This is a genomic window from Paraburkholderia sp. RAU2J, from assembly GCF_003634845.1.
GTDB lineage: Bacteria > Pseudomonadota > Gammaproteobacteria > Burkholderiales > Burkholderiaceae > Paraburkholderia > Paraburkholderia fynbosensis.
Genome location: NZ_RBXG01000004.1, coordinates 55831 through 112559, shown reverse-complemented (window position 1 = coordinate 112559; position 56729 = coordinate 55831). Strand labels below are relative to the sequence as shown.

Genomic DNA, 56729 nt, shown 5'->3' with positions numbered 1-56729 from the left:
GAATGTGAGCGGCTCGCGCTGGTGCGCCAGCAGATCCGCCTGCTCGAAGTGCAGCAGGACCGGCAGGTGCGTAGCGGCGCACATCCCGCCATGGGGCTGCTCGCACAGCTTGCTGGCATCGGTTCAGGCAGCGCGTGGACCCTGGTCAGGGAACTGTTCGGCTGGCGGCAGTTTCGCAACCGTCGCGAACTGGCCGGCTGTCTGGGCCTGACGCCCACGCCGTACGCCAGCGGCACCAGCGAGGTTGAACTCGGTATCAGCAAGGCGGGCAACCGGCGATGTCGCTGGCTGATGGTCGAGCTCGCCTGGAGCTGGCTGCGCCTGCAGCCCGGCAGCCAGCTCAGCCACTGGTTCAACGAGCGCTTTGCCGGTACCGGCAAGCGGATGCGGCGCATCGGTATCGTCGCGCTCGCACGCCGTCTGGCGATCGCCCTGTGGCGTTATCTCGAGTACGGCGAGATCCCCGTCGGCGCGACACTCAAGCCGCGCGACGTCAACACCGTGAGGGCATGAATGATTGAATGACATCGGATGCAGCAACAGGATGTAAAGGTCAACGCGCCCGAAACACGCTCGGGCTACCCACTGCGGGTGGCCGTTTCCCTAGATGGGGTGCGTCGGTAACAGGGTAGCTCCAGCGCTCCGCGCATGCGGCATAAGGTGACCGGCCTGTCAGGTCGGCACGGATAGAAGGTCGACCCGGCACTGACCGGTCAACAGATACCCTGACCTGAATGACATTGACATGCCAGGCTGCAACAAGGTTTACGTGATGAGCGTCGGTACTGTCCTTTACGCAGCGGTCTCTACTGCCAGCTTGCGTCTGGTCATGGTAAGTGACCGCGCAGGCTGGCGGTAGAGACCGGACAAGGAGAAGGATTACTTCGCACAACAGAATGTTTATCGTGAACCGGGCTTGACTTTCAGCTCCCCATAGAAGAGCGTGTTAGGAACTTTGAGCGCGACCTGGTATTCTGGAGGTATGAAAAAGGCAGACCGCAAAGGGTATCCGACTGATGTGTCGGACGAAGAATGGAATTTCGCGGCACCGTATCTGACGTTGATGGACGTCGAGGCGCCCCAGCGGAAATACGAGCTGCGCGACATGTTTGACCCGTTGCGCTGGATGGCTCGTGCCGGCGCGCCGTGGAGGATGCTGCCCAATGATTTTCCACCGTGGGAACTGCCGGCCAGGATACACGGGTAAAGAGCCAGCGCAGGCAGCACTGGACGAAGACATTGAACTGCAGGTGATCAAACTCGAGGAGACGAAAAAGGTCTTTGTACTGTTGCCCCGGCGATGGGTGGTCGGGTGCAGCTTTGGCTGGCTCAACCGCTTCCGCCGTCTCGCACGTGACTATGAGCGGCTACCCGAAACTCTCGCCGGGCTTCATTTCGTCGTCTTCGCAATGCTCATGCTCGTCCACGCCGTGCCAGTACTTCAAAGTTCCGAAGACGCTCCAACGTGAAACAACCCGCGAAGTGTGATTGCGACAGGATGGACTTGAGTCAACTCGCGGACATCAGATATGAAGTCGCCCCTTGCAGAACTATTGATCGCTCTGTCAATTGCCATTCACATCATATAAGGCCATGCCGAATTGATGGTGCAACTCCACACGATGGTGCAACTCCACACGTGTCGCTGAAGTCAATAGCGCGCCGAACCTGAGGGCAGCTGTCTCTCTAATGGTCGACCTGACGAAGCTGCGCATGCGTGGAGTGGGAGCACACCGGACGCATGATGCGATTTGCTCCAGCGTATCAACCAGCTCTTTCTACTTTACTCGCCGTACACCATTTCCGACTTTAGCTGTGCGCCAGCGGTGTTGATCAAACGGAAAGATGAAGTAGTCGCGCATGGTGAGCGGTTCGGGCTGGTCGCGGAGGCCAACTTCCGGCACTCATCCTTTTTTTGGCCAGTAACTCGTGCGAAAAATAGTGTCCCAGATGGTCGTAAAGAACCCATAGTTTCGGTGCCGGTGATGCAGTTCCAATCGCCTTCGTCGTTGGCAACGTTACGTTCTCGCCGCCGCAACCCGTCTGCGCCTGCGGCATCGCCATCACTCGCGGGCCGCACCGTCGCCACCTGCGGGTGGTATGCGAGCGTCATGATCGTATAGAGCAGCGAGCCGCCGAAAGTCGGCCGCGTGGCCGACAGTGCGCGCGAGGCCGGGTCAATGGTCAACTCAGTGCAGTCGGCGGGGAGGCCGCTCAAGAGCGTCGTTGCGACAGATCCGGCGAGATCCTGGCCGATTGAGGTTGCACCGAGCAGCAGAATCTCGGGGCGGTAATTGTTGACCAGGTCGGTCAGCCCTTTCGTGAACGGTTCGTTGCGATAGCCGAGCGACACAGGGTCGTGAATCACCTACGCTTTGTCCGCGCCGAAACTGAACGCCTCACTGGCAAACTGCTCAAGCGGCTCGTCGGTACCGCCGAGCACGGCCACAGCGACACGACTGCCGAGTTTGTCGGCGGGCTTGCGCGCCTCAGCGAGCAGCTCCCACGACACGCTATGCACGTGGCCGCGGTCGTGCTCGAGAAAGACCCAGACACCCTGGTAGGCTTTCAGATGTTCGGGCAGATCGAGGTTGCGGCCGGCGGCCCGTTTGACCGGCGCGGCCGGCTTCTTTTCCGAGGCAGCGGGCGAGTTCATGAGGCCCTCTTCATCAACAGGTCCGCCTCCAATGTCGGATGGCGAGCGAGTATCTTGTGCACGAGTTTCAGCGACACGTCGCGCAGGCTGGACGCGTCCAATTCGAGCATCTCGGCCTTTTCGTCGCGCGGCGTCGGCGCGAACACTTTGCTGACCACGGTAGGTGAACCTTTCAGCCCGATCTTGCTCACGTCCTCAATGCCGTCCTGCTCGCGATTCCATTTGCGCACCGGGAAACCTGCCGCGTGGATCATCGCGGGCAGTGTCGCGAAGCGCAGCTCGTTCTTATTCTCGAGCATCGTCACGAGGCAGGGCAGTGCGGTTTTCAATACTTGCACACCGCCTTCGGCGCGGCGCTCGACTACGATCGTGCGCGCGTCGAGGTCAGTCTCGACGATCCGGGATACATACGTGAGCAACTGGACGCCCAATCGCCTCACGATGCCGGGGCCGACCTGGGCAGTGTCGCCATCGATGGTCTGCTTGCCGGCGAAGATGATGTCCACTGCCCGTGCATTTGCAATCCCCCATGCCTGAATCGGCGTACCGGCCACCGAGAAATGCTCTCTCGACAGGAGACCCCGTTTGTCGGCCAGGCCCATGACTTCAGTAAGAGCGCTTCCACGACTTCATGCTCCAGCAACCGGTCGCGTTTCTTCGAGAACACCGAGTGGTCCCACGCGTCGTCCTCGATCGCCAGTCCGACGAACCAGCGGAACAGCAGGTGTAGCGCATCTGTTCCATCAGCATGCGTTCGCTACGCACCGAGTAGAACACCTGCAGCAGCAACGGCCGCAGCAGCTTTTCGGGTGCAATCGAAGCCCGGTCGGTGTCGGCATAGATGACGTTAAACAGCCCGTTGAGCCGTTTCGACGCGTCATTCACCAGCAGCCGGACCGGTCGCAGCGGGTGATCCGCCAGGTCGAAATCCTCCAGCTTGACCGTCGTAAACAGGGGTTCCTGCATCTCATCCGTTCCGCGCATTGCATCCACTGCCAAAGTTAATGAACGCGATATCCATAACGGCTGTCCCTCAAACCCCGCTTACACGGGACGTTGTGCCAAGCGAGCATCTACAGTCGGAGCACAATTTGCGGGATGTTGACCGGCACAATGTCGGGTTATGGCGGTGCATCGTCCGATTGTTCGTGTCGCGAATGTCCCGTTCCGGACAATGCGGCCGCGCTGAAGGTGGCTCGATCGGTTCCATCCGCTAGTGGACAGAATGTCGCAAATGTTCGCCTGATGAACACTCGCGATAATTAGTTAAACAAAGGAATTTGGACATGAAACGTGGAACGCGTGACCTTTGTTGTAACAGCGACGCATAGGGCGTGCTTGTCGGGTTCGGGGGCCGACGCACGACAACAGAACTTATCGGATATCGCGGGACTCCGCATTAGCGGAGCTCGAGTGAGTGGCATGGATCTCGCTATTGCGTATTGCGCCGCCACTGTTGGTTGCGGGGAGATATCATGCAAGACTGCGCGAACGCCAGCACGCCGCCCTCGACTGCCTATATCGGCGTCCGGCAGACACTGCCCTTGGTGTCGACCGTAGACGCACCTGTCCGGGGCGGCGGCTGTGATTCATACGGCGGCACAGGCAAATCGAGCTGCGGCTCGTCCGACGCGCCCGAGAGCATGTCGGCAGAAGTATGGGAAAAGATCAGTAATCACCCATGTTATTGGGAAGAAGCGCATCGCCATTATGCGCGCATGCACGTAGCGGTGGCACCCGCCTGCAACATCCAATGCAACTACTGCAGCCGCAAGTATGACTGTTCGAACGAGTCGCAGCCAGGCGTCGTGTCGGAGAAGCGGGCGCGGGAGCAGCCGTGAAAAAGGTGACGACCGTCGCGGCCCGGATTCCGCAGTTGACCGTGCTCGGCATTGCCGGTCCCGGGGACTCGCTTGCCAATCCGAAGAAAACGTTCGACACGTTCAAAAACAGCATTGTTTGCGTGACAATCACCATCAACATGGTCGATCCCGTCGTCGGCGAAAAGATCTATCCGTGGATTTTCTGGGACCACCGACGAATCACGGGCAAGGAGGCCGCGTGCTTCCTTCACGCGCGGCAAATGGAGGGGCTGGAGATGCTGACTACGCATGGTGTACTGACGAAGATCAACTCGGTGTTGATCCCGGGCATCAACGACGAACTCCTGATCGAGGTAAATCGCGAGGTAAAGAGGCGAGGCGCGTTCCTGCACAACATCATGCCGATGATCTCAGACCCAGAGCATGGCACGTATTTCGGCCTGCACGGCCAGCGCGGCCCCACTGCGCGCGAGCTGAAGGCCGTGCATGACGCCTGCAAGGGCGGCGCGAACTTGATGCGCCATTGCCGGCAGTGCCGTGCGGATGGTCGCCCGCTCCCGATCAGCAACGACGGTACATACACCGGTAAGGCGATGGGTGAGCTGCTCTTGAGCAAAGGCGACGTGGGCTACGTCACCGGAATCGACACGTTCCTGCAGTGGTTCTACATCTATGCGGTTCACTTTGTCGAACGCGATCATCGCGTCGGCATGCGCGCGAAGGAACTATGTACGCTCGACCACCGTCCGCAAGACGTGCCCGCGCGGTTGGGTGAGCGCGCGCCATGGAGAATGCGCGTGGTGGCACTGCACGACGTTTGCAACGACGGCGGCTATCCCAGACGGGGCGAATGCGAGCGTCTTGTGAGGGCCGGCGCGCTCGGCGGGATCGCCAATGTGGGGCGCGTGATCGAGACCGGCGAACCGGTGTACCTCGTCGAGTTTGATGGGCAGGCGTCGGCTGCACTGAGGACGAAATTGATCCTGCCACGCTGCGACCATTGATCGAGAAAGACGAGTTCGGCCTATGAAAGTTCATGTGTTCGTCGCTGGACGTTCGTCGCCCGGCGGGCCGGCGCCTTTTGCTCGCGCCGCTAGTTCGAAGCGATGCACGTACCTGCGGCGCAAATTTTTGCGACCAACCCAGGAGGTCTCAACGTGAAACTCATGATTCGAAAGGACAGAAAAGGCATTCTCAGCGCCTACGTGACGAAGAAGAATCTGGATGAGCCGATCGTCTGCATCGCTCAGGCGCAGATGTGGAGCGGGCTCATTACGCTCGCAATCGGCTGGCGGTTCCAGTTGCCAGAGATGGCTGCCGACACTACGCTTCCGGTCACTGTAGAAGCGTGGCGCGTGGCGGGCGGGCACGACTGACATGGCGCTCACAGCAAATCAGATTAGTGTGATAGCCGAGTTGATTCGCAACGAACCGACGCTGCTGGAAGCTGCGGCAAGTTGGCGAAAGCGCTATCCCGACGTGCGTGTCATGCGGATCGGCGCGGTCGAACTGCGCAATGAAAAGCCGGTTCTCGAGTTTCGTGGCCGCCGCGTCTATCTCGCGACGTCGACAGGGTTTTGCGTGTCTGTGACGGCACAGGCAAGTGAGGCCGATATGCTCATCCTAGCCGAGGAGTGAGCCTGCGATGGCGACTGACCAAATCACACTTAGCGAGCCAGCCTGCGGGGCGCGAGAGAGCGAACTCGTCCATGCAGTACTGCAGTGTTCGCCTTGGAGCGATGGACCAATGCTCGATTCGTTTGAGGCTGCCTTTGCCGGCTGGAGCGACCGCGCCCACGCGGTGGCCGTGGCGAGCGGCACGCTCGGCACCTGGATTGTGCTGCGTGCGCTCGGCATCGGCCCGGGCGATGAAGTTATCTGCGCGTCGCACACGTGGCATCAGGTCGCGCACGCGATCACCCTGGCAGACGCGGCACCGGTGTTTGCCGATATTGATTACTGGAGCGGCTGCCTCGACGTGGCCAAGGTACAGCGGAAGATCGGTAAGCGCACGCGCGCAATTCTCGCTGGCAATACCAACGGGCATCCGGCGGCCTGGGGACCGTTGCGCGAGCTTGCCGATGCGAATAATCTCACTCTGATCGAGGACAGCACTGAGGCGCTCGGCTCACGCTATGGGGGGCGCGGTGTGGGATCGTTCGGCAAAGCCACGGTGTTCGACTTTTCGGCGCCCTCGGCCCTGTGCGCAGGAGAAGGCGGGATGATCGTCACCGATGACGAAAGCCTGGCGTACGAATTGCGTTGCCTGCGCCGGCGTTTGACCGCGGACCGCAAGTCGGTCTCGCTCGGTGCTCGTGTGCCGTTGCAGACCGGCATGAGCGAGCTGACCGCCGCGCTCGGCCTGGCACAGCTGGCGGGGCTCGACGAACGACTCACCCAACGCAAGCGTGTGGAAGCCTGGTATCACGAAGCGATGGAAACCCTCGAGGGTATCAAGCCGCCGTATCAAGCGGAGGACGCGGAGGAAGTGCACTGGATGCTTTTCGTCGTGCACCTGGGCAAGCGGTTTACTCATAGAGCGCGCGCCCAGATGATCGACGACATGCAGGCTTGCGGCATAGAAACGGCGGCGTACAGTCATCCGTTGCACGAGCAGTTCCACTACATGAAGGCCGCCGACGTTCTCGGTGGCCGGCGCGGCTCCTTGCCTGAAACGGAGCGGATTGGCGACCGGGCACTTGCGTTGCCGCTGCACACGCAGCTTAGCGCACGCGACGTGAGATACATCGTCAAGACATTGAAGGACACCGCGACCAACGTCGGCGCAGGGGCCGCTATCTATCGCTAGGTCATCGATTCGCGCTTCTTTTTGGCTCGATACGATGAAGATGGCGGGGCCGCCGTGCTGGTGCTGCGCCTTTTCCGCTCTGGCCTCTGGCGCAGGAGTTCGCTGCGCTCCGCAGCCGAGTAGTGGCTGAAATCTCCTTCCCGCGCCGCCTGGCGGCGTGCCGCAGTGATGATCGCCTTGCTACGCGCAGGGCCCGACGGCGCACTGAGCTGTTTATCCAGTTCGGTACTGCGGCAGTGCGGACAGACGGGCGTCGTGCCAGCGCGCACCAGTGTTTCGAACCGCAACTTGCAGTTGCGGCATACATAATCGTGGAGCGGCATAAAGCAGAGATTTTTTCGGCTGGCGATCGCGGCTACTGATGCGTGAACAGGCCGGTCGGGGCAGTCCGCGATCGGTAATCAAAAAAATGTTTGTGCTAAACCTGCTCCGCAGGCGTTTGCTTCTATGGACATTGAATGATCGTCGCGGTGATTTGCGATACCCGGCGGGCTGACGGAGCCGGTTGCGAGAAGACAGCGGGAATGCGGACGTCAATGGGTAAGAAATATGAAGTTTCGCAGCATTGTGATGGTGCGATGACGCCAAGGTACGAGTGGGTTCGGGTTGGCCGCGTGGGCGAAGACGTCTACGCTCAGGTCAAAATGATCTACGAGGCATGCGGCTCCATGCGCGTCATTGATCTGCCGCCGTACCCGGCCGGCCACAACATGGGCACGAACCGGATGAGCGAAAAATCCCGTGACGGCGTCGTCAACAGTTGGGGGCAGGCGCACGAGGCGACGAATCTTTTCGTCTCAGACGGCAGTCAATTCACCACGAGCAGCGCAGAGAACCCGACGCTCACGATCGTCGCTCTCGCCATCCGCCAAGCCGAGTACATCGCGGATGCGATGCGGAGACGGGATATCTGACAAAGCGGAGCCTCTCGACGAATTGCTGTTTGCTGGAGCGCTTGCTTCGTGAGATACAGTTGAGCGATCTTATTAAAAGAAACGGTCGCGTCTAGACGTTAGTTTGGTAGCAATCTCGTCTATGAGATTTTGATCAATTTCTCGTCGTCTCTTTCGCGACGCTACGAGGCACGCCTGAGAGCGAAGGACAAGCCCGTCTTCAAGCACTTTCAGATGATTGGCCCGCAAGGTCGTCCCCGTCGTTGTGACATCTATAATGGCATCAGCCGAACCAGTTGCGGGAGTTCCTTCGGTAGCACCGAGGCTCTCAACGATGCGGTAAGCACGCATGCCATGTACACCGGACAAGAATCGCTGGGTCAGCCGTCGGTATTTCGTTGCGATCCTGAGCCGCCGACCGTAACGTTCGTGGAAGTCTGCCGCGACATCGTCAAGGTCCGCTATCGTCTCGACGTCCACCCAGGCCTGTGGGACGGCAAGGACAATGTCAGCTCTCCCGAAGCCCAGCCGTGCGATGATTTCCATCCTTTCCTGCCAGTCGTCTCTACTTTCCACTAACAGGTCTTCACCGGTGATTCCTATCTCGACGACGCCTTGCGCCAGTTTGGCCGGAATCTCAGAAGCCGTGAAGCAAACTACCTCAACTTCGTTCCTACCAACAAAGCCTGCCGTGTATTTTCGTTCGTTGGGTTGCTCAACCGGCAACCCGGCCACAGCTAAGGCATCAAAGGTCTGCTCCTTCATCCGTCCTTTTGAAGGAATCGCGAGTGAAATTGTCACGTCAATGCTCCCTGCAGAAGTTGCACTTGGTCAACAAATGCGGATAGGCCAATCGCCGGAATCGGGCGATCTGCTCCGAGCAGCTTGGGCAATCGATCATACCGTCCACCGCTAGCAAGTGGCCTGTCAATTCCCGGGGCGCGGATATCAAACAGAAGCCCAGTATAGTGGTCAAGGTGCCGACTGAAGGATGCATCGTAGGTTAATTGATCTGGAGAGCCGCTCTCTCTGGCGAGCACCTCCGCTCGTCGGACAAAGTTGTCGAACGCTATGCCAAGTGTCAATCCTGCAGATTTCGCGAGCCCAGCTATTTCGTCAACGGCTTGATGAAGAGGAGCGCGGATGGCTAGGAAACTGTTCACTACATCGAAGGCGCTCTGTGGCACTTGGGCATTGGCAAGTTCCGTCGTCTCGATGAGCCGTGCAGCAATCTCCTGAGGTGTGCGTCCCGCAGCGGGAGAAAGCCCGCCTTGCCTCATCACATTCGCAACATAGGCGGTTATGGCTGTCCAGTCGGCTCTCGCGAGGAAATCTCGGACCACAAAATCAAGGTGGCTGCTACGCAAAGGGTGCTCGACGGTAGTGCAATTTGCACCCCAGCGCAGACGTAAGCCGGACGCCCGAATGAGGCGCTTCTGCCAGCGACGAGGGAGTTCGAGGGCAGCGAGCACGGCTTCGAATAGTCCCTGGTCGCCAATCACCGTGACTAGTTCGCGCCCCGACAGCAAAAGTTGGACGAGGGCGTACGCATCGGAGATCGACCGGGCGTCGGCAGTCGGAACATCCGAATCACCAAGATCAACGAGACCTGCCTGCAGGAGGCCATTTCGACTTGGAGGTTCCTTGCAGAAACTCTTATCGAAATACACATAACGCCGAGGGTTCGGAGCTCCGGATCTAATGTACTCTAGGCACACCGGTATCGTGAACTCTGGTCTGAGACACAGCATCTCTTGATCCTCGCTTTCTGTCAGGAAGAGAGCGCTGCGCTGTTGTTCGCCCATAACATCTAAGAATGGATCAGCGGGCTGAACGGTTGCCACTTCTATAAGATTGGCACCGCGGCTCGCGAAGGCCTGGGCGATAGTTTGCGCGATGGAGGAATATTGAAGATGCATAGTGGATGAAGTCTGCATTTCTGAATTGTCCGCAACACAAGCTTCCGGCGGCCGATGGAGAAGGAGCTATCTCTTGGATCTGCCGTCGGCGCTTATAGTCCCGATGACCCGCGCCGACTCGTCGGTCGCCAGCGCGTCTTCACGGAAACGCCTCTAGTGGATAAGTCGCGGTTCAACCTGTCGGTGGACTCTACCACCGGCGTCACCAAGTAAGCACGGATTGCGCCAACCAAGAAAGGCTTTTAACCGTCTTTTTGCGGTAGGGACCGTGTCGCATGTACGACATTGTCGGACAACAACAGCGTCAAATGCGTCGTTGAAACTGAGCGGTTTCAAGAGTGAAGCGCAACAGGGGCCTACTGAATGGAGGCTGAGGTCATCGAAGCGGTTGCGAGCATGCGTTCGAAGACCTCGAATGGTGAATGATACGTATGGGTGGCGCGAGGTCGGCTGTTGAGGCTGTCAGCGATGGCATTGAGTTCGTCCTGACTGTGGATGGAGAGGTCAGTGCCTTTGGGCAGATACTGCCGCAGCAGCCCGTTGGTGTTCTCGCAGGTACCGCGTTGCCATGGGCTGTGCGGATCGCAGAAGTACACGCGCACGCCGGTGGCGGCGCTGAGTTCCTGATGCCGGGTCATTTCCTTACCCTAGTCGTAGGTAAAGCTCTGGCGCAGTGGTGCGGCGATGGAATTCAGTTTGGCAGTAAAGCCCGCCAGTGTCGAGGCGGCGGTGGCGTCTTCCATCTTCGCCAGCAGCACCAGACTGGTACGCTCAACCAGCACACCGACGGAAGGCTGGTTGCCAGCGCCCTTGATGAAGTCGCCCTGCCAGTGACCTGGCATCACCCGGTCGTCGACCTCAGGCGGGCGTACATGGATGCTCACCATGTCGGGGATCTGGCCGCGCCGGGCAGTGGCCCGCTCGTGTGACATACGCGCGCTGTGGCCGTGGCGCAGACAGGCGATCAGTTGGCGTCGCAGCTCACCGCGTGGCTGCGGATAGATGGCGGTGTAGATGGTCTCGTGCGAGACGTGCTGGGTCGGATCGCTGGGCCACATTCGCTTGAGGGTACCTGAGATCCGCTGGGGCGAGCACTTCCATTCCTGCAGGGTGAGTACGACGCGCCACGACACGCTTTGAGGGTGCAGCTTGGGACATGGGCGCGCAGCCTCGTCGGCTCGTGCCGAGCGACTGCGCCGGCGCAAACGCATAGCCCACGGCAGAGCACTTGTTTCTGCTCAGCTCGCGGCTCACGGTGGATGCCGGGCGCCCGAGTGTTCGGGCCATGGCACGAACACTCGAACCCTGCTGCTTCATGCTACGCATAGTGGCCCTTGTACTGTTCGAATATCGCCGATACGGTCCTTCAAGCACGCATATTTAGCGAGATGTCCATGTGCACCGTGACGTCGCGTGTACTGCATGGCTATGGATTTAGTTGACTGCTTGTAGTTGACGCCGCGCTGTTTAGCATTCTATCGCCGCTTGCGGACTTTTCGTCGAAATGGACCGCCTGGGTGTCTGCGCTGCTCAGTGGCTTCATTCCCGTGCTGCGATTCACGAGTCACGAGACTCAATTCCTCGGCCTGTGCGTAGATCACGCCGGGAGGCGTTCGACCTCCGACAAGCCTCGACGGCGTCGTGCAGCGAATGTCGCTCGGGTTAGACGCGGCGATTGGCGGCTTGGCGGTGGAGCGTTCCCGAGGAGCAAATCGACACCAGTCAATCATTGGTCAGGACCTCACACCCTCGTTTCTGATGGCGAACTTGTGCGGCATCTCCTCGATCCCGGCCGCGCGGCGCCTGCCGCCTTGGGCCCGGGACGAGATCGAATACGGTGGCCGCAGTTGATGCCTTTGAGAAGAATGCTTGGTTGGCGCGGTCCGTGCTTGATTGCCTTCGAGCGTGACACTGACGGGCGCGTTGTATCTACCACTCCATGCCGGCTTCCGGAATCTGGCAGCGTCTAGGTTGGGCTCCGATTTCTGTGACTGATTCATCTTGTAGTAGGGCTGGCTTACCCATGCATTAATGAGACCATTCAAAAATGCAAACTAAATTGATCTTGCCTCGCCGATACTCCGCTATCGCTCGAACCAATGTGCGGACTTTCACGAGCCACAGTGCCGGTCATGAAGAACCGTCGCCGCTGCAGTCTTTCAGCGTTTTGCACGACCACTGCTGCAGCGTCACCTCTGGTTGGGGGAGCCGTCGCGGGGCAGACAAGAGCCGGTTTGCTCTAGGGCGCGCCTTACGGCCAGCCACGCGAGAACTCCTAGCTACGCGCGCCCGGCGAGCGCGACGAAGCACGGACGAAATGACGCTCGACGCCTTGGTCCCCGGGGGACGTGGTCCCGAATCGCCATATACTCAACTTCCTGTTATGGCTGATGCGGTCAGCACTGACTCTTTGCTGTCAGGGGCTAGGCGGTGAGTCGTTACTGGAGCGACCTCGTTCAGCGTCTCATGCCATATGTGCCCGGCGAGCAGCCGGCGAGTGCGTATCCGATCAAGTTGAACACAAATGAAAACCCGTACCCGCCGTCGCCGCTGGTACAAGCGGCCATTGCCCGCGAGCTAGGTAGCGCGGGTGAGACCCTGCGCCGCTATCCCGATCCGCTCGCGCGACGCCTTCGCGCAACCGTCGCTGCCTATCACGGCCTGAAGCCGGAGCAGGTGTTTGTCGGTAACGGCTCGGACGAAGTGCTTGCCCACACTTTTGCGTCACTGCTGAAGCATGAGCGGCCGCTGCGTTTTCCCGACATCACATATAGCTTCTATCGCAGCTACGCACGGCTTTACAACGTGCGCTATCGGGCCATTCCGCTCGCCGGCGACTTGTCGATCCGAATGGACGACTACCTTGGCGACGTGGGCAGCGTGCTGTTCGCGAATCCAAACGCACCCACCGGTCGCGCTTTGCCGCTCGCGGACATAGAGCGAATTGTCGCCGGAAATATGTCGTCGGTGGTCGCAATTGACGAGGCCTATGTCGATTTCGGTGCGCAATCCGCGGTCCCTCTGATTGACCACTATCCCAACCTAGTTGTCGTTCAGACAACGTCGAAGGCTCGTTCGCTCGCTGGCATGCGCGTCGGCTTTGCATTCGGCCACGCATCACTCATCGAAGCGCTCAATCGCGTGAAAGACAGCTTCAACTCGTACCCTCTGGACCGTCTCGCGCAGGTCGCGGCACAGGCTGCTTACGCGGATCATCACCACTATCGGATGACGTGCGAGCGCGTGATCGCGAGCAGGGAGCGGATGAAGCGGGCGCTCCAGAGCCAAGGTTTTGACGTGGTACCGTCTACTGCGAACTTTCTGTTCGTGCGTCATGCTTCGCACGACGCTGCAATGCTTGTGGCACGCTTAAAAGATCAAAGCATCTTCGTGCGGCATTTCAAGCAGCCACGAATCGACCAGCATCTGCGCATCACCATCGGAACTGAAGAGGAATGCGACGCAGTCGTCGCGGCGCTGCGCGAATTGCTCGCTTGACCCCAATCGGACCCCCACCGCGGGCTCTCTCCCTTGCGAGGGAGGTCGGTTATGCCATTTTCGGCCCTGCGGCAACGGCAATCAGACGGCCGACTTCGATGCCTTCGAGCAGTTGGCGAGTCGAACGATGCGGGCCGTGGAGGGCGACAATGATTGCGTCCGGTGTAGCGACATTCATCTTGGCCGGTAGTGAGGAGTCGGAGGCGGCGTAGCCGCCGCAGACGACGAGCTGCCGGCGGCGCCGGGTCGGCGAGGTCTAGGATGGCTGACTGAATCTAAAAAGAGGCGGTCAGCCCATGTCTGGAACCCGCATCACCGACCAACAGGTCCGCCTCTACATGAACCAGCGCAAACTTCATCCACAGAAGGTCGCCGCAGCGAAGTCGGGCATGAGCGAGCGCACGGCGCGCCGCGTCGAACGTGAAGCCGGGCTTCCGTCGCAGCAGCCCCGGCGCTACTGGCGCTCGCGTCCTGATCCATTTGCCGACGTATGGGAAGCCGAAGTCGTCCCATTGCTGCACAGTGCCCCAAAGCTGAAGGCGATCACGCTGCTGCGCAAATTGCAGGAAGACCATCCCGAGCGCTTTCCCGACAGCATGCGTCGCACGTTTGAGCGGCATGTCAGCCAGTGGCGCGCGCTCGAAGGGCCGAACCGGGAAGTGTTCTTCCCTCAAACGTATCAGCCAGGCGCGCGAGGCCTGTCGGACTTCACCCACATGGACAAGCTGTGCGTGACGATTGGCGGCGTTCCGTTTAACCACCTGCTGTATCACTTTGTGCTGGCGTTCTCGCGCTGGGAATACGCCAGTGTGGTCGATGGCGGAGAGAGCTTCCAGGCGCTCGCGACGGGATTGCAGAACGCGCTGTGGCAGGCCGGCGGGTGCCCGCGCGAACACCGCTCCGACAGTCTGTCGGCGGCCTTCAGGAACCTGCAGGAAGAGGAAGACTTCACAGCTCGCTATGCGGCGCTACTCGAGCACTACGGGATGCAAGGCACGCGCAACAATCGTGGCATGGGTCATGAGAATGGCAGTGTCGAATCCTCGCATCGCTATCTGAAGGATCAGATCGATCAGGCCCTGGAGCTGCGAGGTCACCGCGACTTCGCGGACCGGGGCGCGTACGACGAGTTCGTGCGCGGGGTGGTGATGCGCCGCAACCGGCGTAATGCTGCAGCGTTCCAGATCGAGCGCGAACACCTGCTGGATCTACCTGAGCACCGTACCACCGACTTCGACGAAGAAGAGGCGCGCGTGACACGCTGCGGCACGTTCACCGTGCGTTGCGTCCTGTACAGCGCTCCGTCGCGGCTGATCGGTCATCGCCTGAAGGTACGCCTCTACAGTGACCGGCTCGATTGCTATCTGTCCGGCGCGCTCGTGCACAGCACGGCGAGAGCCACACACACGAGCAAACGGCGCGGTCGCGGCATCGACTACCGGCACTTCATCGATTCGCTCAAACGCAAGCCGCAGGCCTTCCGGGGCCTCGCGTTCCGTGACGATCTGTTTCCGCGTGAAGCCTACCGTCGGACCTGGGAGCGACTGGAGCAGGCGCTGACGCCGCGCAGCGCATGCAAGACCATGGTCGGCCTGCTTGAGCTGGCAGGAAACCACGGCGTCGAGGCGCAACTCGCCGAGAGGCTCGATGCATTGCTCGAACTCGGTGAACTACCCGATCTGAGGGCGCTGTTCGATGAGTTGGCGCCGCGCCAGGCCGAGTGTCCGATGGTTGTCGTCGAGATGCCGTCTGCCGCGCTTTATGACACGTTGCTCGATGAGGAGCTGCTCGCATGAACGCCGCCTACGATGCTGGCCGTATCGCGCTGATGCTCAACGAATTGCGGCTGCCCACGATCAGCCGGTTGTGGCCGGACTTCGCTGAACGCTCGGACAAGGAAAGCTGGCAGGCGTCGCGCTTACTCGGCGCATTGCTCGAACATGAACTCGCCGAGCGGGCCAAACGGAGAATCGAGCGTCATCGAACCGAGTCACATCTGGATCCGACCAAGACGCTCGCCACCTTCGACTTCGGCGTTGTGCCGATGGTCTCGAAGGCGCATGTGATGGCGCTGGCCACCGGCGATTCGTGGCTTGAGAAAGGCGCCACGATCCTCCTGTTTGGTCCACCCGGCGGCGGAAAAAGTCACTTGGGGTCCGCCATCGGCCATGCGTTAATCGACGCCGGCTATCGCGTCTTGTTCACGCGCACCGGCGAAATCGTGCAGAAGCTCCAGGTCGCGCGCCAGAGTCTGCAACTGCCTTCGGCGCTCGCGAAGCTTGACCGCTTCGACCTGATCATCCTCGATGATCTGTCGTATGTGAGGAAAGACCAGGCCGAAACCAGCGTGCTGTTCGAGCTGATCGCCGAGAGGTATGAGCGGAAAAGTCTTCTGATAACAGCCAACCAGCCGTTCTCAGGCTGGAATGACGTCTTCCCGGACCCCGGCATGACAGTGGCGGCCATTGACCGGCTTGTGCATCACTCGACGATCTTCGAACTGAATGTTGAAAGCTATCGACGCCGCAAAGCCAGCGACAAACAGAAGGAGCGGCGCCGTCAATTACCCGCTGACAATCCGAACGGAGCGACAACCATGTCCAATTGACAGCGACAAACATCTCGACCGACCGGCCAAGATGTTTGTCGGTAAACCGGACTTCCTGCTTGACGCTGTCCACGTGCCGCGACGAAGGCACCGTCGGTAGGCACGGCGAACCAGCGTTCTACGTGATTGAGCCACGAGGCCGAAGTCGGTGCGAAGTGAACCTGCAATCGGGGAAGACGAGTGGACCCTGCCTTGATCGAGGAGTCTTGTGTGTGCCGTAATTGTCCATCACCCAAATACACATCCAGGTCGGGCGGCACGCCGGCTTCGATGGTGCGCGGGAAAAGCGGGAATTCGCTGCTGCGATGGCGCCAGTGCACGTCGCCGGTCACCTTGCTGGTGACAATTTCGAGCGCAGGAAATAGTGTGGCCGCACCGTGACGCATGTATTCATAAGTGCGTCGCTCGGGAATGCCTGGAGCGAACGGCAATATGGGCTGTGGGCGGTCCAATGCCTGTATCTGGCGCTTCTTGTCAACGCACAGCACCATCGCCCTAGATACTGGCCGACAATATTGCGCACTTTGTCGACGAACAACGGATCGCTAGAGAGCTTAGATGTGTGATTCACACACATCGTTTTAACTAAAATGAAGCGATGAACCGAGAGATTGCGACTCGATTACGTTGGGTGCTGATGTATCACGAGACCGGCAATGCCGGTCTCGTATGCGCTAGGTGCGGCATCTCGAGACCGACACTTCGCAAGTGGCTACGGCGCTATCGGGATAGTGGAGAAGAAGGTCTTCGCTCTCAAAGTCGTCGCCCTCTTAACAGTCCAAACCGGAAGGTTTTCGAGGCTGATCGGGCAACGATTCTCCGGCTGCGCTCCGAACACAAGGGGGCACGCCGGATCCAGAACGAGCTGCGGCTCCACGAACAACGAGAACTATCCCTCGCAACAATTCACAAGGTGCTCAGCAAGTCATCTGTGAAGCCGTTAGTGCGTTCCAGGCGACCGGCACATCCCAGACGCTATAGCCGCCCGGTTCCGGGGGATCGGGTCCAAATGGACACGATGAAAATCGCCCGAGGCGTCTATCAATATACGGCCATCGATGACTGCTCGCGCTTCCGCGTACTGGGTGTCTACCCGCGCAGAAACGCCCGAAATACGCTGCTTTTTCTTGATCGGGTCATTGAGGAGATGCCGTTTCCGATCCAGCGTATCCAGACTGACAAGGGCGGCGAATTCTTCGCCGAATCAGTGCAGCGTCGCTTAATGAGCGAGTGCATCAAATTCCGGCCAATCCCGCCGCGCTCTCCACATCTCAATGGCAAGGTCGAGCGTTCCCAGCTTACTGACCTGAACGAGTTCTGCTCCCACCATGGCCCAACCGAGAAAGAGATTGAACAGCGAATTGAGGAGTGGCAGTTCGACTACAACTGGCGCCGTCCGCACGGCTCACTCGGCGGTAAGACTCCGGTCGATCGCATCGCAGAAGTGGGCGAAAACACACCTCTCGTAGAGCAGGTTGAAAGCGTCTACGACGAGTCGAAAGAGCGAATCCGGCACCGCGAATGGCGAATCGACGGGACCCTTGCCGAACATCATCGGCGGCTGCTTGAGTTCGTGTCTCCTACCGGAGGCACGAACTCAAGCAGGACTGGAAAGCGATCTTCAAGAAAGTGAAACAATGTCTGTGAATCGCACAGTTCATCGACATCGGCGGCTTTCCTTGCCCAACTCATCGGCCAGTGCACCTGATCGATCTGGCCGCGGCCCGTTCACCTGGACGGTCACCGCCAATTCCGTCCTCGAAAAGATCGGGCGTTTATGCAGATTCGCTTCTGCTAGACGCGCGAAGTAGGAGCATCGATAACAGCCAAGGAGCGCCGAGGGAGCCAGCGGTCTGAAAACAACGGCAGACCTTCAACCATTTCTGCGAGGATAGCTTGTACTCGATTTCGCACGCCATCGTCCGTAGGATTTCTCAGCAGCGTGCCAATTAAGGTTCCAATATGGAGGAAGTCTGACCTGCCAAGCCCTCTCGTGGTCATGGCGGCGCTTCCCATTCGCACGCCGCTGGACAAGCTTGGGGGCTGCTTGTCAAAAGGAATCACATTCTTATTTGTGGTGATGCCAGCCTGCGTCAGAAGCTGCTCGGCCTCTAGGCCTGATAATTCGAAATCCGTGACGTCCGCAAGCAAGAGGTGGGTATCTGTGCCTCCGGTGACCAACCGTACGCCTTCGTCACGAAGCCCCTCAGCTAGCGCCTGCGCGTTTTCAAGAACTGCACTGGAATATTGGGCGAATTCGGGTTCGGCCGTCTCCTTGAAAAGAGCAGCTCTCGCCGCAATGATGTCCATTTTTGGCGCGCCCTGAATACCCGGGAAAACTGCTCGGTCAATGGCGTGACCCCATTCCTGCCGGCACATCAGAACCGATCCGCCACGCGGACCACGCCATGTCTTGTGCGTGGACGACGTCACGAAGTCCGCGTGTGGCACCGCAGATGGGACAACGCGTGCGGCCATTAGCCCCGCAACATGAGCAATATCGGCCCAGAGCAATGCATCCACTTCTTGGGCAATATCGGCGAAGGCCGCATAGTCGATATTTCGGGGATACGAGGAGCCTCCGCATATGATCAGTTTAGGCTTCGTTGCCTTCGCGATATGGCGGACTTCATCCATGTCAATCCGCTCTGTTGCCTTACCGACTCCATAGTGCCGCACTTGATACAGGCGACCGCTCGTATGAAACGCCGCCCCGTGGCTCAGATGACCACCGTCGGTCAGGCGCATTGAAAGAATTGGATCGCCTGGTTTCAGGACTGCCTGCAGGAGAGCCACATTTGCGATGGTCGCACTCATCGCCTGAACGTTTGCGTGTTCGCACCCGAACAGTTCTTTTAGGCGAGCAATGGCCAGCCCCTCGATCGCGTCGACGTATTCGCACCCGGCAGCGAATCGCTTGCCCGGATAACCTTCCGCATTTTTGTCTGCGAGTGCGCTTCCTTCCAGAGCCCGAGACCGCGGCGAGGAGAAGTTCTCAGAAGCGACAAGAGTGATCGAATCTTCCTGCCGTCTACTCTCGGCTTCCACGAGCGTGACGAGACAGGGATCGTCGATAGCCAGATGGCCTTGCCATCGAGGTGAAACTTCGTTAAGTCGGCCACGGATCGTTGTACTTTCATCGCTCATTAACCAGCTCCTCGGTAGAAAGAGATTTTGCGCGCGCGTTCCTAGCTGGCGCGGACAGCCACCAACGGATACAGGCGTCAGCAAGACATGCATCTGAATCGATCAGATCTTCAGCGATGGCCTCGCTGGGCAACACCATAGGCAACTCTGTGCAGCCAAGGATGATCACATCCGGGCACAACGACCTGCAAGCATCGAGCACGTGCACCAATTGCTTCCTTGACTCGTCGATATCTGCTGACTTGGCAAGCGCAATTGCGGAACTCGTCGAACGGATGATCTCGTCGTCGACATCGACGGACTGAATGTCAAAGCCTGCTAGCGCCTCGTCGTACAAACGAAGCTTCATCGTTGCGTGTGTCCCCAGAACAATTGCACTTCTCGCATTTAGATGCGCAGCATGCCTTGCGGTGGCCGATACCATGTCGATCAGTGGTATCTGCAACGATGACGCGAAGTGTCGACGCCAGTAGTGGGCAGTATTGCAAGGGATTGCCACGGCACCACATCCTGTACGTTCGAGCTGCGTCAGGCGTGTCCGAATAATCGTTTGGACACCCGCATCCCCGGCCTCGATTGCGGTGGACCGGTCGGGGATTTCCGGGCAGGAAAGTAGGACGAACGGGATATGGTCCTGATCGACTGTTGCCGGCGAGCGTTGTGCAAGTGTTCGAACGAAGCACGCCGTAGCCTCGCTTCCCATTCCCCCAAGGATACCGAGGCGACCTTTTCCAATCGAAGTGTCTATAAGCATGATATATCGCATATCCATGTAAATAAGGACCGCATCACCCGCACTTTCAGCGCAGACCGTCTCTTGTTCTATAAGTGCTAGGGCGGGCAATATATCGTTACGTGCAGGCACCCTGCTAATTTCGCCGCACGGGACGCCACCTGCTGCGACTCGCGGCCCGAGCTTCCTGGTGGTTAAAGGCTTGCGCAAGGCTCTACGCGCCATCCATAGACTACTCAGAGCAAACAAGAGCCGGTGTACCGCCAAAAAAACAACCGGCTTTAGCCATGGGAAAACGATCGCGAAATCTACAAGCGCAGAAACAAAGTGGAACGCCCCGTTTCGCCCCTCAAAGGCTTTCGTCGCATCTTGCCCGCCTCAAAAAACTGGGCGTGACGTTCCTTTGCTTTCATCAATTCGGCATTCCTTGTCAACGAACCAAATAGTGCTAGGGCTATGCTGAACAAGCCGCGGAATTTGCGACATGTCAGCGATTTGAACGTCGCCCAGTCATGAAGCCGGGATTGAGCTCTTGCTTTTCGGCCCTCGCGGGCCTTGTGGCGGGCAACTTTGCCCGCCTTTCGCCCACTATGGGCGTGCCGGTGCCATCAGTTTCTTGCGCGACAGGTAGAAGTTCGCCAGTGCGAGTGCGATGAACGCCCGGTTGGCGTTCTTTGCCAGCCCGCGATAGCGCACTTTGGTAAATCCCCACAGTCGCTTCACGACGGCGAAGACATGCTCCACCCGGGCGCGAATCTTCGACTTGTTGCGATTCTTGCCGCGCTGCACCTCGTCAACTTCGCCTCCCGCACGGCGCGTGCGCTGATTGGTGAAGTCGCGCGCCCTGGGCGCCTTGCTGTGGATCAGTTCCTTCTGGCTCGCATAGGCGTTGTCGCCGTAGACGCGCTGCTCCCGCCCGTGCAGCAATTGCGGCAGCGGATGTTTGTCATGCACGTTGACCGGCGTGAGCACCGCGCTGTGCGCCCGGCCGCTCTGGCTGTCCACACCGATGTGCAGCTTGGCACCGAAGTACCATTGCTCGCCCAGTTTGTGCGTCTCCAGCAGGCGCCGGAATTTGAGCAGCGTCGTCGCGTCCGGTACGGCTTCACAACCCAGGTCAATTCCGGCAAAGCGACGCAGGCTGGTGCTGTCGTACAGCGCCTCCTCGCACGCAAAATCAGCCAGATTGAACCAGTGCTGCACGAAGTGGATCCGCAGCATGCGCTCCAGGCCAATTGGCGGGCGGCCATTGCCGCGCTTCGGATAATGCGGCTCGATCACCACGCACAGCTGCGCCCATGGCACGATCGCATTCATCGTGTCGAGAAACTCGTCGCGCCGCGTGCGTTTGCAGTGGGTCTCGAAACCCGCACCTTGATCGGCTGCCATCGCCAGCGTCTGCTGCTTCATCCTGTTTCGCCTTCCTCTTTCAGTCCGATCTCTATAATGCATGAAGTACCGGGGCGGTGGACTTGATCAGCGTTGCCCTAACGCGACCCATGATCCCTCACGGGAAACTCAATGCTAGGACATTTTCAGATCTTCCTAAACATGGAAGTCGGGCCTACCGCATTCAGGCAGCGCCGTCGTCAGCGTCAACGTGCTTGTCAGACGTGCCAAGATGCAATGCACTTCCGACAATCACCGTCGAGCCGAACATTGCCTGCGCGGAAATGACTTCCCCCCAGATTACGTACCCAAAAATGATTGCCCATACGACACCCAAATAGCTAATCGGGGCGAGGAGCGACGCGGTATTGTTCCTAAACGCGATGGTCAGCATGAGTTGTCCGGTGCCAGCAGTTAGTCCGAGCAGCGCCATGTACCCGATGTCTTTTACGCTCGGTGTTACCCAGGCAGCGAGAAGTGACACTCCGCTCAAAACCGTCGCAATGATCGTGAAATACAAGACAATCGAGGCCGTCTCTTCGGTCCGGGAGAGCTTCTTGATCTGGATAACGGAACCAGCGCCAAACATGGCACTAAGCAGTATCAGGCCAACTCCTAGCAATGAAGCACTGTTTTCGGTGAACGATGAAACCAGGGCCACGCCGAAGAACCCGACGGCCGACGCTATCGCCGTAGCGAGGCGGAAACGCTCGGACAAGAAAACGATAGAGAACAAACCGATGAAGATCGCCTCCGTGTACTGCAGCGTCACAGCAGTTGACAAGGGCAGGTACGGTAAGCCGGCAAAGAACAGTATCATCGAGCCTAGTGCCATGACGGCTCTCAGGAAGTGCCCGTAGAAGCGGGAAATTGTCAGTCCCTTCCGTTGGCTGCGGCGAAACTGGAACATATACGCGGCAGGAACCAGCCCAAAAAGCATCCGAAAGAACGTGATTTCATTCGCGGGATATCGCGTTGAAATAAATTTTGCGATCGCATCTACCGCTGCGAAAAGAAAGGTCGCGCAAGATATGAATGCAATGCCACGAAACTTTTGTCGGTTCAGCATGCGGAACAACTGGGACTCACTCGTAAACATTCCTCAGGCCTTTAGCAAGTTGATTTCAGCAGCATGCCAACCGCATGAATCGATTTTCGATGCACTCCAGTTCCGCCTCGGATGCCGCGATGGTCAGAATTTCGATGCGTCCAGTGTTGCGCAAATCTTCAACCGGAATGATAATGCCTGTCCCGCGTGCATGCGCGAAGCCCAGTTCTTCTCGCTCCAGAAGTGTGCGCAAGGATTGGAAATCCATATCGCTAGTCAAGTTTGTGCGGGTCGCTGCAACGATTGGCGTATTGATTCTGGTTTTTTTCGCGACCTTATCGATAATCGCCTTCGCCGCAGTGAAACCTCCGTGACGCGCATTAACTTCATTGATCAGAACCTCACCGTCAGAACTCACTATGGCATCAACACTGATCGGTCCTCGGTGTCCAAATCTGGCAATGTCCCCGACGAGTTTTTGGCCTTCGGCGAGGAGTCTATGAGCGACCGTCTCAGGCAAGTTCGTGGGCCAGATCATTCCCGAGTAGGCCGGCGCTAGTCGGATGTCGGCGATACCGCTGAGAGTGATCGAATCAGCTTCCAGCAAATAGTGGACACCTACCGAATGTACCGAATGATGGTAGCTCTCAACGATAAAAAACGGGGTCCCCTCTCGGCTTAACTCCGAGTACACCTCTTGCGCAGCGCGCGTGTGCTCCTGCTGATCGATAACACGATGAACCTTATGCGTACCCGGTGCGCTCGATATGTCGTCACGTGTGATCAGCACATTCCCTTCTGCCCCAGAGTGCCGATCAAGCTTCACAATGGAGGATCCGGTAAGCGGTGTGAGCTCTGCCAAGGCAGAGGTCAATTGTGCCAGTGACGAACACGTCCGCCCGGCGGCTGTTGGCACGTGCAGACCTGCAGCTAGCGCCCGAAATACCCGCTTGTCGTTGAACAGCTCCGCAGCTTCACATGCCGGCGTTCCGGATCTCCCGAAACTTACAGGAACATCGATTAACTGACCAAAGTCAAAAGCGACTTGATCTGCAATATAGGGGTGAATCGACCAGTTATTCGTGTGCAGGCCGAGCTCCTTGACCGCGCAAAGAATTGCATCCGATTTTAGGTTCTCGAAACTTAATGGATATGGGTCATCAGATTGACCGTGCACATAAAGTGCGCGAAGTGAGCCCCGGTTATATTGGAGGATTTCTTCAATATACTCAACATGTTTCTGGTCACCGGCCGAAGGGAGAATAATCGCATCTCCAGGTGACATCATCCATAGATGCCGCCTAGAAGCGGAGGCACTAAACTGCCTGTAACGCTTGCTAAGGCTCTGAGGGCTGGTAACCATCGCATCCGTATCAGCATTTCCTAGGAACAAGGTAGGCATTTCGTTTGCCTCCATCAATTTTGCCGAAGTTCCGGTCCGGCGGTATTGAGCAGATCCACAAGACGCAAGGTGGTGGATGCATTGTTTGAACGTGCGTGGCATAGACAATATATCGCGCGGAGAGCGATGGAAGTGCAACCGATAGAACGGTTATTGACGCCTGTCAATAACTATTGATATTTCCGTAAATCATGACAACCGTTGAGCGCCTCAAGCGCTATATCCAAGACGGACCTAGGGAAACACTGATTGTGCGGCACGTGCTGCTGCCCATAGCGTGTGGAACGTCAAGTTGTGAGGGCAGCAAAGCTCGTTCTTGTCCTGTCGTATCCCACGCGCCGAAGGAAGGAGCTTGGAACTGCGACCTGTTGTGCGACCGACAGTTGCCTATCCAGACATGGTCAACTGGTAACGGCTGAGTATGACGCTTTGGAGACAACGCGCCTCTCGATTGACGGCTCACCCCGGTGACGGGGCGGGCGACACTGCCAGCCGCCGTGCGGTGTGAGGTGCCAGGCAAGTTCCGCATGCGTAACATAAATGAATTGTTGATAAACCTCGTCATTTCCGAAGCGCCAAAGTGGCTGACAGGCCCTGGCCAAAAGGTGTGCAGCCGGTTGCTTTTCTAATCAGAAGGAGCACGTCGTCACAAGAGCTGCCGGGGGAAAGACAGACGCTAACCGGATAGGCCCGGGAACAGTCGGGTCGGCAAGAACGGGAACGTGGTAAGCCCGAGTTCTCTGCCAAGGTTCAGAACATCGATAGTTGGCAGGCGACCCGCGAGGGAAGTTGTCGGGAAGCGGGTAAGAGAACGCGGAAAAAGCGAATGCCGCCCTGTAATGGAGAGGATAGGGGTTCGAACTTTGCCCTAGCTCGAAAGGGCGCCGACTTCCGCGCGGTGCCTGCGCGCTCGACGCGCTTTATCCGATTGTCTATCTTGACTGCAGAGCCCACAATCTTCTGCGCGGCGTCGCGCGTAGCCTAAATCGCTTCCAAAACGCGACGAGAGTTATCCTATACATGCCACGATCAATCGGAAAGCGTTCGCCTTGGCCCGCAGCACTTTCTATTACCAGCAGAAGGCACTGCAGGGCGGGGACAAAGTATGCGGGCCTGAAGGAACGTATCCATGCGCTCTTTGAGCAGCACAAGGGCCGCTATGGGTATCGTCGAATCATGGCTGCCATTCGTTGCCAGGGCGGGAGAATCAACACGAGGATACAGTGTCTCATCGGCGAGCTATCTCTGAATTCTTGCATTCGACCAAAGAAGTACAAGTCGTTCAAAGGGAACGTCGGCAAGATTGCTCCCAACGTGCTGAAGCGAAAATTTGGTGCGTCGTGCCCCAACCAGAAGTGGGTGACAGACGTGACCGAGTTTAATGTCGGCGGCCAGAAACTTTACCTTTCTCCGGTTGTTCTCGACGTCTACAACGGCGAAATCGTCGCATACGAGGTGGCACGACGTCCTCAATTCGACATGGTCAACACGATGCTGAACAGGGCCTTCACGAAGCTTGGGCCACGTGACAAGCCGATACTGCATTCCAATCAAGGCCACCCATCGCGTCGCCATCTCCAACAACCGACTGATGCGTTTCGACGGCGACGCTGTCACCTTCCAGTGGAAAGACTATAAACACGGCACCGCGCACAAGACCATGACGCTCAGCGCCGATGAATTCATCCGTCGTTTCCTGCTGCATGTGCTGCCCGATGGGTTCAAGCACATTCGCAGTTACGGCCTGCTGGCCAATCGTCACCGCGCAGCCAGGCTTGCGCGTCCAGGCCAGGTGGGGACCGACACGCTTGCCGCGCTCAGTCTTGATCGCCCCGGACAGTCGATTTTGAACATAGTGTCTAAGGGATTCGTTAGCAACGAGCCTGGCAGGCTCCGGGCGTCTGGCGCGCCGCTGCGCATGCCATTGTGCCGTCGAAGCCCGATATTCCTCATAACCGCTTCGAGTGGCCGAATTGCGGCTCAGCTCTCGCGAGATCGTCGAAGCATGTCGCCCGGTCCGTCTGGCAATCCCACGAACGCCGTGATGCTGCGCGTGCAGAAGAGCGATCTCCTCCCGTTCCGAGAAGGACAGAAAACGAGCTGAAAGCGGAGCAAGATTGATATTAGGCATGCCGCCACTTTGTCGGAATCAGCGCACGTCGACCGCTGGTGACACGCCAGCTACCGGCGCCGCGTTCTCGCTTGGGAGGCCTTGAGCAATTGCCTTCCAGAAGCGCTGTCGGTCTTCTCTCAGACCGGCGCCGGGTCGCCCGACCGAACCCATCGTCGAACGAACTCCCCGCCGGCAACGACCATGTCTAGTTGTTCCCATCGCAACTCCTTAAATTCATGGTGTCGCGACGACTGGTTGAATGCGGGCAATACGCATTGATCCGCTATACGGATCGGTTGATCGAGGCTGGCATCGAGCCGTCAGTGGGCAGCGTGGGCGACTCCTACGATAACGCACTGGCTGAAACGATCAACGGCTTGTACGAGGCGGAAGTGATCCATCGCCTCGGACCGTGGCGCAATCTGCAGGCCGTTGAAATGGCGACGCTCGAATGGGTGGACTGGTTCAACAATCGTCGACTCTTCGGTCCCATCGGCAACATTCCGCCTGCCGAGGCAGAAGCCGCTTATTATTCAAAACTCGCTGGGTTCGCCATCAGGGCGTGACTCAAGCAAAACGGTGTCTCGGAAAACCCGGGAATTGGTAAGGACCTCCGCGATCGCCAGATCGGCGCCGGTTGGTGCCATCATGGCTGTGTTATACAACCTTCAGCGAAGGGGGAAGTCAGGGAAAACATTACTCGCGTTGGCGTGGATCTGGCGAAGAATGTGATGCAAGTCCACACGGTCGACGCTGCCGAGCGTGTCGTCGTACGCAAGGCAATTTCCCGCGAACGGTTCATGATCTGGTTTGCCAATCTTGAGCCGTGCCTGGTGGCCATGGAAGCGTGCAGCGCGGCGCACTATTGGGCGCGTAAGCTGCGCACGCTCGGACACAAAACGCGGCTCATTCCACCGCAATTTGCGGCCCCGTATCGCAAGGGAGGTCCCCACGTGAAGAACGACGCACAGGATGCCGAAGCGATCTGTGAGGCCGCTAACCGTCCACACATGCGTTTGATGCCGGTCAAGTCACCGGCCCAGCAAAGCGGTCCAAGTTTGCCGCCAATCTTGACGTCAACTGCGCCTTCGTCCATCGGTGCTTTCAGCCTCTTCGCGGACATCGTCACTCTTGGTCACGCTCAGGATCTTCGTGATTCGCAAGGCTGTGGCTTGTAACGTCGGTACGAACAGTGTCATGTCTTCGAGCGACTTTCGCGCCTTCGGTGCAGAAATGCTCAAACACGCAATGACGCGCCCATTGCGGGCTGCGATCGGTACCGCTGCGCCAACGACACCAATAGCGAACTCCGAGTCGTTGGTCGCATAGCCCTGCGTGCGAACCATATCGATCTCCTGTCTTAACCGATCCGGGTCGACAATCGTGTAAGGAGTAATTGGTTCCCAAGGACCGCTCAACATATAAGCGTCGAGTTGCATCTGATCCATGTTGGCCAGGAACACGCGGCCGCTGGACGTGCAGTGTAAAGGCGTACGATGCCCCTTCTGGAAATTGAGTGTCAGAGGCGAGTTGCCGATTGCGCTATCGACGTAGACCACCTCTGAGCCGCGCATGACGCCAAGACTCACGGTCTCCGAAGTCCGCCTTGAAAGCTCCATGAGAAGTGCGTGGACGGGGCCGTGCGAAAACGCAGTGGTGAGTACGTTGGTCGCGAGCTCCAGCAATCGCGGACCGACTTGGTAGCGGCCGCGTTCGATGCCGTGCTCGAGAAAGCCGAGTTCCTCAAGATTGCTCACGAGACGGTGAGCCGTCGTCTTCGGGATGCCGAGTGCAGTGATGATATCCACGGTCGACACCCGTCCCAGTTGAGCCGTCATCTCGATGATGTGGAAGGCTCTCTCGGTAGGGGAGACCTCGGGTTCTGCCATTTTCGGAACGGGGATTTCAACCTTGCGCATGGCTGCCTTACGCCGTTTGCCAGACGTCGACGCCTGGTAAGAGATTGGCTAATGTGAGATAGGGACGCGTAAGGATACATGAATCAACTGGGTCACGACGTCGTCGCGCTGCGCCCGCCCGCATACCAACTTACGGCACCGCTGCTTGCTATGCGGATCGGCAAGTTAATTCGCGCAAGTACTGTTGATTCGAAATTGCCCCATCGTGGGCGACCCGAAGACCGCCTCCCGCTGGCTTCATCGTTCCAGCCCTTTCCGTATTGCCCGATTGCCGGAACCATTGTTCGAGCCCCTTTTAACAAATTGGTTCCGAAATTCGGAACAAATAATCATCCGCTGCGCGCGGTTAATTAGGGGTTTTCCATAGGGCTAGTCGAGAGCGACAAGCGGTATTGAAGAAAATATGCACGTTATCAAAGGATAACGTGACAGTCTGAGACAGTCATCTGTGTGGATGATCCTCTGTCTAGGTGTTTATATGTCCTTGACAATGGAATTATGAGAACCAAAAATTGGGACAAATGCAATGCGTTATGTCGCGCTGGCCTTCACCACATCAATGAGAGAAAAGTATGGACGTACGAGCAGCCGTGGCCCTGAAGTCCGGGGCTCCTCTGAGCATAGAGACAGTGCAACTTGCCGGTCCGCGTGCGGGGGAAGTGCTAGTTGAAATCAAGGCGACCGGTGTATGTCATACCGACGCCTTCACGCTGTCGGGCGATGACCCCGAAGGAGTGTTTCCGGCCATCCTCGGCCACGAGGGAGCGGGTGTTGTGGTCGAGGTGGGCGATGGCGTTAAGTCGCTCAAGCCTGGTGACCACGTTATTCCGCTTTACACGCCCGAATGTCGTCAGTGCGAGTTCTGTCTGTCGCGCAAGACGAATCTGTGTCAGGCAATTCGCTCGACTCAGGGGCGTGGATTGATGCCCGATGGCACCAGCCGCTTCACGCTGAACGGAGAGCCTGTGCTGCACTACATGGGAACATCGACTTTCGCCAACTACACGGTCGTCCCGGAAATCGCCCTTGCGAAGATCCGGGAAGACGCGCCGTTCGACAAGGTCTGTTACATCGGTTGCGGCGTAACAACCGGCATTGGCGCGGTGCTCTATACGGCAAAAGTTGAGGTCGGATCGAGAGTCATTGTATTTGGCCTTGGCGGCATTGGCTTGAACGTCATTCAGGGCGCGCGACTTGCCGGCGCCGACATGATTGTCGGCGTTGACATTAATCCTGTGCGCAAGGCGCTGGCCGAGAAATTCGGCATGACGCACTTCGTGAATCCGAAGGAAATTGATGGCGACATCGTCCAGTACCTGATCGGCCTGACCGGAGGCGGTGCGGACTATACCTTCGAGTGCGTCGGAAATCCGACGCTGATGCGCCAGGCCCTGGAGGCCTGCCATAAGGGTTGGGGCGTCAGTACTGTGATCGGCGTTGCTGGCGCGGGCCAGGAGATTTCGACTCGCCCGTTCCAGCTCGTGACCGGTCGCGTCTGGAGGGGATCGGCCTTCGGAGGCGCGCGAGGCCGCACGGACGTTCCGAAGATCGTCGATTGGTATATGGAAGGCAAGATCAACATCGATGACCTGATCACACACGTCATGCCGTTGGAGCGCATCAATGAGGCGTTCGATCTCATGCGCGAGGGCAAGTCGATCCGCTCCGTCGTCACGTTCTAAGGCATTTTCTCCCACCCCAAACGACAAAAAAGGAACTCACATGATCAAACTCTACGATTTCGAGTTGTCCGGTAGTTGCTACAAGATCCGCTTGCTGGCCAACATTCTCGGTGTGCAATACGAGGCAGTTTCGGTCGACTTCGTGCGCAAGGAACACAAGACGGAGAAGTACACGGCGCTCAATCCGTTCGGCGAAATACCGATTTTCGAGGACGGTGAGCTGCGTCTGCGTGACGCGCAGGCGATCATGGTCTACCTGGCTAGCAAATACGACAAAAGCGGCACGTGGTACCCCAATACTCCCGAATCGATGGGCCGGATCAATCAATGGCTTTCCACTGGCGGAGGCGAAGTCATGAACGCCGCCGGTGCGCGACTTGTGAAGATCCTGGGCTACCCGCTTGACCTCGAGAAACTTCAGGCTGGTGGCAACCGTGTTTTCAAGATCCTCGACGATCAGCTTGCGAGTCGCGACTGGCTTGAACTGAATCATCCGACCATTGGCGATATCGCGTGCTTTCCCTACACCGCGCTCGCTGGCGAGGGCGGCATCGATCTGAAGCCCTATCCGAACGTGCTCGCATGGATCGAGCGCATCAAGAAGCTTCCGGGATTCATCGCCATGCCCGGTATTTAAGTCAGTGCGCCGCGAGGTCAATGTGCTCCGCCTCGCGGCCAATCAACGTCACCGCGGTTATTTGATCTACCAGGGCAGTCATGAATCCCGAACTCCTGTCGAGTTTCCAGTGCTTCGACGGCACTCAGAGTGTCTATCGGCATCGTTCCATCGCGCTGCACTGCGACATGCGGTTCGCCGTTTACCTTCCGCCAATGTCTGGAATCGAGCGAGTGCCAGCGCTGTTCTGGCTGTCGGGACTCACCTGCACGGAGCAGAACTTCATCACGAAAGCGGGCGCACAGCGTGCCGCTAGTGCCCTCGGGTTAGCCATCATTGCACCCGATACGAGTCCGCGTGGACCCCGTGTGCCGGATGACGAGGCATACGATTTCGGGTGCGGTGCCAGCTTCTATGTCGATGCAACACGGGCACCTTGGTCGTTCAACTACAGGATGTACTCGTACATCGTTGACGAACTGCCACGCCTTATCACTAAGTGTTTTCCTGTCGACGCCGCGCGGATCGGCATTGCGGGTCATTCCATGGGCGGGCACGGCGCGTTGACCATTGCGCTGAGGAATCCAACCCTGTTCCGCACTGTTTCCGCATTTTCGCCTGTTTCCGCTCCGACTCAATGTGAGTGGGGGAAAAAGGCGTTCTCTGGGTACCTCGGGAATAACGAAGTGAAATGGAGAAAGTACGACGCGGTCGAGTTGATAGCCGACCGAGGGTGGCGCGGCCCTGACATTCTCGTCGACCAGGGGGCGGAAGATGAATTGCTGCATTCGCAACTCAAGCCTGAGTTGTTGCAGGGAGCTGCCGAGCGCGGCGATGTGCCGTTGCGGTTGCGCGTACACGCCGGCTACGACCACAGCTACTACTTCGTGTCGACGTTTATCGATGAGCATCTGGGGCATCACGCGCGCCATCTGAGCGCGGGCGGATGAGCGATTAATTGCAACGATATCTCGGGCCGGGCTGGTCCGGCCGAATGTTCCGAAACGGGGTGCATCATGAAGCGTACTCGACTCTCCACCTGGATTCTCGCGGGCCTTGTCACGGGTCTGATTGTTGGGGCGATCGTCCATTCTGCGACCGGATCGACTGAACTCAACAAACAGATCGCTGGCTACCTATCCATGCTGACGGACGCTTTCCTGCGACTAATTAAGATGATCATTGCACCACTTGTTTTTACGGGTGTCATCGCGGGTATGGGGCATACGGACAGTCCCGGAGAGGTCGGCCGCATTGGGGGGCGAGCCATTCTTTGGTTCGTGGCTGCGTCGATCCTCTCGCTGGTGCTCGGATTGCTGCTCTCGAATGCACTCGGTCTTGGAATCGGCGTCGAACTGCCGCATAGCGCGACGGGAGCGGGCGTTAGCACCGAGGCCTTTAATTTGCGAAATTTTGTTTCTCATATTGTTCCGCAGAGTATTTTCCTCGCGATGTCTCAGAACGACATTATCGCAATTCTCGTGTTCGCTGTTTTCTTCGGCTTTGCAATTTCGACCCTTCGTGAACGCGAACCGTCCCTTGCCGGGTTGAGCTCGACGATTGAAGGTGCCTTTAAAGTCATGCTGAAGGTGACCAACTACGTAATGCGCTTTGCGCCACTGGGCGTTTTTGCTGCGGTAGCTTCCGTGGTTACTTTGCAGGGTTTGGGGGTGCTCAGCGTCTACGGTAAATTCATTGGCAGCGTCTATGGCGGGATGATTATCCTATGCCTAATTCTGATCGGCATCGGTTTTCTTTTCATCGGCCCGGACGTGTTCCGCCTGCTGGGATTGGTCAAGGAGCCCATGCTTATCGCGTTCTCGACCTCGAGCAGCGAAGCGACCTTTCCGAAGATGCTTGAGCAGCTCGAGAAGTTCGGAATATCCAACAAGATTGCTGCATTCATTCTTCCTCTCGCTTACTCGTTCAATGCAGATGGCTCCATGATGTACCAGGCGTTCGCAACGGTGTTTTTGTTGCAAGCCTACGGCATTCACGTGAGCTTCGTTGGGCAAATCGGGATGCTCCTTGTCATGCTGATTTCAAGCAAGGGTATCGCCGGCGTTCCGCGTGCATCGATCGTGGTAGTGGCTGCCACGCTCCCGCTTTTCGGCGTCCCGGCTGAAGGAATTTTGCTTCTTCTCGCGGCCGATACGTTTGTTGACATGGGGCGAACCGTCACCAACGTAGTTGGAAACAGCATCGCGTCGGCAGTGATTGCCAGATGGGAGCTCCGCCGCGCAAACGACGCCGTACAGGCATCCTCCAATCCTGCTCAGATTCACCGGTAGATTCTTTGAAGAGAAACACTATGAATGCCGACCTGCTCACTACTATTCGACGCCAATTTCCTGTTACCAAACGCATGTTGTATCTGGACTCTGCGCATCAGACGCCGATGCCCACCAGTGTGCGTGAGGCGCTCGAGGAATTCATTGCAGAAGGCCATCAGATGGCTGGCCCAAAACCTGTCTGGTTGCGTCGTGTGGAACAGGCACGCGCTCGCGTTGCGGCTTTTCTGAATGCGACTTCCAGCGAAATTGCATTTACGAAAAATACTTCGGAGGGCTTGAACATTGCCGCAAATGCAGTGCCGCTGCAGGCTGGCGACAACGTCGTACTGATCGAGGGGGACCATCCAAACAATGCGTACGCATGGTTGAACATGAAACGCAAGGGCATTGAAGTCCGATTCGTGAAACTGCGGGATGGTGAGATTGCCAATGCCCAGACGTTTGCTCCATACATTGACGAGCGGACGAAGGTCGTGACGCTCTCCCACGTGAGCTTTCATGCAGGGCAAGTGCACGACTTGGCCAGCATCGGCAAGTTGTGCAAGGAGCGCGGGGTCTACCTCGTTGTTGACGCGATGCAGTCGGTTGGTGTGATCCCGATCGACGTCAAGGCGCTTGGTGTCTCCGTGCTAGCCGCAGGGACGCACAAGGGGCTTCTCGTACCCCAAGGCCTCGGTATTCTCTACGTGGCCGACGGGTTGGATGAACTGCAACCTGCATATCTGGCGATGTCGAGCATGGCGCGTCCGCCTTCCGACTACATCGCTCGGCCAGACGACCTTGATGTGAGAAAAGACGCCGGGCGATTCGAGTTCGGAAATGTCAATCTCCCGGATCTGCATGCACTATCCGCGTCGCTCGAGATGATCGAAGACGTCGGCGTGGCTGCTATCCAGCAACATGTGACGGCGCTGGGAGACTGCCTGATCGAACATCTCGACCGTCTTGGCGTCAGGCTAGTAGGGCCACGCGACCGTGGTCAACGCAATCATATCTATGTCCTCGCGCTGCCGGTCGAAACGTGGGCGGCCTATTTCGCCCGCAATGACGTGCGTGTGTCACCGGAACGTGGTGGCATCCGCGTCTCGTTTGCATTGTTCAACAGTGCCGACGACGTTTACCGTTTTGCGGAGATCGTTCGCAACGGCCTCAAGGAGGGCTCGCTGGCAAAGTTTGCAAACATGGACTAATGGAAGAGGGCAGTGACGGATCGGTGGGGTGGATCGTCTCAACCCAATGCGGGCAAGAAGCTTACGGTTCCATGATTAAAGGATGTAGGTTCGATTTCAAAGTGCTGGATTGGAGGCGGTGGAATTGCGAGTTCGAAGGCGGGATTGTTTTCTATAACTGACGATCATTTCTGAATGGATGCATTGATGAAGAAGATATTTCTTGTGGCTATTTCCCTTGCGATCGCTTGCTTTTCGAGCGTCGCGTCCGCTGACGATTGGTCGACGATCAGGTTTGGTGTGGATCCAACTTCTCCGCCGTTCGAATCAAAAACGCCGAGTGGCACTTTGGTCGGATTTGATATCGATCTTGGGACGGAGATATGTGCGCGTTTGCATGCGAAGTGCGTATGGGTGGAAAATGAATTTGATGGTCTGATTCCCGCGCTTGCGGCGAGAAAATTCGATGCTATTCTGTCTGCGATGTCAATGACGGAAAAGCGACGCCAGCAAATAGATTTTTCCTCGAGGCTGTATAAGACCCCAAATCGCCTGGTTGTACGAAAAGGTTCAGGTCTGGAGTCGACCCCCACGTCATTAAAGGGTAAAAAAATCGGGGTTCAACAAGGCTCCATCCAGGAAACGTACGCAAAGAAATATTGGGAACCAGCGGGTGCAATTGTCGTGTCCTATCAAATCCAGGATCAGGTCTACGCCGATTTGATTTCCGGGAGACTTGATGGAGTATTTCAGGATGCGGTGACGACAGAATATGGCCTTCTGAAGACGCAGAATGGAAAGAATTTCGAATTTTCTGGCGGGGACATTTATTCGAGTAACGGGGCGGGAATCGGTTTTAGAAAGAATGACGTTGATCTGGAAAATCGAATAAATAAAGCTATTGAGGGAATGCTGGCTGATGGGACTTATTCTAGAATCGCAAAGAAATATTTCGAATTTAATCCATACGGAAGCTGATGGTATTTGGGTGCGTTGTGGCAATGCAATGACGTGTATTCGCCTGCGTAATGAGCTTTCTTGCGACGAGGCACTGCCGGCGGCAGTTTAAAAATGCAGCGACACTTCGCGATGCCGAGTGCGGTGACGGTACTTGATGGTAAAACGTCAAGTACCCTGTGTCGCACTCTTCTGTCTCTACAGAATACTGAAAGGTGGTGAGTATCTATGAAGAAGCATAAATTCCCCTTGGTCTCGCCCGCGGTCGGGACCCAACGCGAGGTGGTGGCCTCGACGTTTGGTAAGCCAGCTGAGAAGAAGGTGTATCTTCAATCATCGTTGCACGCTGACGAGATCCCTGCAATGTTGGTGAGCGTAATGCTCCAGAAACGTCTCCAGGAATTGGAGAGTTCGGGAAAAATCAGAGGAGAGATCACACTTGTACCTGTGGCCAATCCGATAAGTCTGAATCAGCATCTGCTCGGGCAATTTCTCGGCTGTTTCGAGATGAATACCTCCCGAAACTTTAATCGCCAATTCTATCCATTAAGGCACCTGGTGCCCAAGATCGCGCCGCTGCTTTCCAATGACAAGGCGGAAAATATGAATCTAATTCGATCAGTTCTCCGGGAAGGCATTGACCTTGAAGTTCCCAGGACGGAATTCGATTCGCTACAGTTGACGCTTTTGAAGCTGGCCTGTGACGCGGATATCGTCCTGGATCTTCACTGTTCACTCGAGGCTGACGTTCATATCTACACAAATATTTCAGGATGGTCTCAGATAGAGCCTCTTGCCCGATATCTCGGTTCTACCACTCAGCTTTTGGGAAATGAATTCGAGGGAGGGACCTTCGACGAGACGATTGGTAGCTTCTGGTGCGAACTCCGCAATCAATGCGGCATTTCGAAAGCCGTCCCTGACGGTGCGGTGGCTGCTACGGTGGAGCTCAGAGGTGAGCGGGACGTATCTTATGCCTATGCCAGAAAGGACGCGGATGCGATCATAGATTACCTGACGTACCAGGGCGTGATTGAAGGAGAGGTAAAGCCGTTGCCGCCCTTGCCGCACTCGGCGACCTTGTGGGCCTCACGAGAGGAGTACCACGCTCCTCATAGTGGCATAGTCGTTTATATCGCGAAAGTTGGCATTCTCGTGGATGAGGGGGATCCTCTGTTCGATATTGTTGATCCCTTGGATGAGAGGGTCACCACAGTAAAGAGCAGAACTAGAGGTGTCTTCTACATGCGCCATGCCATCCGGTTTGCAACGGCCGGTGCGGAAATTGGACGGGTAACGGGAAGGCCAGCAGTTTAGCTCAGACGATGCAGTTGGAGACCGAGTATGTTCTTACAAGGCTATGGCCCGATTATTCTTGCGGGCACTTCGCAGACCATCAAGTTGTCACTGTTGTCGCTCACGTTGTCGTTCGTGCTCGGACTGCTCGGCGCGGCAGCGAAATTGTCAAGGAACCGCTTCACATGTGGCCTCAGTACGGCCTACACGACGCTTGTTCGGGGCGTGCCCGATCTCGTGCTGATGCTGCTGCTCTTCTATAGCCTGCAGATCTGGCTAAACCAAGCGACAGACGCGTTGGCGTGGAATCAGATTGACATCGACCCCTTCGGAGCGGGCGTGTTCGTGCTCGGCTTCATCTACGGTGCATATTTCACGGAAACGTTTCGGGGTGCGTTTCTGTCCGTCCCGCGTGGTCAGCTCGAGGCAGGCAGTGCGTACGGCATGTCCGGTTGGCAGGTTTTCTCGCGAATCATGTTTCCTCAAATGATGCGCTTTGCGTTGCCCGGCATTGGAAACAATTGGCAGGTGCTTGTCAAATCGACAGCGCTCGTGTCGATAATTGGGCTAGTCGATGTCGTGAAGGCGTCTCAGGATGCAGGCAAGGGCACTCTGCGATTCTTCTTCTTCACCCTGATCGCGGGAGCGATTTATCTCCTTATTACGACGCTCTCGAATCTTTGTTTGGTCTGGCTCGAGAAGCGATATTCGACTGGCGTCCGGAGAGCAGAATTATGATCGAAGTTATTCAGGAGTACTGGCGTAACTATCTATATAGCGATGGATATCGCTTCACGGGCGTTGTTATTACATTGTGGCTCCTCGTCGTTTCGGTAGGAATCGGCTTTTGTCTGTCCGTTCCGCTTGCCGTGGCACGGGTGTCAAGGCGGAAATGGCTCTCCAGAATGGTTTGGCTCTACACATATGCATTCCGCGGCACGCCACTCTACTTGCAACTGCTGCTTTGCTACACGGGGCTCTACAGCCTGCAGGTCATCCGTGGTGAGCCGCTCCTGGACGAGTTCTTCCGGAGCGGGATGAATTGCACCCTGCTCGCATTCGCGCTGAATACCTGCGCGTATACAACCGAGATCTTTGCGGGCGCAATCAAGGCGGCGTCGTTTGGCGAAATCGAAGCCGCGAGAGCGTACGGGATGAGCACGCTTACGATGTATCGGCGGGTGATTCTGCCATCTGCATTGCGTCGCTCTCTGCCCCTATACAGTAACGAGGTAATCGTGATGCTGCACTCGACGTCTGTCGCGTTTACAGCAACGGTACCGGACCTCCTTAAGATTGCGCGCGATGTGAATTCGGAAACGTACATGTCATTCGAGGCGTTCGGCACCGCGGCGCTTCTTTACCTGGCGATCTCATTTGCTCTGGTTGGGATGTTCCGTCGCGCCGAGCATCACTGGCTTGCCTATCTTCGCCCACAGGGCACGTGATTTACGAACTACACCATGAACAATCAGATTCACAAGGTATTTGTCGAAGATCTGCATAAGCAGTACGGTAGCGTCGAAGTGCTGAAGGGCGTTTCACTGCGGGCGAATGCGGGCGACGTGATCAGCGTCATCGGGTCATCCGGATCGGGAAAAAGCACGATGCTTCGTTGTATTAATTTCCTGGAGCAGCCCAACGCGGGACGCATCTTCGTCGACGGTGAGGAAGTGCGAACTCATAGAGACAAGACGGGCACCCTCAAGGCTACTGATACTGGGGAACTGCGCAGTGTGCGCACGAAGCTCGCGATGGTGTTCCAGCACTTCAATCTGTGGGCGCATATGAATGTTCTCGAAAACGTGATGGAAGCGCCGGTGCACGTGTTAGGGCTGTCAAGGCGCGAAGCGGAGGAGCGGGCGCGAGAGTATCTCGAAAAGGTCGGACTAGCCCCATGCACGGAAAAGCAGTATCCGTCGCATCTCTCGGGAGGGCAGCAGCAGCGGGTCGCGATAGCGCGAGCGCTTGCGATGCATCCAGACGTGATGCTGTTCGACGAGCCGACGTCGGCACTCGACCCGGAGCTCGTCGGCGAAGTGCTGAAGGTCATGCAGAGATTGGCTGGAGAAGGCCGCACGATGATTGTCGTCACGCACGAAATGGGCTTCGCGCGAAACGTATCGAACCACGTGCTGTTCTTGCATCAGGGGCGCGTCGAAGAAGAGGGGACGCCGGCGGAGGTTTTCGGTAATACGCGGACTGAGCGCCTGAAACAATTCCTGTCGGGCAGCCTGAAGTAAGCTCCGCAGGCTGCGCATCACGCCTTGCGAACGCGTCTCGGCCCCCTCCGTATTGCACCTCGCGGGGCGTGATCGAGGGGAAAAGAGGTTGGGTGCAGTAGTGGGATCCAGTGAGTTGCTGCGATTGCTTCGGCGAGCTCAGGAAGAGGATGTAATATGGCGAACGAGGCGCTGGCGAAGATGGATCGGGCGTTTGCCGCGATGTACGAGGCCGACATCGGCGGTATCCAATGCAAGCTCGTAGACGGTGAACGCAGCGACTTCAGTCGTCGAAATATCCCGCCGCCAGCGCCTGGTCGAAATCGGTGATCCATGGTGCGAAATGATCGGTGTCGTAGATCGCCATTTTGCCGTTGGTGATGCGCGTTATGGAGATCTGCCGGATCGCTCCTTTTCTGCCACCGGAGCGGGAGTTATCGTCGTCCGCGATCTTGAACTCGCGCAAATCAAGTCCCCGGCTTGCAAGCACAGCCTTGACGTCTTCCTGTTCGTCCCACGAAAACTCGGTGAAATCATGGGCTGTCATGTTCGTCTCTTCGGCGCGGTGAAGGGAAAAACATCCTAGCATGGCGGCGTGACATGTCTGGCAGGCGATTTGGCCTTTTATTTACGTATCGCGTTGATACCCCTCGCTCTCAGGGCGACCATGTCTGATTCATCGGGCAGGGTGATCACGTCTGACGTCCAACTCGGTCCGCACGTGCTTGGCGTTTGGCGCGGTGGTGAAAACAGGATTTTTGTGACCGTTGTTCGGTCATGCCCGCCATCTCTAGCGACGACACTCGGGAGCAGCCAATGGCCCGCCCATGCGACAGTCGGAGAAGTCCTGTCGGCCATGACGTGGCATTTGCTCGTGCCGTGGACATGAGATTCAGCTGTCGGCTTCGTTCAGCTTCCTGCCATTCCGGTCAACTTGGATATGGTGAACACCGCGCTCGAAGCATGACCGCTCCAGCGCAAGGGGGAAAGTGCCCAGAGCCCAGAGTCGAGTGTTCAACGGACATCAGCCAGGTCGTCCTTGCTCAGGTCGAGTCTGCTGTTGCAGTCAATCTACGCCGCTCTGGCCCGCGCGGCACGCCGCCGGTTCGTGGATGGGTCGCGCAACGCGTGCCGTCCGGTTTGATTGGGCCGTTTTCGAGTCTCGACAGTTCAAAACGGTCGCGAATCCCGCATCGCGCATCCTGCACCATTTGCCGGCCTGCGGATTCGCTTCAGATCTCTTCCTCCGCGAACACGCTGTGCTCGGCAAGCACAGTTTCCCTGTCGACGCACTGCACATGCCAGTGCCCTGCAACGCGTGGTCCGCTTTCGCGTTCACTGCCGCACCATAGCGCCTCACCTGATTCACCCTCGAACGGGCCAGTTCGGGCTTCTATTGCAAGACCTTCGACGATGAACAGAGGGCGCGTATCATGTTGACCGCAAACCAGCGTGCCGCGGGCATCGACCCGCAGCTTTCCCCATTCTGGAAGCTGGAGGCCGGCATGCCCCTCGCGAGACCACTTGTGGGCTTCGGTGTCGAGCCAGATGATTGCATAGGCATTCGGGTCAATGCGGTCGAACGTGTCGAGATGGAGCGTAATGCGCATGGAATTCTCCGATCGTTGTTCGGGGCCTCGTGATCCGCCACGGTAATCGCTTCACATGTTAACTATATGTGCAACTGTGAGGTTTTTTGCATGCGCCAGAGTGCCGCCAATGCCCGTTTAATTCGCATCGTCCAGTCAGTCTGGCAACCATTGGCGCCGCCCTTCGCAGCCACAAGGCGATGGGACCCTCTGCCTGGAACAGAAGCGTTCAACGAGACGGGCGAGGGCGTCGTCACGCTTCAGAAGCCATGTTTGTAGCCTGATTTACGAGATGTTGTACTAGTCGAGCCTGCTGGCTGGGTCCATGCGACTATGCAGGATGCGGACGACGAATACCGTAACGTCCTGCACGCGATAAAAGATAAGATGCTGGCCTGCTTGGAAACATTTGTACGGATCGCGCACAAAGGGGTGCACGTGGCCAATGTTCGGGTTGGTCCGGATCGTACTCAGTGAGCGATCGAGCAGGTCGCCATAGGCCTGCATCTGGCGCTCGCCCCACGTCAGCAGCGTATGGAGCAATATGTCCTCGAAGTCATCCTGCGCCTCGGCTGCAAGCTCCAGCCGATACTCAGGGTGTGACATCGGACTTTGGCTTCTCGCCGGACGCTGCGCGTTTCAGAACGCGGTCGCGGATCGCCCGCACCATTTCTTTCGAGTATGTTCCTGTGCGTCCTTGCGCGATGTCGTCTTCGCCAAGCTGGATGGCAGCCAGCAGCTCAATATGCCGCTCTTCGCTCTCGCGCAGCCGGCGGACCGCGTCGCGGACCAGTTCGTTCGCGTTGCTGTACAGACCACCGTCTACGCTTTTCCTGATGAAATTTTCGTCGACAGGCGGAAAATTGACGTTCATGGCCGGTCTCCCGGAAAGCAAGATATGTACATAGAATGTACAAACTTTGCTCAGTTTACGCAAGACTTGGCTTTCGCGAGAGTCCAGTTCTCCTGGCTGGCAGTTGGATACCAAATTTGACATAATTAAAGTTGTCATCTGACAACCTGTAGCGGCAATATGCGAATGTCGTGTTCTGGCAAGATACAAATGTCGTGCTTTACCGTGGCTGGCAAGCTGGCATTTTGCAGCGTGATCGCAGGAGCCAGTCATGATCCCAGCCGCACTGCGCGAACTCGACCGTTTGAAGGTGATCCAGGCCGTGGTGGACATGGGGCTCAAGCCAGGGCGTGCCGCCGGGCGACTGGGTCTGACCGTGCGTCAGGTCGAGCGGCTGGTAACGCGATACCGGCCGTTGATGCCCGCGACGCGAGGATCAATCGGATAGCCGCTAGAGAGTGTTCGGCCACCGGACTTGGCGCTGCCTGGTCTGGGTTTGAAAACTCAGGGGGCTGGACTCCCAGGCGCCTGCAAACGGTGGTGAGATAAGGCTTGCCGGATTTTGCGCAGCCTTCGACAGCCAGAGCAATCGCTGCATCACCGACATGGCGGCGCAGCCACTCGAGTGTCCGCCGATCCCTCTCGTTGTAGATTCTCACCAGGTGCTCCATTTTTCGCCTCCGGCAATACTGTACAAATACACAGTACTGTTAATATATACAGACTCGTCGGAAACGGCAAGGCTCGCTATTAGAATCAGGGGCGCGTCTCCGAGTCTTCTTCGCACCGTGGAGAAAATCTGACGGGGCGATAGATGACGCAGGTTTCCACGCATCCGTGGTTCTCAGGAAGGTGCCCCTTTGTGCATTGGACGCCGCCGATGCCGCGGTCGACGCCGGGTCGACGGTCACCGGCACTTGCGGAAAATTAACGCGGTCGACGTCAATCTGAAGCTGCGGCAGTGAAGCAACCAGTAGATTCGCCCCAGAGCCAGCAACGGGTCAGGCACGTGGAAAGAGCCCCGTCCCAAGAGGAGCGGCTTTCCCAGGCGTCGACCCACCTCATCTGGCGGGCACCGGCGCGGCGGGTTGCAACCGGCATTGATATCAGCACTGTCGCATGTCGGTGAGAACGGCTTTGGGAGGCGTAGGGATCTGCATGACGGTACGCCGGGATATCAAGCTGGGAGCGGCTCCTGGGGAGGAATTGCCGTTTCGGGCGTCGACCGTTGATAATCGATGCAATTCGCCGGCAGTTGCGGCGCCATGTTTCACAGGACGGTATGACTGAAGTGTCTTTTACCGCCGCTGACTATAGCGCCTGGCTCAGCGACCTTAAGTCCCGTGTCGAGCACGCGCGGCAGCGCGCCGCGTTGTCGGTCAACCGGGAGCTGGTCTCGCTATATTGGCAGATAGGCCGCGAGATCCTCGAGCGGCAGCGGCGACAAGGGTGGGGCGCAAAGGTCGTCGATCAGCTGGCGCGCGATCTGCGCGCGGCGTTTCCCGACATGCGCGGCTTTTCGCCGCGAAACCTGAAGTACATGCGTACGCTGGCCGAAGCCTGGCCGGGCGAGGAATTTGTGCAATACCCTGTTGCACAATTGCCCTGGTCTCATGTGGTCACGTTGCTGGATAAGCTTAAGGCATCAGAAGCGCGCGAGTGGTACGCCGCCAAATCGATCGAACACGGCTGGTCCCGGAACGTGCTCGTGATGCAGATCGAAAGTCGCCTGCAGGAACGCCAGGGCAGTGCCGTCACCAATTTTCCCGATCGTCTGCCTCCGCCTCAGTCCGACCTTGCCCGCGACACACTCAAGGATCCGTATATCTTCGATTTTCTGGGCCTGACCGAAAGCGCCCAGGAACGCGACATCGAGCACGCGCTGACGCGGCACATCACGCGTTTCCTTCTTGAACTTGGCGCCGGCTTCGCGTTCGTCGCACGGCAATACCGGCTTGAAGTGGCCGGCGACGAGTTCTTCATCGACCTGCTGTTTTACCATTTGAAGCTCAGATGCTACGTGGTTGTCGAACTGAAGGCGACGCCATTCAAGCCAGAATATGCCGGTCAGCTGAACTTCTATCTGTCAGCCGTCGATGCACAGGTCAAGGGAACGCACGACCAGCCCACGATTGGCCTGTTGCTCTGTAAGGAAAACAATCGGCTGGTCGCCGAATATGCGTTGCGTGGCATCGCCAACCCCATGGGCGTCGCCGAATATCAGTTGCTGCGCGACATCCCGGCGCCGCTCATGCCGGACCTGCCGTCAATCGAGCAGATCGAGGCGGAGCTTGGACCGGATGAAGGACCTGAACTATCTGGGCACCCATAAGATGGACTATCGAATCACCTATGAGCACAGTCTCGTGGCTGCGCCGAACGATTTTATCGTGCACGTCCCCTCGCAGATGATCTGCGATGTACCGGTCACGGTGCCCCGGGCACTGTTGCCAGAGTTCGTTGCCAATCTGATCCGTGAGCGCTCGCCGTCGATCGGCCGCATTCGTAACCTGAGGATTCTTTCCTGAGCCGTTGGGTTTCCCGCGCACCGATGATCGTTGCAGAAGTCTCCCGTTTTGATCGTCTATGGGACCAGTTTCGCAAGGGGCAGGTATAAACGGCTGTCCGCGATCTGGCCGGCGAAGCAGTCCGCGAGGCTGCGCCAGTAAATTTGACATAACATAATTTATCAACATTTTTAACGGGGTGCGATGGTATCATCGCGGCGACTCCACGCTGGCTCCGCTTGTCGACTGCCGGTTCCCCCACGATAATTTCCTTCCGGGCGCGACAACCGGTGCCCCGACTACCAAAGCGCATGAACAAAGATCTGGGTACGCCCGCATGGGCTGAGGATTATCACCACTGGTTTGCCGAACTCAAGCAGCGCGTCGAGCGCGCGCGGCAGCGCGCCGCGGCCAGCGCGAATCGCGAACTGGTCACACTGTACTGGCAGATTGGCCGCGACATTCTCGACAGGCAGCAGCGACAAGGCTGGGGGGCCGGCGTTGTCGACCGGCTCGCGCGCGACCTCAAGGCAGCGTTTCCCGACATGCGCGGATTCTCCCCTCGCAACCTCAAGTACATGCGCGCGCTGGCACAAGCCTTCCCGCAGCCGGAATTTGTGCAACAGCCCGTTGCACAATTACCGTGGTCGCACGTCGTGACACTGCTGGACAAGCTCAACGACGACGCCCAACGGTTGTGGTATGCGGAAAAGTCGCTCGAGCACGGCTGGTCGCGCAGCGTGCTGACCATGCAGATCGAGACGGCCGCCCATGGGCGTGCCGGCAACGCAGTCACGAATTTCGCCGACCGGTTGCCGCCACCGCAGTCCGATCTCGCGCGCGACGCGCTTAAGGATCCGTATATCCTTGACTTCCTCGGTCTGGCCGAGAACGCCCAGGAGCGCGACATCGAGCGCGCGCTCACCCAACACATCACCCGCTTCCTGCTCGAACTGGGCTCCGGCTTCGCATTCGTGGGACGCCAGTACCGGCTGGAGGTAGGCGGCGACGAGTTTTTTGTCGATCTGCTTTTCTACCATCTCAAGCTGCGTTGCTACGTCGTCGTCGAACTGAAAACAACACCGTTCAAGCCCGAATATGCAGGCCAGTTGAACTTCTACCTGTCCGCGATCGACGCGCAGGTCAAGGCGGGCGAGGACCAGCCGACAATTGGCCTGCTGCTGTGCAAGGAAAAGAACCGGCTCGTGGCGGAATATGCGCTGCGCGGCGTGGCCAACCCAATGGGCGTTGCCGAATATCAGCTTTTGCGCCATGTGCCTGAATCGCTGGAAAGCGGTCTGCCATCAATCGATCAAATCGAGGCGGAACTCCGGCCCGATTTGCCCGATGCACAGCGGCAGTGATCAGCCCGGATGACTGGACGATTGCCCGATCGTGGGGACGGCGATGACGCCCTGGTCTGCCAGGGCGTGCATGCGTGGTCCTGATCCGCGCCTATCTACCTGCGCTGCCCGTCCCGCCAGACTGCCGCTTTGCTTCAGCAACCAGTTCCTTGAGTGCCTCGATTCCAGCATCCGTGAAGGCGGTTACGGAGACCAACTGCTCGGCGGGGACGTCCAGATCGTCGATGATCCCGAGACACCCGTCCTCTGGCTCCAGGTTCAGAGTCGCCAGTTCGTCCAGCCAATCCACCGGCTCTCGGAGCATCTTCGCGACACAGGAGATCGTATAGACAAAACTCGGTGCTGCCATCGTATTAAATCTCCTTGAATTCATGGGCATCCAGCCCTGTAATGCCGTTCTACCCCGGTTCCGGACGTCCATGTGAGCGCCAGTTTCTGTCGCGTGCCGCGGGCGGCAGGTGGGCGTGGTCTGCGTGAACATCGCCGCGGTGCCGGAACTGGGTCGACGCTGGATTTCATCTGTTATGCCGGCCGGGCCTGGTGCAGGAGACTAAAAAGCCGGTGCACTCGTCGCGCAATGCGGAGATATCGAGTGCATGCTGCGCGCGAGTCACGGCCACGTAAAGCAGCCGAAGCTCATCCTCGTCCGGCATCGGGCGGCCGTCGGCACCGCGCAGGCGAAAATCGTTCGCCACCTTGACCCGCTTCCATTCGAGCCCCTTGGCACGGTGTACGGTTGAGATCCCATAGTCTGCGGCGCCTGCCGTCGCCGGGCGCGGCGCCAAGGCTTGCAGATAGCCAGTACCGAGTTCGTCGACGATGCGCACAACCGACAGCAGGTCCTGACCAAATGCGCTGCGCGCAAACGCCTGCGCATCGCTCCGCCGCCGGGCGGAATGCCCGCTGGCCGGCCAGCAAGCGGTCCGCGCCGTCAGCGTATGCGAGAATCTCGGCCGGACTCATCCGGATCGCAGGTCGATGTCCCGCCTCGAGTGCCGCGGCGAACTGCCCAGATCGCCGTGACATTCTTCCGGCACAGGATTGCGTCGACCGGCGGCGCTAGCGCGGCATCTTCCATCAGGATCGAGCCGATGGTTTCCTGTTCCCGGATGGGCGTGCGCTCACCGAGCAGTGCGAGCACGCGTCCGCGTTTGATCTTCGGAAGCAGCACACCTGGCGTTGCGAGAGCCAGCAGCATCCGTCACATCTCAAGAAGCTCAAGCCCGTTTTCGGCACACCATTGCCTCAGCGCGCTTTCGACAGCATCGGTTTCAAACGAATACCAGCGCTCGAGAACGCCCTCACGGTCCAGCAAATCCTTGAAACGCGCATAAGCTCCTTGCCGCCGGAATAGTCCTTCGACCTGGTCATAACGCGCAGGCAACTCCTGTGCGACAAAGCGCAAGGCGAGACGTCTTCCGAGATCGAGCTCGTTCCTGTGCGGTATCGCAAGGTAGCGATCGGAAGTTTCAAGGTCGTCAGGAATCTCCTCGTCGAGCGCGTCGCTGGAATCGGAAGTCCAATAGATCTTGCCTGTATCGAGCGAGACATACGCGTTATGCTCCGTTGGCGCCGCGTAGCTGACGAAGTCAAAGGCCAAAGAAAGATCATCGTGCTTGACTGCGACCATGGCTGCACCCCGCAGGTTGTACATGTCAGGTCGGCAAACCGGTCCGGGGATAGGGTTTGTCGCCCGTTTCGCCGCGTCTGCAACGCGACTCAAAGCTCTTCGCTCGGGTCAGCGATATCGAGCCGGAACTGCCATCCTTCCATGCTCATGAGCATTTGCCCAAGATCCTCCCACGAGACCTCCTTGCCGTCGATCACCACGAGTGGCAAGCGCCCCGCCTGCGTCTCATCCCATTCGATATGCCCGCGCACCGTACTGTCAATGATCCGGCGCTCATGAAAATCGATGTGCCTGACCGACAGCGCGCGACGCACCTTCTCAACGAGGCGCCCGAGCAACACGAACACATCTTCGTCAGCTTCGCCGATCAACTGGAACCGGTAGCCCGCGCGAAGCTCTCCCCGAAGCTCAAACGCATCCAGTGCCATCCGGTTGCCAAAAAGCCGAAGCCGGAAATGGAACTGGTGCGGCTCCCCGTGGCAGTCGATCATCCGGATGGGGTCAAGGCGGACGTTCTCGAAATCGGTGAATCCAGTGGACTCGGCAATCCTGGCATTGAAGCACAGAGTGCAGAGCAACTCATAGCGGCCATCGCCAGATCCGCAGTGTATGGTGTCCCAGGGTGGCGTCTGGTTGCCGCATTGTTCGCAACGCTCGTGTGCCATGTCGTGCCTGCAGTAACGGTTCTTCCCGCGATCGCCGGGAGGATAGATTCCGGTTGCCGTCTTCGGCAATGTACGTCGCTGTTGGCGGCGACATGCAGCCCGACGAACCCGCAATGGTGTGCACGGGAACTGGTGGAACCAATGCTGCTATTTTGACAGAGACTGGGAGCGCCTGCCGGGCTTCGGGGACGAGCAGCGCACGACTGGCGTCAAGCGTCTTCCGCCGCGTGACCGGGAAAGCGACAGGACATCCATGATCGACGCGATCGATGAGGTCACTCCCGCTTGACTTCCGTACACGAAAAAGATCCTTCGTTGCCCGCTCCATCGCGTCAGTCGCTTCCATGCAGACGCGCTACCTGTCAGGAGCTCCGAGGCCGGCACCACTTCAATCTACAATATGTAGGAATACGAAATAAAATGTGATCATTCCTTTTATGTCAAATCGCTCGAACGCTGCGCGTCAAAACCCTTGAAGCTTCGCCCATCTGCACCACGGACTGCGCGACCTGTCCGCCCTCGGCAAATACGATCACGATTGTCGAGTAAATGTGAACTCAGCGTCGTCCTGAACGCTGGTTTCGTCAGCGTTTAACCATCTTTGCCCTGCGGTCGTCAACCTTTGAACAGAATTGCTCATCAATAAACAGCCATAACCTTCGCGGGAACACTTTTCCCTGCTGTGGTGGGAAATTGAACAAGATTGCCGTACCGCGGCCATTATGTAACCACAGTTGCACGGCCGTAGATAGGGCGCGGGGAACTAAATTCCGCAAACTTTGGGAAGTAAATCCTGCAAAAATCTGCAGCGCAGGGGTTATCAAAATTTAGTGCCGGAAAATATGCAGATTTTGCTTGTCATGCGGTGGCACCGATACCGTCTGAACCACGCTGTCTAAGGAAAACGCTCGTCGATCTACAGGAATTTTCTAAACTTTGTTCCCTTTCTCAGGATTTTCAGTGCATTCACAGAAACTGTTATGAAAACTCGACAGAAATCGTTTAGAAATGCCGTCAACGCCGTTTCTAAATGGTTTGCGTCAAAAAATGCACCCGCAGATGGTCTTGTGGCATTTCTAAGGGATTTACGTTAAGTCTCGTGTCCGGCTTGCCGCCCTCGACAATTTCGATCACGATGCGTGATCACACGTGATCTCAGGTACGACGCACTATGCAATTTCATTTCCCGACGGCGTCGGTGCCAGCCCATGAAAACCCCGGTACCGCGCGAGGTCTGTCATCAGCGCGGCGCTCACCGGCACCTCCTCTTCGGTGCCGCCCTTCCCGACCACGTGCAGCCACCGTTTGCCGCGCCGCTGATAGAAGTCCGCAACCTTCGCATGCGCAGTTTCCGAGACCCGCAGACCCGTGTGGTACAGCAGGCGGATCAGCCAGCGGCTGCGCTCGTAGAACGCTTCCACGCAAATCTGTATCAGATATTCCACGTAATTCGCGTAGGAATTGGTTACCCGATATTCGACCGGAATTTCGCGGATATTTCCGCTATACGGCATGCAATTGTGACGCTGATTGCGCGGCCGGAGATGCACGTGAGCGAACCGAAAGTTGAAACTTTTTGGGTGATCTGAAGGAAGCCTGGGATTGGCGATTCCCACCAAAGAAACCTTGCCTGGGAGTCGTCAACTCAGGCACAACCCACGGCCGGTTTCGTCACCGTCGGATCATCGTTGCCCGCGAACGTCAACTTTGTAACGACTTTGCTCACTCGTGAGTCGCATCCCGCCGCGGTTTGAACCGCTTACGTCGTGTCGGCAACCAACTGACCACAATTACCCTAGGGTTTCCCTGCTCTGGATCTGCTCGCAATACCCCGGCGCGATAACCGTTGGGCTCGTCGGCGATCATCGTCAGCGAATATACGCGCATCCGCGACCGTATTCGAGGATCTGAACACTCACTCTACGCAATAAAACCTTCTCGTATGCCATCTCAGTACGTTCGTTGCGATGAAACGTATCGGATTCCGATGCGCGGCGCAAAGCGACCGTCTCGCCAACGTCAGAAGTCCGCCATATTGAGGACGTAGAAGCTAGTCCCCTCGAACGTCAGCAATGGCCGATGACTCGCCTTCAAGGCGGACCTCGAATCCGTTGCTTGATAAGATGCGACAGGAGATCGGTTCTCGTGTACGGTGCCCGAACCATACTTCGAGACCCGATGGGGCAAGAGGATGATGAACCTGCCAAGGGGCCGCGCGAAGCTCTACCGGGTCTGGCTGAGGCAGGATGGCCTGTGTCCGACCTGTCAGCAACCGATCGCAATAGGTACCCCTTGGGTCACCCGCTTCATTGTGAAAAGAACCGACGGTGGGTCGATTGCAGCGGGCAACATTCAACTGCACCATCCCGGCTGTCATGGAAGTCAAAAGTACGCCGGAAATAAGTTGTGAAAGCGGGTGTCGAAAGATGCCCTGGCAGAGGCTTTAGCTGTATGCGGGGAAACTTGCACGTACAGTTCTTAGGGGGCTAGGCGCGGGCAACCGCGCCTGGCTACCCGGCGACGTTGCTGTCTTACGCGCGCGATAAGCGGCCTCAGGCTAACGACGTTGACCGGACTGTAGCCATGGTTGAAGTTGAGGGCGGTGGGAATCCGCCGGACTATGCCGCGAAAATGCGGCTTGTATGGCGGCGAGCGCCATCACTCGCGCTTGCCGCCATACGCCAGCATGTCACCACTTTGCAGCGAGGATAAAGAGACTTGACCCATCCTTTGTAAGCCAGTTCGCAAATGGCCTTGACAACTTTCTGCTCATAGAAGCCATCAACCTACACGCGAACGCGAGCGCCGCATGCGCGGCTTTCGTGACCTGACACGGACACAGAAATTCCTCTCGTGCTTCGGGCCGATCCGGCAACATTTCGCGCTTAAGCGGCATCTGCTGTGCGCTTCACTCTATCGCAAGCAACTCGCTGCCCGGTTCGTCGCCTGGCGTGAATTCGCCGAACCTACCCAAAATCCGTCAAGCGCTTTCTGACCACTCGTCACCGCGGCCGTCGTGCCGTTCTATTCTCGCCAAGTTGACAAAGCCCGCTCGATGGATACGCAGCGTCGCATCGCGCGGTGCGCGAGCTGAAGGTCGACGGCTTGCTGCCCGAGGACACGCAAGTCCGATCCTCGAAATACCTCAACAATGTCATTGAGCAGGACCATCGCAACATCAAGTCCAGGACGAACGCCATGCACGGCTTCAAACGGTTCAGACACGCGGCCGTCGTAATCGCTGGCATCGAGTTGGCGCATCGGATTCGCAATGGACAATTCGATCTCGCGAGTCTGCGCCTCAAAGATCTCGCTATGTCCGCCATCTGGAAGGCAGTTCTCTCAGCTTGATAGGGTAATGGCAAAGCAGCGGCTTTTCTTTTGATCGCCTTTATTTGCACCAGATCCCTCAAAAGAGAGACGAACGTTGCAAAAGATGCTGTTGGACACGCCCTGCAATATCTATCACCAACGATGCCGGTGAAGCTGCGCTCCCGTTTGGTGACGCCGCTTCTCCGCCGCGATATGAACCCAGTGCTGGTGGCGCACGGCGCAAACGCGAACCATCTGGATGCGCGCGGCGGCGCCGCGCTGCAAATGGCTATCGCACAGCGCAATACGGCGGCGGCAGATGCACTGCGCCAGGCGAGTGCGACGTAGTGAAGCCGGGCTATCTCAGGAGAAGATCGCTTCAATATCCGGCGACGCGTCTTTCACCTCGTCGAAGTTCAGTGTCGCTTCGATATGCTGCAAGTGTTCCAGCATGCTCGCCGCAGCCTTTGCTTCGTCATGCCCTTCGATTGCATCGATCAGATCACTGTGCTCGTGATGCGGGCACGCCGGGGCGTTGGGCTTGTCGTAAAGCGTGATGACGAGGCACGTCAAAGGCGCGAGTTCTCGCATCATCCGCAAGAGGATTTCGTTGCCGATCATCTCCGCGATCAGCACATGAAACTCGCCTGACAGCCGGATGATGGCAGGCCGGTCATTCTGCTTGCGCGCGTCGCCTTCCTGCCGCACGTGCTTGCGTAACGCACGCACTTGCGCCGACGTCGCGGTGCGGCTCAACAGCCTGGCCATTTCCGGCTCGATCATGCGCCGCGTGACAAATACGTCTCGCGCCTGCTGGACGCTCGGGCTGGCGATAAAGGCTCCGCGATTCGGCACCAGCTCGACGAGCCCCTCATGCGCAAGCTTGTTGAGCACTTCGCGAATCTTGGTCCGGCTCACGCCCGAGACTTCCGCGAGCCGCTCCTCAATCAATTTTGTCCCGGGCGCAAGGCGATGTTCAAGCACCGCCTTCTGGATGCGGCCATAGATTTCCTCGTTCGTAAACGGCGCCTTGGGCGCGGCAACTTTACTGGCAGGCATGGAGGAGACTCGGCTCAAAGGGTTTCTCGCAACTGGGAAATGAATCGATGATAGAGCAATCACGAGCGTTTTTGTACACAAAAATTCGATGGAGCGTTCGCACCGAAATCATGTTCACGCGGAGGAAACCACGAATCTTTTGTATGCAAACATTCGTTGGCGCTTGTCGGGTCTGACAACCTGCAGACCTCTTTCGCAGGCGCCTTTTGGCCCATGCGACAACCTCATTTGGTGCCAATGATTCAATTTTAGTGCGCACGCGCACCAGCATGCGCTTTTATCGTAGTTTCCGCCATGATCCATTCGTTCCAGAGAAGGTGCTCAGGAAGCAGCCGTTTCCGCTATCGAACGCACGTACAACATTGCATACAATCGCTCTTTTATTGCGTACAAACGCATAGATTTATGTTGGCACAAAACTTGCATCAAAGGAATCCAGCAAGCATCTTTCTCTGGCGCGGTCCACCAGAAGCTACCCTTGATATGGAAATCATGACGCAACGCACTCTGATTGGCATGTTGACCCCGTCTTCCAACACGGTTCTCGAGCCGGTCACTTCGGCGATGCTCGCGGGACTGCCCGACGTCAGTGCGCATTTCGGCCGCTTTCGGGTGACCCAGATCGCACTGTCCGAACAGGCACTGGCCCAGTTCGACGACGAGGAAATTCTCGGCGCGGCAGGGTTGCTCGCCGATGCGAAGCTCGACGCAATCGGCTGGAACGGGACATCGTCGGGCTGGCTCGGGTTTGAGGCAGACGAGCGTCTGTGCCGTAGCATCACAGAACGCACCGGCATTGCCGCCTGCACCTCCGTGCTCGCGCTCAACGAGATTTTCGCCATGACGGGCGTGCGTCGCTTCGGTCTGGTCACGCCATATCGCGACGACGTGCAGGCAAAGGTCATTTCGACGTATGGCGGCGCGGGCTTTGAATGTGTCGGTGAACGTCATCTAAACAAGCAGGACAATTTTTCGTTTTCGGAAGTCAGTGCCGACACGTTGCGTGAGATGGCGCGTGAAGTCGCAAAGAGCAAACCCGACGCGATTACGATTTTCTGCACCAATTTGCGCGGCGCGCCGCTCGCTGAAGAGCTTGAAGCCGAACTCGGCATTCCGGTGTACGACACCATCGCGACGGTGGTCTGGAAAGCACTGCGGATGAGCGGCATCGATACGTCGCGCGTCACCGGCTGGGGCAGCCTGTTCCGGGAGGTCGCATGAGCGACGCGGCGGCCTTCGACCTCGTGATCCGCGACGCGGATATCGCCACGGCGGCCGACCGCTTCACCGCCGACATCGGCGTGCGCGACGGGCGCATCGTCGCGCTGGGCAGCAGACTGGCTCAGGGCGCCAACGAGATCGACGCAGGCGGCCGCCTAGTCACTCCAGGCGGCGTGGATAGCCACTGCCACCTGGATCAGGACACCGGCGACGACAGCGTGATGGCCGACGACTTCCTGAGCGGCACAGTTTCCGCTGCCTGCGGCGGCACCACCACGGTGATTCCGTTTGCGTGCCAGCAGAAGGGAAAAACGCTGCGTGCGGCGATCGATACGTACCACCGACGCGCCGACGCCCGCGCGGTGATCGACTACGCCTTCCATCTGATCGTCACCGATCCCACGCCGCATGTGCTCGAACAGGAGCTGCCGCAACTGATCGAAGAGGGTTATACGTCGTTCAAGATCTACATGACGTATGACGCGCTCAAGCTGAACGACCGCCAGATAATCGAACTGCTCGCATTGGCCCGCGTCCACGGCGCCATGGTGATGATTCATGCCGAAAACGCCGATTGCATTGCGTGGCTCACCGAAGCGCTGCTGGAGCAAGGCATCACCGCGCCGATCGGGCATGCGCTGTCCCGTCCGATGCTGGTTGAGCGCGAAGCGACGCATCGCGCCATCAGTCTCGCGCAGCTGGTCGACACGCCTGTGCTGATCGTGCACGTCTCCGGCCGCGAGGCGATCGAGGAGATTCGCTGGGCGCAAGGACAAGGCCTCGCCGTCTATGCCGAGACATGTCCGCACTATCTGCTGCTGACCGAAGACATGCTCGAAGATGGCCCTCGCGGCTATCAATGTATCTGCAGTCCGCCGCCGCGCGACGAAGGCAACCGCCAGGCCGTCTGGGACGGTCTCGTAAACGGTACGTTTCAGGTGCTCTCCTCCGACCATGCGCCGTTCCGCTTCGACGGTCCGCACGGCAAGCAGGTGGCCGGCGAAAACCCGCGCTTCGACCAGGTGCCCAACGGCATACCGGGTCTCGAGACGCGCATGGCCTTGCTGATGTCCGAAGGCGTGATGAACGGACGCATCGACATTCACGCCTTCGTCGCATTGACCGCAACCAATGCGGCGAAGCTCTACGGCCTTTATCCGCGCAAGGGTTCAATCGCTATCGGCGGCGACGCCGATCTGGTGATCTGGGACACGGATCGTGCCTTCACGCTCACCAACGATGCGCTGCACCACAACGTCGACTACACGCCGTACGAGGGTTGGCAGATGAAAGCGTGGCCAGCGCTGACGCTGTCGCGTGGCGACGTAGTGTGGGACGGCGTGCAGCCCAGCGGCACGCGCGGCCGCGGCGAGTTCCTGCCGGCCTTGCGCCCGCAACAGGCGCAACCGCATCGGCCGTTGAACCCACGCCTTGACGCGCACCGGGTGCTACCGCGCTTTGACTTTCCCGCCGTCTATCGCAAGTAGGAATGGCTTTGCGGGCTCGCGCTGAACGTGCAGTGCATTCGGGACCTTCCGCGCCGCCTTACACGCTGTCTTTATAACGTACGTACTGTTATTTTCTCTGGAGAGCCTGATGTCCGAACGATTTTCGCGTCGCCAATTCCTCCATCGTGCCGGCGCGGCTGCAGCCATGGTGTCGATTGGCCTGCCCCGCTTTGCGATGGCCGCCGGGCTCACGCTTGACGACATCAAGAAGGCCGGCGTGCTGCGCATCGGCTGCGAAGCGACCTATCCGCCGCTGACCTATCGCGACGCGAGCGGCGGGATGATCGGCTACGACGTGGATCTCGCCAACGCGTTTTGCCGCAATCTCGGCGTCAAGGCGCAGTTTATCGACACGGTCTGGTCGGGTGTGATTCCGTCGCTTTACACGAAGAAGTTCGATCTGGTGATGAGCAGCCTGAGCTACACGGCCGAGCGCGAGAAACACGTGGACTTTTCCGTGCCTTACGTCGAGGCTTCGCAGGCACTGCTGATTCGCGCGGCGGATCTGAAGAGCGTCGCCAGCCTCAGCGGCATGAACGGCAAGGTGCTCGGACTCAAGCTCGGCTCGCCGGGTCAGATACTCGAACCGAAGCTCGATGCGCAACTGAAAGCAGGGGGCGGGGCGGGTTTCAAGGAAGTAAAAACCTTTGACGACCATCCGGCCGCCTATATCGCGCTGGCAGAAGGCAAAGTGGACGGCGTGCTCAACACATTGCCGACGCTTTCGCTCGTTCTGAAGAATGCGCCGGGCAAATACGCTATCGTCAAGGGCATCGGCGCGGATAACTGGGCAGGCATCGCAGCACGTACGGATGACACTGCGCTGATCGGCTTCATTGACCAGCAGCTGCGCAAGTTCAGAACAGACGGCACGTTGCATACGCTGCAGCAGAAGTGGTTTGGTTTCGACATGAACTTGCCGGATGCGATTCCGGTGCTGTCCTGAGAGCGCGGCGTCCATGGACTGGAGCATTATCGTCATGGCGTTGCCGATCCTCGCGGTCGGCCTGCTCGCCACGCTGAAGGTTTGCCTCGCGGCCATCGCGATTGGCATCGTGCTCGGCTTCGCGCTGGGTTTCGGTGCGCTCAGCCGCTTCAGGGCGGTTCGCATCGCCATACTGGCGTATGTAGATTTCGTGCGCGGCACACCGCTGCTCGTGCAGATCTTTCTCGTCTATTTTGCGCTGCCCGTCATCGGCATCAACTTCAACGAGTACTGGGCCGGCGTCATCGCGCTCAGTCTGAACGCGGGCGGCTTCATCTGCGAGATCGTGCGCGCCAGCATGCAGTCGGTCGATCGCGGCCAGACTGAAGCCGCGCAATCGATCGGAATGCGTCACGGCCAGATCGTTCTGCACGTGCTCTTTCCGCAAGCGTGGCGGCGCATCCTGCCCCCGCTCACCAACGAACTGATCTCGCTAATCAAGGGCTCGGCGCTGCTGTCCGCGATCTCCGTGTATGAACTCACGCACGCCGGTCAGGAAATCATCGCAACGTATTTTTCGCCGTTCGAGATTTTCCTGCTGATCGCCCTCTACTACTACGCATTGATCTCGGCGCTGGCGTGGCTGTCGCGCTACCTCGAACGGCGACTGCCGCAATACTGACTTCATGAGCTCGGGTTCCCGCATGTCTTCCACCGTTACCGTCTCTGAGCTGTCCGCGGCGTCCGCTAAGGACGCCGCCGCGCGCGTGCATGAAGGCGGGGCTGCAACGCTGCTGTCCATAGAAGGGCTGCACAAGCGCTTCGGCGACAAGGTCATCCTGCCCTCCGTCTCACTGGACGTCGGGCACGGCGAGACCGTGGTGCTGATCGGGCCGTCGGGTTCGGGCAAGACCACGCTCCTGCGCTGTCTCAACTTCCTGGAAAGACCGGACGGCGGCACGATCCGCCTTGGCGGCCAGCGTATCGGGTTGTCGGAGCAAGGCCGCGCGCTGCCCGAAGCCGAACTGGCGCGGCAGCGCAGCCGCTTCGGCTTCGTGTTCCAGCGCTTCAACCTGTTCGCGCATTTGAGCGCACTGGATAACGTCGCCGCCGGCCCGCAGCGCGTGCGGGGACTCTCGCGCGACGCGGCCCGCGCTCGCGCACAAGTTGCCCTGGAAAAAGTCCACCTCGCGCAGCATGTCAACAAGCGGCCAGCGCAACTCTCGGGCGGCCAGCAGCAACGCGTGGCGATTGCCCGCGCACTCGCGATGGAGCCGCAGATGATCCTGTTCGACGAGCCGACCTCGGCGCTCGACCCGGAACTCGTCAACGAAGTGCTCGACGTGATGCGCGATCTCGCCGCGGCCCGTATGACGATGATGGTCGTGACACACGAAATGAGCTTCGCGCGCAACGTGGCGCATCGGGTGGTGTTCATGGACGCCGGCGCCATCGTCGAACAAGGCACGCCCGGCGACGTCTTCGGCCGTCCGCGCGAAGAGCGCACGCGGCGTTTCCTGCAGCACCTGCACACCTGAACTGAACCGGACCACTGGCTGATGACTGCCCCACCTATCGAGCTTGACCTTGACCTGTTGCTACTGGGCGCCACCGTCGTGACGATGGACCCGGCTCAACCGCTGTTGCACGACGCGGCCATCGGCATTCGCGGCAACCGGCTCGCCTTTGTCGGCCGCGCGCAGGATCTGCCGGTGCGCACACGCACGCGGACCACGCGTCGGCTTGCCGGACGCGTCATCGTGCCCGGCTACGTGAACGTCCATACCCACGCCATTCTGACAATGGTGCGCGGCGTCGCCGAAGACCTGGGCTTCGCGCCCGCCTACACGCCGGGGATTCCCCACGGCCATGACGTGCGCCCAGACGAGGCTATCGCGCTGGC

48 protein-coding genes and 18 pseudogenes (2 of these 66 only partly in view) are annotated in these 56729 nt (G+C 58.2%); 41 read left to right on the top strand and 25 right to left on the bottom strand.

The genetic code is table 11. The annotated features are described in order from the left end of the window. Both B0G69_RS38130 and B0G69_RS38125 read left to right on the top strand, forming a co-directional pair. Positions 1 to 513 carry the 3' portion of an IS110 family transposase gene (locus B0G69_RS38130; protein WP_121325236.1) on the top strand. Its footprint begins 639 nt before the window's first position, so 513 of the gene's 1152 nt are visible here — the last part of the coding sequence; its start codon lies off the left edge, out of view; the stop codon is at positions 511 to 513. Between the two features lie 469 nt (positions 514 to 982). Continuing rightward, positions 983 to 1469: pseudogene (locus B0G69_RS38125) on the top strand (transposase). 556 nt (positions 1470 to 2025) lie between these two features. On the opposite strand, the pseudogene B0G69_RS38115 reads toward B0G69_RS38125, so the two are convergent. After that, positions 2026 to 2656, bottom strand: a pseudogene (locus tag B0G69_RS38115) (electron transfer flavoprotein subunit alpha); the annotation flags it as partial. Continuing rightward, positions 2653 to 3640 (bottom strand): annotated as a pseudogene (locus tag B0G69_RS42570) (transposase). The pseudogenes B0G69_RS42570 and B0G69_RS38115, both read right to left, overlap by 4 nt. Positions 3641 to 4131: 491 nt before the next feature. Between B0G69_RS42570 and B0G69_RS38105 the strand changes: the two are divergent. The 6 genes and pseudogenes from B0G69_RS38105 to B0G69_RS38085 all read left to right on the top strand — a co-directional run. Further along, a pseudogene (locus B0G69_RS38105) lies at positions 4132 to 5024 on the top strand (nitrogenase cofactor biosynthesis protein NifB); the annotation flags it as partial. Between the two features lie 3 nt (positions 5025 to 5027). Continuing rightward, a pseudogene (locus B0G69_RS42565) lies at positions 5028 to 5261 on the top strand (nitrogen fixation protein NifZ); the annotation flags it as partial. A 9-nt stretch (positions 5262 to 5270) separates the two neighbouring features. After that, a complete protein-coding gene (locus B0G69_RS42560) occupies positions 5271 to 5483 on the top strand; it encodes a nitrogen fixation protein NifZ (protein WP_347232552.1) in 213 nt (70 codons plus the stop codon). Positions 5484 to 5636: 153 nt separating this feature from the next. Then, positions 5637 to 5855 (top strand): putative nitrogen fixation protein NifT, encoded by a 219-nt coding sequence (nifT, locus tag B0G69_RS38095; RefSeq protein ID WP_121325235.1) that lies wholly within the window; start codon positions 5637 to 5639, stop codon positions 5853 to 5855. 1 nt (position 5856) lies between these two features. Next, entirely contained in the window at positions 5857 to 6117 is a 261-nt protein-coding gene (locus tag B0G69_RS38090; RefSeq protein ID WP_121325234.1) for a hypothetical protein, read from the top strand. Positions 6118 to 6124: 7 nt separating this feature from the next. Further along, positions 6125 to 7288, top strand: coding sequence for a DegT/DnrJ/EryC1/StrS family aminotransferase (locus B0G69_RS38085; RefSeq protein ID WP_121325233.1), 1164 nt, complete (start codon positions 6125 to 6127; stop codon positions 7286 to 7288). Positions 7289 to 7377: 89 nt separating this feature from the next. Here the strand turns inward: B0G69_RS38085 and B0G69_RS38080 are convergent. Next, a pseudogene (locus B0G69_RS38080) lies at positions 7378 to 7611 on the bottom strand (FmdB family zinc ribbon protein); the annotation flags it as partial. A 324-nt stretch (positions 7612 to 7935) separates the two neighbouring features. On the opposite strand from B0G69_RS38080, the pseudogene B0G69_RS42555 reads away from it, so the two are divergent. Continuing rightward, positions 7936 to 8202: pseudogene (locus tag B0G69_RS42555) on the top strand (GMC family oxidoreductase); the annotation flags it as partial. Positions 8203 to 8274: 72 nt separating this feature from the next. On the opposite strand, the gene hisG reads toward B0G69_RS42555, so the two are convergent. From hisG to B0G69_RS38060, 3 genes and pseudogenes are all read right to left on the bottom strand, one after another. Next, the gene (gene hisG / locus B0G69_RS38070; RefSeq protein WP_121325230.1) at positions 8275 to 8982 is read right to left on the bottom strand and encodes an ATP phosphoribosyltransferase; all 708 of its coding nucleotides are present in this window, start codon (positions 8980 to 8982) and stop codon (positions 8275 to 8277) included. Further along, entirely contained in the window at positions 8979 to 10118 is a 1140-nt protein-coding gene (locus B0G69_RS38065; protein ID WP_121325229.1) for an ATP phosphoribosyltransferase regulatory subunit, read from the bottom strand. Before B0G69_RS38065 ends, hisG begins: the two co-directional genes overlap by 4 nt. 338 nt (positions 10119 to 10456) lie before the next feature. Continuing rightward, positions 10457 to 11426 (bottom strand): annotated as a pseudogene (locus tag B0G69_RS38060) (IS30 family transposase). A gap of 1104 nt (positions 11427 to 12530) precedes the next feature. Here B0G69_RS38060 and hisC point away from each other — a divergent pair. The 3 genes from hisC to istB all read left to right on the top strand — a co-directional run bounded on the left by hisC (position 12531) and on the right by istB (position 16206). Next, positions 12531 to 13598, top strand: coding sequence for a histidinol-phosphate transaminase (gene hisC / locus B0G69_RS38050; protein WP_121325227.1), 1068 nt, complete (start codon positions 12531 to 12533; stop codon positions 13596 to 13598). Between the two features lie 296 nt (positions 13599 to 13894). Then, positions 13895 to 15394 carry an IS21 family transposase gene (gene istA, locus B0G69_RS38045; protein WP_121315179.1) on the top strand — a complete coding sequence of 500 codons (1500 nt, stop codon included), beginning with the start codon at positions 13895 to 13897 and terminating at the stop codon, positions 15392 to 15394. After that, positions 15391 to 16206, top strand: coding sequence for an IS21-like element helper ATPase IstB (gene istB, locus B0G69_RS38040; RefSeq protein WP_121315180.1), 816 nt, complete (start codon positions 15391 to 15393; stop codon positions 16204 to 16206). Before istA ends, istB begins: the two co-directional genes overlap by 4 nt. Positions 16207 to 16310: 104 nt before the next feature. Here istB and B0G69_RS38035 read toward each other — a convergent pair. Beyond that, a pseudogene (locus tag B0G69_RS38035) lies at positions 16311 to 16774 on the bottom strand (transposase); the annotation flags it as partial. 30 nt (positions 16775 to 16804) lie between these two features. On the opposite strand from B0G69_RS38035, the gene B0G69_RS38030 reads away from it, so the two are divergent. Next, a complete protein-coding gene (locus B0G69_RS38030) occupies positions 16805 to 17839 on the top strand; it encodes an IS481 family transposase (RefSeq protein WP_121325226.1) in 1035 nt (344 codons plus the stop codon). Between the two features lie 161 nt (positions 17840 to 18000). Here B0G69_RS38030 and glyA read toward each other — a convergent pair whose 3' ends face one another. The 5 genes from glyA to B0G69_RS38005 all read right to left on the bottom strand — a co-directional run bounded on the left by glyA (position 18001) and on the right by B0G69_RS38005 (position 23925). Then, the gene (glyA, locus tag B0G69_RS38025) at positions 18001 to 19353 is read right to left on the bottom strand and encodes a serine hydroxymethyltransferase (RefSeq protein ID WP_121325225.1); all 1353 of its coding nucleotides are present in this window, start codon (positions 19351 to 19353) and stop codon (positions 18001 to 18003) included. Beyond that, positions 19343 to 20125, bottom strand: a complete 783-nt coding sequence (locus tag B0G69_RS38020; RefSeq protein WP_158609057.1) for an amino acid racemase — start codon at positions 20123 to 20125, stop codon at positions 19343 to 19345. The genes glyA and B0G69_RS38020 overlap by 11 nt, the downstream gene beginning before the upstream one ends. A 549-nt stretch (positions 20126 to 20674) precedes the next feature. After that, the gene (locus tag B0G69_RS38015) at positions 20675 to 21496 is read right to left on the bottom strand and encodes a transposase (protein ID WP_121325223.1); all 822 of its coding nucleotides are present in this window, start codon (positions 21494 to 21496) and stop codon (positions 20675 to 20677) included. A gap of 163 nt (positions 21497 to 21659) precedes the next feature. Further along, positions 21660 to 22574 (bottom strand): DMT family transporter, encoded by a 915-nt coding sequence (locus B0G69_RS38010; protein WP_121325222.1) that lies wholly within the window; start codon positions 22572 to 22574, stop codon positions 21660 to 21662. Positions 22575 to 22599: 25 nt separating this feature from the next. Beyond that, complete coding sequence (locus tag B0G69_RS38005) at positions 22600 to 23925, bottom strand: peptide ligase PGM1-related protein (protein WP_121325221.1); 1326 nt, start codon at positions 23923 to 23925, stop codon at positions 22600 to 22602. A gap of 1049 nt (positions 23926 to 24974) precedes the next feature. On the opposite strand from B0G69_RS38005, the pseudogene B0G69_RS38000 reads away from it, so the two are divergent. Beyond that, positions 24975 to 25482: pseudogene (locus tag B0G69_RS38000) on the top strand (DDE-type integrase/transposase/recombinase); the annotation flags it as partial. A gap of 1 nt (position 25483) precedes the next feature. Continuing rightward, positions 25484 to 25705 (top strand): annotated as a pseudogene (locus B0G69_RS37995) (transposase); the annotation flags it as partial. A 45-nt stretch (positions 25706 to 25750) separates the two neighbouring features. Here the strand turns inward: B0G69_RS37995 and B0G69_RS42550 are convergent. After that, positions 25751 to 26056, bottom strand: a pseudogene (locus B0G69_RS42550) (helix-turn-helix domain-containing protein); the annotation flags it as partial. 260 nt (positions 26057 to 26316) lie between these two features. On the opposite strand from B0G69_RS42550, the pseudogene B0G69_RS37985 reads away from it, so the two are divergent. Both B0G69_RS37985 and B0G69_RS37980 read left to right on the top strand, forming a co-directional pair. Continuing rightward, positions 26317 to 26604 (top strand): annotated as a pseudogene (locus tag B0G69_RS37985) (integrase core domain-containing protein); the annotation flags it as partial. Positions 26605 to 26697: 93 nt separating this feature from the next. After that, positions 26698 to 27099, top strand: a pseudogene (locus B0G69_RS37980) (transposase); the annotation flags it as partial. 15 nt (positions 27100 to 27114) lie between these two features. On the opposite strand, the gene B0G69_RS37975 reads toward B0G69_RS37980, so the two are convergent. Beyond that, entirely contained in the window at positions 27115 to 27957 is an 843-nt protein-coding gene (locus B0G69_RS37975) for an IclR family transcriptional regulator (protein ID WP_121325219.1), read from the bottom strand. Positions 27958 to 28035: 78 nt separating this feature from the next. On the opposite strand from B0G69_RS37975, the gene B0G69_RS40875 reads away from it, so the two are divergent. The 11 genes from B0G69_RS40875 to B0G69_RS37925 all read left to right on the top strand — a co-directional run bounded on the left by B0G69_RS40875 (position 28036) and on the right by B0G69_RS37925 (position 38214). Then, complete coding sequence (locus B0G69_RS40875; protein WP_147440834.1) at positions 28036 to 28311, top strand: hypothetical protein; 276 nt, start codon at positions 28036 to 28038, stop codon at positions 28309 to 28311. Positions 28312 to 28529: 218 nt separating this feature from the next. Beyond that, positions 28530 to 29639, top strand: coding sequence for an S-(hydroxymethyl)glutathione dehydrogenase/class III alcohol dehydrogenase (locus B0G69_RS37970; protein WP_121325218.1), 1110 nt, complete (start codon positions 28530 to 28532; stop codon positions 29637 to 29639). A gap of 40 nt (positions 29640 to 29679) precedes the next feature. Then, entirely contained in the window at positions 29680 to 30276 is a 597-nt protein-coding gene (locus B0G69_RS37965; RefSeq protein ID WP_121325217.1) for a glutathione S-transferase, read from the top strand. 80 nt (positions 30277 to 30356) lie between these two features. Next, positions 30357 to 31205 carry an S-formylglutathione hydrolase gene (gene fghA / locus B0G69_RS37960; protein WP_121325216.1) on the top strand — a complete coding sequence of 283 codons (849 nt, stop codon included), beginning with the start codon at positions 30357 to 30359 and terminating at the stop codon, positions 31203 to 31205. Between the two features lie 66 nt (positions 31206 to 31271). Continuing rightward, positions 31272 to 32546 carry a dicarboxylate/amino acid:cation symporter gene (locus tag B0G69_RS37955; RefSeq protein WP_121325215.1) on the top strand — a complete coding sequence of 425 codons (1275 nt, stop codon included), beginning with the start codon at positions 31272 to 31274 and terminating at the stop codon, positions 32544 to 32546. A 20-nt stretch (positions 32547 to 32566) separates the two neighbouring features. Next, positions 32567 to 33739: an aminotransferase class V-fold PLP-dependent enzyme gene (locus B0G69_RS37950; protein WP_121325214.1), complete on the top strand. Its 1173-nt coding sequence runs from the start codon at positions 32567 to 32569 to the stop codon at positions 33737 to 33739. Between the two features lie 186 nt (positions 33740 to 33925). Continuing rightward, the gene (locus B0G69_RS37945) at positions 33926 to 34696 is read left to right on the top strand and encodes an ABC transporter substrate-binding protein (RefSeq protein ID WP_121325631.1); all 771 of its coding nucleotides are present in this window, start codon (positions 33926 to 33928) and stop codon (positions 34694 to 34696) included. A 207-nt stretch (positions 34697 to 34903) separates the two neighbouring features. Further along, the gene (locus tag B0G69_RS37940; RefSeq protein ID WP_121325213.1) at positions 34904 to 35992 is read left to right on the top strand and encodes a succinylglutamate desuccinylase/aspartoacylase family protein; all 1089 of its coding nucleotides are present in this window, start codon (positions 34904 to 34906) and stop codon (positions 35990 to 35992) included. Positions 35993 to 36019: 27 nt separating this feature from the next. After that, on the top strand, positions 36020 to 36709 hold the full coding sequence (hisQ, locus tag B0G69_RS37935) for a histidine ABC transporter permease HisQ (protein WP_121325212.1): 690 nt from the start codon (positions 36020 to 36022) through the stop codon (positions 36707 to 36709). After that, positions 36706 to 37419: an ABC transporter permease gene (locus B0G69_RS37930; protein ID WP_121325211.1), complete on the top strand. Its 714-nt coding sequence runs from the start codon at positions 36706 to 36708 to the stop codon at positions 37417 to 37419. The genes hisQ and B0G69_RS37930 overlap by 4 nt, the downstream gene beginning before the upstream one ends. A gap of 15 nt (positions 37420 to 37434) precedes the next feature. Then, positions 37435 to 38214 carry an ATP-binding cassette domain-containing protein gene (locus B0G69_RS37925; protein WP_121325210.1) on the top strand — a complete coding sequence of 260 codons (780 nt, stop codon included), beginning with the start codon at positions 37435 to 37437 and terminating at the stop codon, positions 38212 to 38214. 262 nt (positions 38215 to 38476) lie between these two features. Here B0G69_RS37925 and B0G69_RS37920 read toward each other — a convergent pair whose 3' ends face one another. The 4 genes from B0G69_RS37920 to B0G69_RS37905 form a co-directional block, all read right to left on the bottom strand. Continuing rightward, positions 38477 to 38740: a hypothetical protein gene (locus B0G69_RS37920; RefSeq protein WP_121325209.1), complete on the bottom strand. Its 264-nt coding sequence runs from the start codon at positions 38738 to 38740 to the stop codon at positions 38477 to 38479. A 685-nt stretch (positions 38741 to 39425) separates the two neighbouring features. Next, positions 39426 to 39803, bottom strand: a complete 378-nt coding sequence (locus B0G69_RS37915; RefSeq protein ID WP_121325208.1) for a DUF3564 family protein — start codon at positions 39801 to 39803, stop codon at positions 39426 to 39428. A gap of 279 nt (positions 39804 to 40082) precedes the next feature. After that, positions 40083 to 40388, bottom strand: a complete 306-nt coding sequence (locus B0G69_RS37910) for a type II toxin-antitoxin system RelE/ParE family toxin (protein ID WP_121325207.1) — start codon at positions 40386 to 40388, stop codon at positions 40083 to 40085. Next, entirely contained in the window at positions 40375 to 40908 is a 534-nt protein-coding gene (locus tag B0G69_RS37905) for a type II toxin-antitoxin system ParD family antitoxin (protein WP_158609055.1), read from the bottom strand. The genes B0G69_RS37910 and B0G69_RS37905 overlap by 14 nt, the downstream gene beginning before the upstream one ends. On the opposite strand from B0G69_RS37905, the pseudogene B0G69_RS37900 reads away from it, so the two are divergent. The 4 genes and pseudogenes from B0G69_RS37900 to B0G69_RS37880 form a co-directional block, all read left to right on the top strand. Further along, positions 40907 to 41047, top strand: a pseudogene (locus B0G69_RS37900) (helix-turn-helix domain-containing protein); the annotation flags it as partial. The gene B0G69_RS37905 and the pseudogene B0G69_RS37900 overlap by 2 nt on opposite strands. 870 nt (positions 41048 to 41917) lie before the next feature. Then, positions 41918 to 42967 (top strand): PDDEXK nuclease domain-containing protein, encoded by a 1050-nt coding sequence (locus B0G69_RS37890; RefSeq protein WP_121325204.1) that lies wholly within the window; start codon positions 41918 to 41920, stop codon positions 42965 to 42967. Position 42968: 1 nt separating this feature from the next. Beyond that, positions 42969 to 43163 (top strand): hypothetical protein, encoded by a 195-nt coding sequence (locus tag B0G69_RS37885; RefSeq protein WP_121325203.1) that lies wholly within the window; start codon positions 42969 to 42971, stop codon positions 43161 to 43163. A 290-nt stretch (positions 43164 to 43453) separates the two neighbouring features. Continuing rightward, entirely contained in the window at positions 43454 to 44506 is a 1053-nt protein-coding gene (locus B0G69_RS37880) for a PDDEXK nuclease domain-containing protein (RefSeq protein ID WP_121325202.1), read from the top strand. 91 nt (positions 44507 to 44597) lie between these two features. Here B0G69_RS37880 and B0G69_RS37875 read toward each other — a convergent pair whose 3' ends face one another. From B0G69_RS37875 to B0G69_RS37855, 6 genes and pseudogenes are all read right to left on the bottom strand, one after another. Continuing rightward, positions 44598 to 44855, bottom strand: coding sequence for a hypothetical protein (locus B0G69_RS37875; RefSeq protein ID WP_121325201.1), 258 nt, complete (start codon positions 44853 to 44855; stop codon positions 44598 to 44600). 166 nt (positions 44856 to 45021) lie between these two features. Further along, on the bottom strand, positions 45022 to 45333 hold the full coding sequence (locus B0G69_RS42540; protein WP_241991722.1) for an ATP-binding domain-containing protein: 312 nt from the start codon (positions 45331 to 45333) through the stop codon (positions 45022 to 45024). Positions 45334 to 45437: 104 nt separating this feature from the next. Continuing rightward, positions 45438 to 45704, bottom strand: a complete 267-nt coding sequence (locus tag B0G69_RS42535) for a hypothetical protein (RefSeq protein ID WP_241991721.1) — start codon at positions 45702 to 45704, stop codon at positions 45438 to 45440. Between the two features lie 3 nt (positions 45705 to 45707). Beyond that, the gene (locus tag B0G69_RS37865) at positions 45708 to 46160 is read right to left on the bottom strand and encodes a hypothetical protein (protein WP_241991720.1); all 453 of its coding nucleotides are present in this window, start codon (positions 46158 to 46160) and stop codon (positions 45708 to 45710) included. A 65-nt stretch (positions 46161 to 46225) separates the two neighbouring features. After that, positions 46226 to 46801, bottom strand: coding sequence for a hypothetical protein (locus B0G69_RS37860; RefSeq protein ID WP_121325200.1), 576 nt, complete (start codon positions 46799 to 46801; stop codon positions 46226 to 46228). 1178 nt (positions 46802 to 47979) lie between these two features. Beyond that, positions 47980 to 48315: pseudogene (locus tag B0G69_RS37855) on the bottom strand (tyrosine-type recombinase/integrase); the annotation flags it as partial. Positions 48316 to 49577: 1262 nt separating this feature from the next. On the opposite strand from B0G69_RS37855, the pseudogene B0G69_RS37850 reads away from it, so the two are divergent. The 3 genes and pseudogenes from B0G69_RS37850 to B0G69_RS37840 form a co-directional block, all read left to right on the top strand. Then, a pseudogene (locus tag B0G69_RS37850) lies at positions 49578 to 49796 on the top strand (IS6 family transposase); the annotation flags it as partial. 56 nt (positions 49797 to 49852) lie between these two features. Continuing rightward, a pseudogene (locus B0G69_RS37845) lies at positions 49853 to 50152 on the top strand (DDE-type integrase/transposase/recombinase); the annotation flags it as partial. A 30-nt stretch (positions 50153 to 50182) separates the two neighbouring features. Next, complete coding sequence (locus B0G69_RS37840) at positions 50183 to 50461, top strand: hypothetical protein (protein WP_147440833.1); 279 nt, start codon at positions 50183 to 50185, stop codon at positions 50459 to 50461. 15 nt (positions 50462 to 50476) lie between these two features. On the opposite strand, the gene B0G69_RS37835 is transcribed toward B0G69_RS37840, so the two are convergent. After that, entirely contained in the window at positions 50477 to 51172 is a 696-nt protein-coding gene (locus B0G69_RS37835) for a GntR family transcriptional regulator (RefSeq protein WP_121325198.1), read from the bottom strand. 492 nt (positions 51173 to 51664) lie between these two features. Between B0G69_RS37835 and B0G69_RS37830 the strand changes: the two genes are divergently transcribed. The 6 genes from B0G69_RS37830 to B0G69_RS37805 all read left to right on the top strand — a co-directional run. Further along, positions 51665 to 52393 carry an aspartate/glutamate racemase family protein gene (locus tag B0G69_RS37830; RefSeq protein WP_121325629.1) on the top strand — a complete coding sequence of 243 codons (729 nt, stop codon included), beginning with the start codon at positions 51665 to 51667 and terminating at the stop codon, positions 52391 to 52393. Beyond that, positions 52390 to 53880, top strand: a complete 1491-nt coding sequence (gene hydA, locus B0G69_RS37825; protein ID WP_121325197.1) for a dihydropyrimidinase — start codon at positions 52390 to 52392, stop codon at positions 53878 to 53880. Before B0G69_RS37830 ends, hydA begins: the two co-directional genes overlap by 4 nt. Before the next feature lie 109 nt (positions 53881 to 53989). After that, a complete protein-coding gene (locus tag B0G69_RS37820; protein ID WP_121325196.1) occupies positions 53990 to 54847 on the top strand; it encodes a transporter substrate-binding domain-containing protein in 858 nt (285 codons plus the stop codon). Positions 54848 to 54860: 13 nt separating this feature from the next. After that, positions 54861 to 55508 carry an amino acid ABC transporter permease gene (locus tag B0G69_RS37815; protein WP_121325195.1) on the top strand — a complete coding sequence of 216 codons (648 nt, stop codon included), beginning with the start codon at positions 54861 to 54863 and terminating at the stop codon, positions 55506 to 55508. Positions 55509 to 55530: 22 nt separating this feature from the next. Next, positions 55531 to 56364 (top strand): amino acid ABC transporter ATP-binding protein, encoded by an 834-nt coding sequence (locus B0G69_RS37810; protein ID WP_277873621.1) that lies wholly within the window; start codon positions 55531 to 55533, stop codon positions 56362 to 56364. 21 nt (positions 56365 to 56385) lie between these two features. Further along, positions 56386 to 56729, top strand: partial view of an amidohydrolase family protein gene (locus B0G69_RS37805; protein ID WP_241991719.1) — the beginning only. Its footprint extends 1015 nt past the window's final position; 344 of the gene's 1359 nt are visible here — the first part of the coding sequence; the start codon lies at positions 56386 to 56388; its stop codon lies off the right edge, out of view.

Bases quoted from the DNA above. Each gene is read 5' to 3' on its own strand.
- B0G69_RS37920 (WP_121325209.1), bottom strand. From the start codon at position 38,740: ATGACAGCCCATGATTTCACCGAGTTTTCGTGGGACGAACAGGAAGAC.
- hisQ (WP_121325212.1), top strand. From the start codon at position 36,020: ATGTTCTTACAAGGCTATGGCCCGATTATTCTTGCGGGCACTTCGCAG.
- B0G69_RS37915 (WP_121325208.1), bottom strand. From the start codon at position 39,803: ATGCGCATTACGCTCCATCTCGACACGTTCGACCGCATTGACCCGAAT.
- B0G69_RS37955 (WP_121325215.1), top strand. From the start codon at position 31,272: ATGAAGCGTACTCGACTCTCCACCTGGATTCTCGCGGGCCTTGTCACG.
- B0G69_RS38010 (WP_121325222.1), bottom strand. From the start codon at position 22,574: ATGTTTACGAGTGAGTCCCAGTTGTTCCGCATGCTGAACCGACAAAAG.
- B0G69_RS37890 (WP_121325204.1), top strand. From the start codon at position 41,918: ATGACTGAAGTGTCTTTTACCGCCGCTGACTATAGCGCCTGGCTCAGC.
- istA (WP_121315179.1), top strand. From the start codon at position 13,895: ATGTCTGGAACCCGCATCACCGACCAACAGGTCCGCCTCTACATGAAC.
- B0G69_RS37970 (WP_121325218.1), top strand. From the start codon at position 28,530: ATGGACGTACGAGCAGCCGTGGCCCTGAAGTCCGGGGCTCCTCTGAGC.
- B0G69_RS37810 (WP_277873621.1), top strand. From the start codon at position 55,531: ATGTCTTCCACCGTTACCGTCTCTGAGCTGTCCGCGGCGTCCGCTAAG.
- B0G69_RS37885 (WP_121325203.1), top strand. From the start codon at position 42,969: ATGGACTATCGAATCACCTATGAGCACAGTCTCGTGGCTGCGCCGAAC.
- B0G69_RS38085 (WP_121325233.1), top strand. From the start codon at position 6,125: ATGGCGACTGACCAAATCACACTTAGCGAGCCAGCCTGCGGGGCGCGA.
- B0G69_RS37910 (WP_121325207.1), bottom strand. From the start codon at position 40,388: ATGTCACACCCTGAGTATCGGCTGGAGCTTGCAGCCGAGGCGCAGGAT.
- B0G69_RS37950 (WP_121325214.1), top strand. From the start codon at position 32,567: ATGAATGCCGACCTGCTCACTACTATTCGACGCCAATTTCCTGTTACC.
- B0G69_RS37905 (WP_158609055.1), bottom strand. From the start codon at position 40,908: ATGACTGGCTCCTGCGATCACGCTGCAAAATGCCAGCTTGCCAGCCAC.
- B0G69_RS37880 (WP_121325202.1), top strand. From the start codon at position 43,454: ATGAACAAAGATCTGGGTACGCCCGCATGGGCTGAGGATTATCACCAC.
- B0G69_RS37925 (WP_121325210.1), top strand. From the start codon at position 37,435: ATGAACAATCAGATTCACAAGGTATTTGTCGAAGATCTGCATAAGCAG.
- B0G69_RS37945 (WP_121325631.1), top strand. From the start codon at position 33,926: ATGAAGAAGATATTTCTTGTGGCTATTTCCCTTGCGATCGCTTGCTTT.
- B0G69_RS37820 (WP_121325196.1), top strand. From the start codon at position 53,990: ATGTCCGAACGATTTTCGCGTCGCCAATTCCTCCATCGTGCCGGCGCG.
- B0G69_RS42535 (WP_241991721.1), bottom strand. From the start codon at position 45,704: ATGCTGCTGGCTCTCGCAACGCCAGGTGTGCTGCTTCCGAAGATCAAA.
- B0G69_RS37965 (WP_121325217.1), top strand. From the start codon at position 29,680: ATGATCAAACTCTACGATTTCGAGTTGTCCGGTAGTTGCTACAAGATC.
- B0G69_RS37975 (WP_121325219.1), bottom strand. From the start codon at position 27,957: ATGCGCAAGGTTGAAATCCCCGTTCCGAAAATGGCAGAACCCGAGGTC.
- glyA (WP_121325225.1), bottom strand. From the start codon at position 19,353: ATGAGCGATGAAAGTACAACGATCCGTGGCCGACTTAACGAAGTTTCA.
- B0G69_RS37875 (WP_121325201.1), bottom strand. From the start codon at position 44,855: ATGGCAGCACCGAGTTTTGTCTATACGATCTCCTGTGTCGCGAAGATG.
- B0G69_RS38065 (WP_121325229.1), bottom strand. From the start codon at position 10,118: ATGCAGACTTCATCCACTATGCATCTTCAATATTCCTCCATCGCGCAA.
- B0G69_RS37930 (WP_121325211.1), top strand. From the start codon at position 36,706: ATGATCGAAGTTATTCAGGAGTACTGGCGTAACTATCTATATAGCGAT.
- B0G69_RS40875 (WP_147440834.1), top strand. From the start codon at position 28,036: ATGAATCAACTGGGTCACGACGTCGTCGCGCTGCGCCCGCCCGCATAC.
- istB (WP_121315180.1), top strand. From the start codon at position 15,391: ATGAACGCCGCCTACGATGCTGGCCGTATCGCGCTGATGCTCAACGAA.
- B0G69_RS38030 (WP_121325226.1), top strand. From the start codon at position 16,805: ATGAACCGAGAGATTGCGACTCGATTACGTTGGGTGCTGATGTATCAC.
- B0G69_RS37860 (WP_121325200.1), bottom strand. From the start codon at position 46,801: ATGGCACACGAGCGTTGCGAACAATGCGGCAACCAGACGCCACCCTGG.
- hydA (WP_121325197.1), top strand. From the start codon at position 52,390: ATGAGCGACGCGGCGGCCTTCGACCTCGTGATCCGCGACGCGGATATC.
- B0G69_RS37835 (WP_121325198.1), bottom strand. From the start codon at position 51,172: ATGCCTGCCAGTAAAGTTGCCGCGCCCAAGGCGCCGTTTACGAACGAG.
- B0G69_RS38015 (WP_121325223.1), bottom strand. From the start codon at position 21,496: ATGAAGCAGCAGACGCTGGCGATGGCAGCCGATCAAGGTGCGGGTTTC.
- B0G69_RS37815 (WP_121325195.1), top strand. From the start codon at position 54,861: ATGGACTGGAGCATTATCGTCATGGCGTTGCCGATCCTCGCGGTCGGC.
- fghA (WP_121325216.1), top strand. From the start codon at position 30,357: ATGAATCCCGAACTCCTGTCGAGTTTCCAGTGCTTCGACGGCACTCAG.
- B0G69_RS37830 (WP_121325629.1), top strand. From the start codon at position 51,665: ATGACGCAACGCACTCTGATTGGCATGTTGACCCCGTCTTCCAACACG.
- B0G69_RS37865 (WP_241991720.1), bottom strand. From the start codon at position 46,160: ATGTACAACCTGCGGGGTGCAGCCATGGTCGCAGTCAAGCACGATGAT.
- B0G69_RS37940 (WP_121325213.1), top strand. From the start codon at position 34,904: ATGAAGAAGCATAAATTCCCCTTGGTCTCGCCCGCGGTCGGGACCCAA.
- B0G69_RS38005 (WP_121325221.1), bottom strand. From the start codon at position 23,925: ATGCCTACCTTGTTCCTAGGAAATGCTGATACGGATGCGATGGTTACC.
- B0G69_RS42560 (WP_347232552.1), top strand. From the start codon at position 5,271: ATGCGCGTGGTGGCACTGCACGACGTTTGCAACGACGGCGGCTATCCC.
- B0G69_RS38020 (WP_158609057.1), bottom strand. From the start codon at position 20,125: ATGGATATGCGATATATCATGCTTATAGACACTTCGATTGGAAAAGGT.
- B0G69_RS38090 (WP_121325234.1), top strand. From the start codon at position 5,857: ATGGCGCTCACAGCAAATCAGATTAGTGTGATAGCCGAGTTGATTCGC.